This window comes from Facklamia sp. P12950 (assembly GCF_050409465.1).
In the GTDB taxonomy this organism is placed as follows: domain Bacteria; phylum Bacillota; class Bacilli; order Lactobacillales; family Aerococcaceae; genus Facklamia.
Map to the genome: position 1 here is coordinate 57,672 of NZ_JBNUPK010000005.1, position 57,671 is coordinate 115,342.

At 37.2% G+C, this 57,671-nt stretch carries 69 protein-coding genes (2 of these 69 cut by a window edge); 3 read left to right on the forward strand and 66 right to left on the reverse strand.

Annotated features, from left to right (window positions below; all coding sequences use genetic code 11):
• The 34 genes from ACQV2Q_RS05480 to nox all read right to left on the reverse strand — a co-directional run.
• Positions 1-643, reverse strand: partial view of a S8 family serine peptidase gene (locus ACQV2Q_RS05480; protein ID WP_428875092.1) — the 5' portion only. Its footprint begins 4,328 nt before the window's first position; the window shows 643 of its 4,971 coding nt (coding positions 1-643); its start codon is at positions 641-643; the stop codon falls past the left edge of the window.
• 181 nt (positions 644-824) lie between these two features.
• Complete coding sequence (locus ACQV2Q_RS05485) at positions 825-1,628, reverse strand: energy-coupling factor transporter transmembrane component T family protein (RefSeq protein WP_428873272.1); 804 nt, start codon at positions 1,626-1,628, stop codon at positions 825-827.
• Complete coding sequence (locus ACQV2Q_RS05490) at positions 1,621-2,526, reverse strand: energy-coupling factor ABC transporter ATP-binding protein (RefSeq protein WP_428873270.1); 906 nt, start codon at positions 2,524-2,526, stop codon at positions 1,621-1,623. The genes ACQV2Q_RS05485 and ACQV2Q_RS05490 overlap by 8 nt, the downstream gene beginning before the upstream one ends.
• Positions 2,496-3,335 (reverse strand): energy-coupling factor ABC transporter ATP-binding protein, encoded by an 840-nt coding sequence (locus ACQV2Q_RS05495; RefSeq protein WP_428873269.1) that lies wholly within the window; start codon positions 3,333-3,335, stop codon positions 2,496-2,498. Before ACQV2Q_RS05495 ends, ACQV2Q_RS05490 begins: the two co-directional genes overlap by 31 nt.
• A 247-nt stretch (positions 3,336-3,582) precedes the next feature.
• Positions 3,583-3,963, reverse strand: a complete 381-nt coding sequence (gene rplQ / locus ACQV2Q_RS05500; RefSeq protein ID WP_258436808.1) for a 50S ribosomal protein L17 — start codon at positions 3,961-3,963, stop codon at positions 3,583-3,585.
• A gap of 23 nt (positions 3,964-3,986) precedes the next feature.
• Positions 3,987-4,931, reverse strand: a complete 945-nt coding sequence (locus ACQV2Q_RS05505; RefSeq protein ID WP_428873268.1) for a DNA-directed RNA polymerase subunit alpha — start codon at positions 4,929-4,931, stop codon at positions 3,987-3,989.
• 73 nt (positions 4,932-5,004) lie between these two features.
• On the reverse strand, positions 5,005-5,397 hold the full coding sequence (gene rpsK / locus ACQV2Q_RS05510) for a 30S ribosomal protein S11 (RefSeq protein ID WP_090289495.1): 393 nt from the start codon (positions 5,395-5,397) through the stop codon (positions 5,005-5,007).
• A 25-nt stretch (positions 5,398-5,422) separates the two neighbouring features.
• Complete coding sequence (gene rpsM / locus ACQV2Q_RS05515) at positions 5,423-5,776, reverse strand: 30S ribosomal protein S13 (RefSeq protein WP_428873267.1); 354 nt, start codon at positions 5,774-5,776, stop codon at positions 5,423-5,425.
• Between the two features lie 22 nt (positions 5,777-5,798).
• A complete protein-coding gene (gene rpmJ / locus ACQV2Q_RS05520; protein ID WP_006908512.1) occupies positions 5,799-5,912 on the reverse strand; it encodes a 50S ribosomal protein L36 in 114 nt (37 codons plus the stop codon).
• 23 nt (positions 5,913-5,935) lie between these two features.
• Complete coding sequence (gene infA, locus ACQV2Q_RS05525; protein ID WP_090289497.1) at positions 5,936-6,154, reverse strand: translation initiation factor IF-1; 219 nt, start codon at positions 6,152-6,154, stop codon at positions 5,936-5,938.
• Between the two features lie 25 nt (positions 6,155-6,179).
• Complete coding sequence (locus ACQV2Q_RS05530; RefSeq protein ID WP_428873266.1) at positions 6,180-6,833, reverse strand: adenylate kinase; 654 nt, start codon at positions 6,831-6,833, stop codon at positions 6,180-6,182.
• Positions 6,834-6,868: 35 nt separating this feature from the next.
• Positions 6,869-8,161 (reverse strand): preprotein translocase subunit SecY, encoded by a 1,293-nt coding sequence (gene secY / locus ACQV2Q_RS05535; RefSeq protein ID WP_428873264.1) that lies wholly within the window; start codon positions 8,159-8,161, stop codon positions 6,869-6,871.
• Positions 8,161-8,601 (reverse strand): 50S ribosomal protein L15, encoded by a 441-nt coding sequence (gene rplO / locus ACQV2Q_RS05540; protein ID WP_428873262.1) that lies wholly within the window; start codon positions 8,599-8,601, stop codon positions 8,161-8,163. The genes secY and rplO overlap by 1 nt, the downstream gene beginning before the upstream one ends.
• A 31-nt stretch (positions 8,602-8,632) precedes the next feature.
• Complete coding sequence (gene rpmD, locus ACQV2Q_RS05545) at positions 8,633-8,812, reverse strand: 50S ribosomal protein L30 (RefSeq protein ID WP_428873260.1); 180 nt, start codon at positions 8,810-8,812, stop codon at positions 8,633-8,635.
• 11 nt (positions 8,813-8,823) lie between these two features.
• On the reverse strand, positions 8,824-9,327 hold the full coding sequence (gene rpsE, locus ACQV2Q_RS05550) for a 30S ribosomal protein S5 (RefSeq protein ID WP_428873259.1): 504 nt from the start codon (positions 9,325-9,327) through the stop codon (positions 8,824-8,826).
• Between the two features lie 20 nt (positions 9,328-9,347).
• The gene (gene rplR / locus ACQV2Q_RS05555; RefSeq protein ID WP_428873258.1) at positions 9,348-9,704 is read right to left on the reverse strand and encodes a 50S ribosomal protein L18; all 357 of its coding nucleotides are present in this window, start codon (positions 9,702-9,704) and stop codon (positions 9,348-9,350) included.
• Positions 9,705-9,755: 51 nt separating this feature from the next.
• Positions 9,756-10,292, reverse strand: coding sequence for a 50S ribosomal protein L6 (gene rplF / locus ACQV2Q_RS05560; protein ID WP_428873256.1), 537 nt, complete (start codon positions 10,290-10,292; stop codon positions 9,756-9,758).
• A 31-nt stretch (positions 10,293-10,323) separates the two neighbouring features.
• On the reverse strand, positions 10,324-10,722 hold the full coding sequence (gene rpsH, locus ACQV2Q_RS05565) for a 30S ribosomal protein S8 (RefSeq protein WP_428873254.1): 399 nt from the start codon (positions 10,720-10,722) through the stop codon (positions 10,324-10,326).
• Positions 10,723-10,756: 34 nt separating this feature from the next.
• A complete protein-coding gene (locus tag ACQV2Q_RS05570; RefSeq protein WP_428873252.1) occupies positions 10,757-10,942 on the reverse strand; it encodes a type Z 30S ribosomal protein S14 in 186 nt (61 codons plus the stop codon).
• Between the two features lie 14 nt (positions 10,943-10,956).
• Positions 10,957-11,499 carry a 50S ribosomal protein L5 gene (gene rplE, locus ACQV2Q_RS05575; protein WP_428873250.1) on the reverse strand — a complete coding sequence of 181 codons (543 nt, stop codon included), beginning with the start codon at positions 11,497-11,499 and terminating at the stop codon, positions 10,957-10,959.
• 20 nt (positions 11,500-11,519) lie between these two features.
• Entirely contained in the window at positions 11,520-11,825 is a 306-nt protein-coding gene (gene rplX / locus ACQV2Q_RS05580) for a 50S ribosomal protein L24 (RefSeq protein WP_428873248.1), read from the reverse strand.
• Between the two features lie 26 nt (positions 11,826-11,851).
• Positions 11,852-12,220 carry a 50S ribosomal protein L14 gene (gene rplN / locus ACQV2Q_RS05585; RefSeq protein WP_090289509.1) on the reverse strand — a complete coding sequence of 123 codons (369 nt, stop codon included), beginning with the start codon at positions 12,218-12,220 and terminating at the stop codon, positions 11,852-11,854.
• 31 nt (positions 12,221-12,251) lie between these two features.
• A complete protein-coding gene (gene rpsQ, locus ACQV2Q_RS05590) occupies positions 12,252-12,515 on the reverse strand; it encodes a 30S ribosomal protein S17 (RefSeq protein ID WP_428873246.1) in 264 nt (87 codons plus the stop codon).
• Positions 12,516-12,540: 25 nt separating this feature from the next.
• Complete coding sequence (gene rpmC / locus ACQV2Q_RS05595) at positions 12,541-12,735, reverse strand: 50S ribosomal protein L29 (RefSeq protein WP_090289511.1); 195 nt, start codon at positions 12,733-12,735, stop codon at positions 12,541-12,543.
• Complete coding sequence (rplP, locus tag ACQV2Q_RS05600) at positions 12,725-13,159, reverse strand: 50S ribosomal protein L16 (protein ID WP_258436790.1); 435 nt, start codon at positions 13,157-13,159, stop codon at positions 12,725-12,727. The genes rpmC and rplP overlap by 11 nt, the downstream gene beginning before the upstream one ends.
• A 2-nt stretch (positions 13,160-13,161) precedes the next feature.
• On the reverse strand, positions 13,162-13,818 hold the full coding sequence (gene rpsC / locus ACQV2Q_RS05605) for a 30S ribosomal protein S3 (RefSeq protein WP_428875089.1): 657 nt from the start codon (positions 13,816-13,818) through the stop codon (positions 13,162-13,164).
• Positions 13,819-13,821: 3 nt separating this feature from the next.
• Complete coding sequence (gene rplV / locus ACQV2Q_RS05610) at positions 13,822-14,178, reverse strand: 50S ribosomal protein L22 (protein WP_428873243.1); 357 nt, start codon at positions 14,176-14,178, stop codon at positions 13,822-13,824.
• A gap of 18 nt (positions 14,179-14,196) precedes the next feature.
• Positions 14,197-14,478 (reverse strand): 30S ribosomal protein S19, encoded by a 282-nt coding sequence (gene rpsS, locus ACQV2Q_RS05615; protein ID WP_090289515.1) that lies wholly within the window; start codon positions 14,476-14,478, stop codon positions 14,197-14,199.
• Positions 14,479-14,509: 31 nt separating this feature from the next.
• Positions 14,510-15,340, reverse strand: a complete 831-nt coding sequence (rplB, locus tag ACQV2Q_RS05620; RefSeq protein ID WP_428873242.1) for a 50S ribosomal protein L2 — start codon at positions 15,338-15,340, stop codon at positions 14,510-14,512.
• Between the two features lie 33 nt (positions 15,341-15,373).
• Complete coding sequence (locus ACQV2Q_RS05625; RefSeq protein ID WP_090289517.1) at positions 15,374-15,670, reverse strand: 50S ribosomal protein L23; 297 nt, start codon at positions 15,668-15,670, stop codon at positions 15,374-15,376.
• Positions 15,670-16,293, reverse strand: coding sequence for a 50S ribosomal protein L4 (rplD, locus tag ACQV2Q_RS05630; RefSeq protein WP_428875087.1), 624 nt, complete (start codon positions 16,291-16,293; stop codon positions 15,670-15,672). Before rplD ends, ACQV2Q_RS05625 begins: the two co-directional genes overlap by 1 nt.
• Before the next feature lie 25 nt (positions 16,294-16,318).
• Positions 16,319-16,954 carry a 50S ribosomal protein L3 gene (rplC, locus tag ACQV2Q_RS05635; RefSeq protein ID WP_428873239.1) on the reverse strand — a complete coding sequence of 212 codons (636 nt, stop codon included), beginning with the start codon at positions 16,952-16,954 and terminating at the stop codon, positions 16,319-16,321.
• 25 nt (positions 16,955-16,979) lie between these two features.
• Complete coding sequence (gene rpsJ, locus ACQV2Q_RS05640; RefSeq protein ID WP_428873238.1) at positions 16,980-17,288, reverse strand: 30S ribosomal protein S10; 309 nt, start codon at positions 17,286-17,288, stop codon at positions 16,980-16,982.
• A 341-nt stretch (positions 17,289-17,629) separates the two neighbouring features.
• A complete protein-coding gene (gene nox / locus ACQV2Q_RS05645) occupies positions 17,630-18,973 on the reverse strand; it encodes a H2O-forming NADH oxidase (protein ID WP_428882165.1) in 1,344 nt (447 codons plus the stop codon).
• A 261-nt stretch (positions 18,974-19,234) separates the two neighbouring features.
• Between nox and ppdK the strand changes: the two genes are divergently transcribed.
• From ppdK to ACQV2Q_RS05660, 3 genes are read left to right on the forward strand one after another with little or no spacing between them, the layout of a single operon-like run.
• Complete coding sequence (gene ppdK, locus ACQV2Q_RS05650; protein ID WP_428873235.1) at positions 19,235-21,853, forward strand: pyruvate, phosphate dikinase; 2,619 nt, start codon at positions 19,235-19,237, stop codon at positions 21,851-21,853.
• A gap of 22 nt (positions 21,854-21,875) precedes the next feature.
• On the forward strand, positions 21,876-22,490 hold the full coding sequence (locus ACQV2Q_RS05655) for a helix-turn-helix transcriptional regulator (protein ID WP_428882168.1): 615 nt from the start codon (positions 21,876-21,878) through the stop codon (positions 22,488-22,490).
• A gap of 1 nt (position 22,491) precedes the next feature.
• Positions 22,492-23,313, forward strand: coding sequence for a pyruvate, water dikinase regulatory protein (locus ACQV2Q_RS05660; protein ID WP_428875347.1), 822 nt, complete (start codon positions 22,492-22,494; stop codon positions 23,311-23,313).
• A gap of 70 nt (positions 23,314-23,383) precedes the next feature.
• Here ACQV2Q_RS05660 and ACQV2Q_RS05665 read toward each other — a convergent pair whose 3' ends face one another.
• The 32 genes from ACQV2Q_RS05665 to ACQV2Q_RS05820 form a co-directional block, all read right to left on the reverse strand.
• Entirely contained in the window at positions 23,384-24,598 is a 1,215-nt protein-coding gene (locus ACQV2Q_RS05665; protein ID WP_428875349.1) for a mechanosensitive ion channel, read from the reverse strand.
• A 122-nt stretch (positions 24,599-24,720) separates the two neighbouring features.
• Complete coding sequence (gene tuf, locus ACQV2Q_RS05670) at positions 24,721-25,908, reverse strand: elongation factor Tu (protein ID WP_428873231.1); 1,188 nt, start codon at positions 25,906-25,908, stop codon at positions 24,721-24,723.
• 141 nt (positions 25,909-26,049) lie between these two features.
• Positions 26,050-28,140 carry an elongation factor G gene (fusA, locus tag ACQV2Q_RS05675; protein WP_428873229.1) on the reverse strand — a complete coding sequence of 697 codons (2,091 nt, stop codon included), beginning with the start codon at positions 28,138-28,140 and terminating at the stop codon, positions 26,050-26,052.
• Positions 28,141-28,219: 79 nt separating this feature from the next.
• Complete coding sequence (gene rpsG / locus ACQV2Q_RS05680) at positions 28,220-28,690, reverse strand: 30S ribosomal protein S7 (RefSeq protein WP_090289529.1); 471 nt, start codon at positions 28,688-28,690, stop codon at positions 28,220-28,222.
• A 38-nt stretch (positions 28,691-28,728) separates the two neighbouring features.
• On the reverse strand, positions 28,729-29,142 hold the full coding sequence (gene rpsL / locus ACQV2Q_RS05685; protein ID WP_258436774.1) for a 30S ribosomal protein S12: 414 nt from the start codon (positions 29,140-29,142) through the stop codon (positions 28,729-28,731).
• A 390-nt stretch (positions 29,143-29,532) separates the two neighbouring features.
• A complete protein-coding gene (locus ACQV2Q_RS05690; RefSeq protein WP_428882170.1) occupies positions 29,533-29,895 on the reverse strand; it encodes a hypothetical protein in 363 nt (120 codons plus the stop codon).
• A gap of 374 nt (positions 29,896-30,269) precedes the next feature.
• Positions 30,270-31,361 (reverse strand): hypothetical protein, encoded by a 1,092-nt coding sequence (locus ACQV2Q_RS05695; RefSeq protein WP_428882172.1) that lies wholly within the window; start codon positions 31,359-31,361, stop codon positions 30,270-30,272.
• Positions 31,362-31,560: 199 nt separating this feature from the next.
• On the reverse strand, positions 31,561-31,854 hold the full coding sequence (locus tag ACQV2Q_RS05700; RefSeq protein WP_428873224.1) for a GNAT family N-acetyltransferase: 294 nt from the start codon (positions 31,852-31,854) through the stop codon (positions 31,561-31,563).
• A gap of 111 nt (positions 31,855-31,965) precedes the next feature.
• Entirely contained in the window at positions 31,966-32,541 is a 576-nt protein-coding gene (locus ACQV2Q_RS05705) for a TMEM175 family protein (RefSeq protein WP_428873222.1), read from the reverse strand.
• 111 nt (positions 32,542-32,652) lie between these two features.
• Complete coding sequence (lysS, locus tag ACQV2Q_RS05710) at positions 32,653-34,164, reverse strand: lysine--tRNA ligase (protein WP_428873220.1); 1,512 nt, start codon at positions 34,162-34,164, stop codon at positions 32,653-32,655.
• An 85-nt stretch (positions 34,165-34,249) separates the two neighbouring features.
• Positions 34,250-35,125 carry an Hsp33 family molecular chaperone HslO gene (gene hslO / locus ACQV2Q_RS05715; RefSeq protein WP_428873219.1) on the reverse strand — a complete coding sequence of 292 codons (876 nt, stop codon included), beginning with the start codon at positions 35,123-35,125 and terminating at the stop codon, positions 34,250-34,252.
• Positions 35,126-35,189: 64 nt separating this feature from the next.
• The gene (gene ftsH, locus ACQV2Q_RS05720; protein ID WP_428882173.1) at positions 35,190-37,244 is read right to left on the reverse strand and encodes an ATP-dependent zinc metalloprotease FtsH; all 2,055 of its coding nucleotides are present in this window, start codon (positions 37,242-37,244) and stop codon (positions 35,190-35,192) included.
• 82 nt (positions 37,245-37,326) lie between these two features.
• Positions 37,327-37,869 carry a hypoxanthine phosphoribosyltransferase gene (gene hpt, locus ACQV2Q_RS05725; protein ID WP_428873216.1) on the reverse strand — a complete coding sequence of 181 codons (543 nt, stop codon included), beginning with the start codon at positions 37,867-37,869 and terminating at the stop codon, positions 37,327-37,329.
• Positions 37,870-37,938: 69 nt separating this feature from the next.
• The gene (gene tilS, locus ACQV2Q_RS05730) at positions 37,939-39,396 is read right to left on the reverse strand and encodes a tRNA lysidine(34) synthetase TilS (protein ID WP_428875353.1); all 1,458 of its coding nucleotides are present in this window, start codon (positions 39,394-39,396) and stop codon (positions 37,939-37,941) included.
• Positions 39,397-39,478: 82 nt separating this feature from the next.
• Positions 39,479-40,003, reverse strand: a complete 525-nt coding sequence (locus tag ACQV2Q_RS05735) for a S1 domain-containing RNA-binding protein (protein WP_428873213.1) — start codon at positions 40,001-40,003, stop codon at positions 39,479-39,481.
• Positions 40,004-40,039: 36 nt separating this feature from the next.
• Positions 40,040-40,423: an FtsB family cell division protein gene (locus tag ACQV2Q_RS05740; RefSeq protein WP_428873212.1), complete on the reverse strand. Its 384-nt coding sequence runs from the start codon at positions 40,421-40,423 to the stop codon at positions 40,040-40,042.
• Between the two features lie 62 nt (positions 40,424-40,485).
• Positions 40,486-40,749 (reverse strand): RNA-binding S4 domain-containing protein, encoded by a 264-nt coding sequence (locus ACQV2Q_RS05745; protein ID WP_428882175.1) that lies wholly within the window; start codon positions 40,747-40,749, stop codon positions 40,486-40,488.
• Between the two features lie 16 nt (positions 40,750-40,765).
• On the reverse strand, positions 40,766-44,332 hold the full coding sequence (gene mfd, locus ACQV2Q_RS05750; RefSeq protein WP_428875355.1) for a transcription-repair coupling factor: 3,567 nt from the start codon (positions 44,330-44,332) through the stop codon (positions 40,766-40,768).
• A gap of 60 nt (positions 44,333-44,392) precedes the next feature.
• The gene (gene pth / locus ACQV2Q_RS05755; RefSeq protein ID WP_428873208.1) at positions 44,393-44,959 is read right to left on the reverse strand and encodes an aminoacyl-tRNA hydrolase; all 567 of its coding nucleotides are present in this window, start codon (positions 44,957-44,959) and stop codon (positions 44,393-44,395) included.
• A gap of 106 nt (positions 44,960-45,065) precedes the next feature.
• Positions 45,066-45,293 carry a Veg family protein gene (locus ACQV2Q_RS05760; protein WP_428873206.1) on the reverse strand — a complete coding sequence of 76 codons (228 nt, stop codon included), beginning with the start codon at positions 45,291-45,293 and terminating at the stop codon, positions 45,066-45,068.
• 100 nt (positions 45,294-45,393) lie between these two features.
• Positions 45,394-46,221 carry a 16S rRNA (adenine(1518)-N(6)/adenine(1519)-N(6))-dimethyltransferase RsmA gene (gene rsmA / locus ACQV2Q_RS05765; protein ID WP_428873343.1) on the reverse strand — a complete coding sequence of 276 codons (828 nt, stop codon included), beginning with the start codon at positions 46,219-46,221 and terminating at the stop codon, positions 45,394-45,396.
• 49 nt (positions 46,222-46,270) lie between these two features.
• Complete coding sequence (rnmV, locus tag ACQV2Q_RS05770; protein ID WP_428873205.1) at positions 46,271-46,846, reverse strand: ribonuclease M5; 576 nt, start codon at positions 46,844-46,846, stop codon at positions 46,271-46,273.
• Positions 46,846-47,631 carry a TatD family hydrolase gene (locus tag ACQV2Q_RS05775; RefSeq protein ID WP_428882176.1) on the reverse strand — a complete coding sequence of 262 codons (786 nt, stop codon included), beginning with the start codon at positions 47,629-47,631 and terminating at the stop codon, positions 46,846-46,848. The genes rnmV and ACQV2Q_RS05775 overlap by 1 nt, the downstream gene beginning before the upstream one ends.
• 109 nt (positions 47,632-47,740) lie before the next feature.
• A complete protein-coding gene (metG, locus tag ACQV2Q_RS05780; protein WP_428882178.1) occupies positions 47,741-49,777 on the reverse strand; it encodes a methionine--tRNA ligase in 2,037 nt (678 codons plus the stop codon).
• A 119-nt stretch (positions 49,778-49,896) separates the two neighbouring features.
• Positions 49,897-51,321, reverse strand: a complete 1,425-nt coding sequence (locus ACQV2Q_RS05785; protein WP_428882180.1) for an NlpC/P60 family protein — start codon at positions 51,319-51,321, stop codon at positions 49,897-49,899.
• A 194-nt stretch (positions 51,322-51,515) separates the two neighbouring features.
• Positions 51,516-52,784 (reverse strand): tyrosine--tRNA ligase, encoded by a 1,269-nt coding sequence (gene tyrS / locus ACQV2Q_RS05790; protein WP_428873200.1) that lies wholly within the window; start codon positions 52,782-52,784, stop codon positions 51,516-51,518.
• Between the two features lie 65 nt (positions 52,785-52,849).
• Entirely contained in the window at positions 52,850-53,029 is a 180-nt protein-coding gene (locus ACQV2Q_RS05795) for a hypothetical protein (protein WP_428875182.1), read from the reverse strand.
• 10 nt (positions 53,030-53,039) lie between these two features.
• A complete protein-coding gene (locus tag ACQV2Q_RS05800; RefSeq protein WP_428882181.1) occupies positions 53,040-53,726 on the reverse strand; it encodes an NAD(P)H-dependent oxidoreductase in 687 nt (228 codons plus the stop codon).
• Positions 53,727-53,854: 128 nt separating this feature from the next.
• The gene (locus tag ACQV2Q_RS05805; RefSeq protein ID WP_428875181.1) at positions 53,855-54,943 is read right to left on the reverse strand and encodes a hypothetical protein; all 1,089 of its coding nucleotides are present in this window, start codon (positions 54,941-54,943) and stop codon (positions 53,855-53,857) included.
• 61 nt (positions 54,944-55,004) lie between these two features.
• Positions 55,005-56,417, reverse strand: a complete 1,413-nt coding sequence (locus ACQV2Q_RS05810) for an ATP-binding protein (RefSeq protein WP_428873194.1) — start codon at positions 56,415-56,417, stop codon at positions 55,005-55,007.
• 2 nt (positions 56,418-56,419) lie between these two features.
• Positions 56,420-57,130 carry a response regulator transcription factor gene (locus ACQV2Q_RS05815; protein WP_428873193.1) on the reverse strand — a complete coding sequence of 237 codons (711 nt, stop codon included), beginning with the start codon at positions 57,128-57,130 and terminating at the stop codon, positions 56,420-56,422.
• A 186-nt stretch (positions 57,131-57,316) separates the two neighbouring features.
• Positions 57,317-57,671 carry the 3' portion of a single-stranded DNA-binding protein gene (locus ACQV2Q_RS05820; protein ID WP_428882183.1) on the reverse strand. The gene runs 62 nt beyond the window's last position, so 355 of the gene's 417 nt are visible here — the last part of the coding sequence; its start codon lies off the right edge, out of view; its stop codon occupies positions 57,317-57,319.

Below are 57,671 nucleotides of genomic sequence, written 5' to 3' on the forward strand. Positions count from 1 at the left end.
CTACAGCTGAGAAACCTGTAAATGAAGCTGAATATTCTTGTTCACCTTCTAAAGTAAGCCCTTGACCAGCGAGAAGATCAGTAATTTCTTTGATGGTTTTCTTTACTTCTTCTTCACTTTCTTTAATAGCTAACTGATAGAGTGTCTCGTCACGATAGTCTGCTCGATCAATAGCTGCTAGGTTATTGGTGCGCACAATTATCTTAACTTTATCTTCGGCTACTGCTTCATCATCTTTAGCTTCTGTTGTTTTAGTTGGCTCTGCTGTTTCTTCTAAGACTGTTGTTTCAACAGCTTCACTTGTTTCAACCGTTTCACTTGTTTCAACTATCTCAGTGTTTTCAATAGTCTCAGTTTTTTCAATTGAAGTTGATGTCTCCACTATTTCACTTGTCTCTATGATCTCTTTTTTAGGAATCGCTTTCAATTTTTCATTTGAAAATTCTTTCGCTTGCTGTTTTTCCTCCACTGAATTCGTGGTAACTTTTTGATCCGACTCCCTAGTAGTCTGTTGATGACTGTTTTCTTGAAGCTGAACTTGATCCACTTTTACTTCTTGTTCTTCAGCATTAACTTGATTAGCCTGTGCCATCATCATTAACGCAAGCCCACAAGAACTAAGCACCTTCAATCGATTATTCATAAAATTCCTCCTCAAACGTTTTCATATGGATACATTTTAACAGATTTTTTTTAAATTTGATAGTGAATATAAGAAATAAATGAGTGTTTTATTAAATTGTAAGGGCTTGATTTTAATATTGTTAAACTATTAAAAATCCCTAAACACTAGGTTTAGGGTGCAATAAGATTGTAGTTTTAAATTAAATATAAAACCGAATAGTTAGAATGATTACGGTGATTAAAATCATGACAATTAAAACAATCACGTCGTTGCGATCATAATCTAAGTAACGGTACTTTGTTCGCCCCTCAGCACCATGATACCCACGTGATTCCATGGCCGTAGCTAGTTCCTCTGCTCGATTAAAAGCGGAAACAAATAGTGGAACAAGTATAGGAACAATTGCTTTCATCCGTTCCATCATAGACCCTTCATCAAAATCCACTCCTCTTGAACGTTGAGCATTCATTATAGTTTGAGCCTCATCTAAAAGTGTCGGTACATAACGTAAGGCAATTGACAACATTAAGGCTACTTCATGCGATGGAAATCCAAAATGTGTTAAAGGACGCAACAGATGTTCAATACCATCAGTTAACTCAAGCGGAGCAGTTGTTAAAGTTAAAATGGTTGACATCATAATAATTAAGAACAAACGCATAAAGATATAAAAGCCGCCTAATAATCCTAGCGATGTAATCGAAATGGGTCCCCAATTAAAATAAACCTGTCCTCCTGTTGTAAACAATATCTGAAAAATGACCGTAAAAAGAATAATCCATAGCATAGGCTTTAATCCCTTAAAGAAAAAACTAAGCTTCAACCGACTCAATTTGATGCCTATTAACAATACTAGAAATAAAGTTCCATATCCTACTACATTATTTGCAAAAAAAACAAGTAAAATAAAATAGAAAGTAGCAATCAATTTAGTGCGAGGATCGAGCGCATGAATCCATGAATCAATTTGAATATAGCGGCCGATTAATATCTTATCATTCATTAGCGCTAGCCTCCCAATCATTTTGTTGATGATTAATGTCAATTAGAATCTCTGCTAGTTGTTCTACTGTTAGAGGAGATTGCTTAATTTTTTTCATGAGATCTTCAGGAATTTTATCATCTAATAAATCAATAAACGCTAAAGTCTGTGGTAAACCTAATTGCTTTTCTCTCAACCATTCGGGATCAGAGAATACTTCTGAAGGAGTTCCTTGCTTAACAATCTGGCCATTTTCCAAAACCACCACATTATCGGCATACTTGGCCACATCATCCATCTGATGAGTAACTAATACGAGAGAAAGATGATAGTCCTTTTGCAATTGCATAAACATTTCCAGCATGGTGATTTGTCCCAGTGGATCCAGACCAGCCGTTGGCTCATCTAAAATTAAAACTTCTGGTTGCAATGCCAGTACACCGGCGATAGCAACTCTCCGCATTTGACCTCCACTTAAATCAAATGGTGACCGCTCAAAAAGTTCTTCATCGATTCCCACTAAACTTAGCATATCACGGGCAATTCGCTCGGCTTCTTCTTTAGAAACACCAAAATTTTGTGGACCGAACATAACATCTTTTAACACTGTTTCTTCAAAGAGTTGACTTTCGGGAAATTGAAAAACTACACCTATTTTTTTTCTTAGTGCTTTAAGGTTTTTATCTTTTGATTCGGATGTGATCACCCGACCGTCAATAATCAATTTGCCCCTAGTTGGTTTTAATAAGACGTTTAGGTGTTGGATAAGGGTAGATTTACCTGATCCTGTATGACCTATAATAGCTGTGACTTTTCCTTGTGGGATTTCTAAATCAATCCCTTTAAGTACAGGAACTTCAAAGGGGGTTCCTGGCGAATAAGTGAAATCTACTTGTTCAAATACGATTGAGATAGCCATTCTGCCATTTCCTCCTCTGTTAAGTAGTAGTCTGGGACATCCATTCCCTTTTCTTTTAGTTGCAAACGTAATTTCTCAGCAAAAGGAAGATCTAAACCCATTTCAATTAGGGATGTACCCATAGAAAAAATGTTAGCAGGAATATCTTTATAAATTACTTTTCCTTCTTTTAAAACGATGATTTGATCAGCTAGACTGGCTTCATCAATATCATGAGTAATGGAAATGACCGTCAATCCATACTTTTCTTTGATTTCTCGAACGACTTCGACCACTTCTTTACGTCCTAAAGGATCCAACATAGCCGTTGATTCATCCATGATGATAATGTCTGGACGTAAAGCAACAACTCCAGCAATGGCAATTCTTTGTTTTTGCCCACCTGAAAGTCTTGCTGGCTCTTTTTTTAAGAAATCAAGCATTCGGACTTGTTGAACAGCTTCTTTTACGCGAACTTTCATTTCTTCACGATTGACCCCGTTATTTTCAAGACCGAAGGCCACGTCATCTTCGACAGTCGCACCGACGAATTGGTTATCAGGGTTTTGAAAGACCATACCAACTGATCGACGAATATCCCAAACAGTCTCTTCTTGTAACTTCATGCCTTTAACGTATATTTCTCCTTCGTAAGGCACTAGAAGACCATTAATCGTCTTTGAAAGAGTAGACTTGCCCGATCCATTCGGACCAATGAGCGCTACCCATTCCCCTTTATTGATACTTAAAGAGATATCCTTAATAGCGTCTTTCTCGGCACCAGGATACTGAAAAGAAACTGAATCGATTCGGATAATTTCTTCTTTCATTATTGTCTCCTTAAAAGATATTCTTATATTAATAGTTAAAGTCGTTTGCTTTCCTTAACTATTAATACAAGTTTTATGTATAAAAAAAACACTTGAAGATGATAGCAGGATTGAGATTAGAAATTCGGCTAATCCCAATCCACCAATTATATTGGTTGCTATAGAGCTAGACTCCTCGATTATCTCTTGAAATCATAACACTCTCCATCATCAAAGTGAATTAGTCAACTTAAGAAATAGCGTTATCTTAAACTAGCTCTAAGATAACCATCGGTGCACCGTCGCCACGACGAGGACCTTTCTTAAGGATACGTGTGTATCCACCATTACGTTCAGCGTAACGCTCAGCATAAGTATCAAACACACGATTTAATACAGTCTCAACCACTACCTCATCACCTTCGATACGAGCATCTGCAATTTCATTGCGTAAGAATGCTGCTGCACGACGACGAGAAGCTAAATCACCTTTTTTACCCAGAGTGATCATTTTATCAACTGTCTTACGAACTTCTTTAGCGCGGGCTTCAGTTGTTTCGATACGCTCGTTGATAATCACATCTGTCGTTAAATCACGTAGTAAAGCCTTACGTTGTGAACTCGTACGACCTAATTTACGATATGACATTCAGTTTCCTCCTTTACTCTCTACTAGTCTTCTTCACGTAAGCTTAATTCTAAACCAGCTAATTTATTTTTCACTTCATCTAATGACTTACGGCCGAGGTTACGAACCTTCATCATTTCAGCTTCGGATTTATTAGTTAGCTCTTGAATTGTATTTATTCCGGCACGCTTTAGACAATTATAAGATCGAACAGACAGATCAAGTTCTTCTATCGTCATGACAAGAACTTTTTCTTTTTCTGCTTCTTCTTTTTCTACCATAATTTCAGTATTACGTGCTTCATCATTCAAATCTACAAAGATATTTAAATGTTCAGTTAAAATTTTTGCAGCTAAACTTAGAGCTTTTTCTGGACTTATTGACCCATCGGTCCATATATCCAATGTAAGCTTATCATAAATATTTCGCTGTCCAATCCGAGTATTTTCAACTTGATAGTTTACTTTTTTGATTGGAGTGTAGATCGAATCAATCGGCAATACACCAATTGGTGTATCTTCTCGCTTATTATGTTCACTTCGAACAAATCCACGACCATTTGACACATTCATTTGCATATTCAATTGAGCACCTTCTGCTAAGGTACAAATATACAAGTCAGGGTTTAGGATTTCGATTTCATTATCATGAATAATATCTGCTGCTGTTACTGTTTTAGGACCTGCAACATTTAATTCGATCACCTTATCTTCTTCTGTATGTGTATTGAAAGCTACTTCTTTTAAATGCAAAATGATGGTTGGAACGTCTTCAACCACGCCTTTTATTGTAGCAAATTCATGAACTACGCCTTCAATTTGAACACTTGTAATCGCTGATCCTGGTAATGAAGATAACAAAATTCTACGTAATGAATTTCCAAGGGTTGTTCCATAACCACGTTCAAGTGGCTCAACGACAATTTTACCATACTTAGCATCGTCACTGATTTCAATCGTTCTAATATCTGGTTTTTCAATTTCGATCATCGATTATTTGCCCCTTTCAAAACGTTTGTCGCGATGATAATTTCGTTTCTAAACGGATTCTACACAATTATCATTATACACGGCGACGTTTTGGTGGACGGCATCCGTTGTGTGGAATTGGTGTAACATCACGAATAGCTGTAACATCTAATCCAGTTGCTTGTAATGAACGGATTGCAGACTCACGACCTGAACCTGGACCTTTAACAGTTACTTCGACTGTCTTCATGCCATGATCCATTGCTCCTTTAGCTGCAACCTCAGATGCCATTTGCGCTGCAAATGGAGTTGCTTTCTTCGAACCACGGAATCCAAGTGATCCAGCTGATGACCATGAAACAGCATTTCCATTCACATCAGTGATCATAACAATCGTATTGTTAAAGGTTGAACGAATATGAGCAATTCCTTTTTCAATATTCTTTTTAACACGACGACGACCTCTACGTGCTTGTTGTTTTGCCATGAATTTTAACCTCCTTTGTTAAGTTCTATCTAATTGGTTTCTTAGGACCTTTACGAGTACGTGCATTATTTTTAGTGTTTTGTCCACGTACAGGTAAGTTACGACGATGACGGATACCTCTTAATGAACCAATATCTTGAAGACGTTTGATGTTCATGCTGACCTCACGACGTAAGTCTCCTTCAACACGAATCTTATCAATGATTTCACGGATACGATCCAATTCGTCGTTCGTTAAATCTTTTACACGTGTATCTTCAGAAACATTTGCCTCTTCTAAGATTTTCTTAGCAGTTGAGTTGCCGATACCGAAGATATACGTTAAAGAAATAACCACACGTTTTTCGCGGGGAATATCTACTCCTGCAATACGAGCCATGCAATTTCCTCCTTCTTAATTATTATCCTTGACGTTGTTTGTGTTTTGGATTTTGACAAATCACCATAACTTTTCCTTTACGGCGAATAACTTTGCATTTTTCACAAATTGGTTTTACTGATGCTCTAACTTTCATTATACTCCTCCTTATTTCGTAGACTACTTAAAGCGATAGGTAATGCGGCCACGAGAAAGGTCATAAGGGGATAATTCAACAGTGACTTTATCTCCAGGTAGAATACGGATATAATTCATACGGATTTTACCAGAGACGTGTGCTAATATTTCATGACCATTCTCAAGTTCTACCTTGAACATAGCGTTCGGTAGAGTTTCCATAATAATACCTTCTACTTCAATTACATCATCTTTTGCCATTCACTTACCTCCTATGGACGAAGTTTTATAATTTACTTAACACTTCTTGAATCTTGCTATAAACTTGATCGATAGAATTTTCTCCACTCACTCGGTGCAACAATCCAAGTTCTTCGTAATAAGCTAGAATTGGTTGAATCGATTCCATTTGGAGATTAATACGATGAGCAACTTTTTCAGGTTTATCATCTTCACGTTGATAGAAGTCATGAGCGCCACATGAATCACATGTGTTCTCTACTTTTGGTGGATTATAAATCTTATGGTAACTTGCTCCACAAGATCCACAGATAATTCTTCCACTTAAGCGTTCTTTTAGAACTTCAGGAGCCACATCAATGTAAATAACGGCATCGATTTTAGAATCGAGGCTTTCAAGGTTGTCACTTAAAGCGCGGGCTTGTTGTAAAGTTCTTGGATAGCCATCCAACATAAAGCCATTTTCTTTTACGTCGCTTTGATTTAAACGTTCTTTAACAAGTCCGTTAGTAATTTCATCTGGAACGAGATTACCATTGTCGGTATATGATTTCGCCTCTAGTCCTAGTGGCGTCTCATCTTTAATCGCTTGCCTGAATATATCGCCAGTAGCAATATGGACAACCGGATAGTCTCGAGTAATTTGTTCACTCTGAGTTCCTTTACCAGCCCCAGGTAAACCCATTAATAATATATTCATTAATTAATCATCCTTTATATTTGTCTATTACGCAATTATAAATTCAAGAAACCTTGATACCGACGTTTAATCATACGACCTTCAATTTGCTTAGCTGTTTCAATCGCTACTCCAACTACAATTAGCAAACTTGTACCTGACAAAGCAATATTAGCGGGAACTTTCCAAATGAAGCTCACGACAATTGGTAATAGTGCAATCACTGTTAAGTAAATTGAACCTACACCACTCAAGCGATTAATTAAACGAGTAATGTAATCTTCAGTATCTTTTCCTGGCCGTACACTCGGAATATATGCAGCTTGTTTCTGTAAGTTTTCAGCTACCTTTTCTGGATTCACTTGAATTAATGAATAGAAGAAGGTGAATGCGATTAAAAGAATTGTATAGAATACCGCACCATACGGATGCTGAATGTTTAATACCTTGCTAAGTAATTCCATCACGCCACCTTCAGGATTTGGATTAATTAAACCGATAATCGTTTGAGGCGTAGTTAAAAATGATGTCGCAAAGATGACTGGAATAACTCCAGCAGAGTTAATTTTTAGCGGCAAATGCGCCATATGTCTAGCGCCAGATACTTTTTTGGAGTGGTGGATCGGGATGCGACGCTGAGCCCTTTCCATTATGACGACAATGGTTGTCATAACAATAAGAGCTAGAACAACTCCTAAACCAATTAGAATATTGATTCCCAATTTGTCGCCAGCTCCAATGATCATCGTATTCACAAAAGCGACAACTTCCTGTGGAATTTGTGCTAGAATACCTGACATAATTAAAATAGAAATCCCATTACCGACACCCTTACGTGTAATTTGTTCACCTAACCAAACGAGTAACATGCTGCCAGCTGTTAAGACAAGAGCAATTGTTAAATAGGTGGAAGGTTGTGGATTCTTAATTAAACCTAAACCGGACATACGGTTTAAACCATATGAAAGACCAGCTGATTGGATATAGCCTATGACTATGGCTAAGTATATCGTCCACTGGTTTAATTTACGTCGTCCCACTTCACCTTGCTTGGCCCATTCAGTAAACTTTGGAATAATATCCATTTGTAAGAGTTGAACAATAATGGAAGCTGTAATATAAGGCGAGACTCCCATAGCAAACAGTGAATACCGGCCTAAGGCTCCTCCACCAAATGTGTTTAAGAGCCCCAAAAGACCATTACTTGCTATTGAATCTAAAACTTTCGCATTTACTCCTGGCATAGGGATATGCGATCCTAATCTAAAGATTGCTAAAATAAACAAGGTGAAAAGAATTCTTCTTCTAACATCTCGCGAACTAAAAGCATTCTTAATAAATGTGAACATTAGATCACCTCGATTGAACCGCCAGCTGCAGTAATAGCTTCCTCTGCAGTTTTAGAGAACTTGCTAGCTTGAACAGTCAATTTTTTCTCTAAGTTACCCTCACCTAAGATTTTTACTCCTGATAATTCTTTTTTAATAACACCTGATTCAATCAATAAAGCCGGTGATACAACGGTTCCCTCGTCGAACATATTTAATGTCTCAAGATTAACAATTGCATAGTCTTTACGATTAACATTAGTGAAACCACGTTTTGGCAAACGTCTGAATAGAGGTTGTTGTCCTCCTTCAAATCCTAACCGTACACCACCACCTGAACGCTGTTTATGTCCGCCTTGTCCACGACCAGCTAATTTACCGTTACCTGAACCTTGTCCACGACCTACACGGTTACGTTCCTTGCGCGCACCTTCAGCGGGTTTTAATGTGTGTAATTTCATATTGGCACCTCCTTATACTAGTATACTAGATTTAAGCTTCTTTTACTTCTACTAAGTGACTAATTGTTTGGAGCATTCCACGAATAGCTTCATTATCAGGTTTTATAACGGTTTTATAAGTTTTTGTTAACCCTAAAGCTTTGGCAGTAGCTACATGATTCTTTTTACGACCAATTAGGCTACGTTTTAAAGTGATTTCTAAGTTTGCCATGGACTTTCCTCCTAACTTAATAATTCTTCTACTGTTTTACCACGCAATTGAGCCACTTCTTCAACCACTTTTAGTTGCTTCAAAGCTTCAACAGTCGCGCGAATCATATTAATAGGTGTATTAGAACCTAATGATTTAGAAGTTACATCAGCAACACCTGCTAATTCCATAACGGCACGAACAGGCCCTCCTGCAGCCACTCCAGAACCGGCTTGTGCTGGTTTAAGCAGAACGCGTCCACCACAGAATTCACCGATAACTTCATGAGGAATCGTTGTTCCTGCCATTGGGACAGTTACTAGGTTTTTCTTAGCCGCTTCGATTGCCTTACGAATTGCTTCTGGAACTTCTTGAGCTTTACCGGTTCCAAAACCAACGTGTCCTTCTTTATCTCCAACAACTACAAGTGCTGAGAAACGTAAACGACGTCCACCTTTTACAACTTTAGTTACTCGGTTAATCGCTACTACACGTTCTTCAATTTCACCTAAATTTTCTGGTTTAATATTAACCATCGATCGGTTTCCTCCTTTTCTTAAAATTCGAGTCCATTTTCACGTGCAGCTTCAGCTAAGGCTTTAACACGTCCGTGATAGATATATCCGCCACGGTCAAATACTACGACTTTAATTCCTTTTTCAGCAGCGCGTTCAGCAATTAATTTTCCAACAGCAGAAGCTTGTTCTGTTTTACTTGCCTTAGCTACTGACTCATCTTTACTAGAGGCACTTGCTAGCGTCACACCCGCTACGTCATCAATTAATTGAGCGTAGATGTTTGTATTTGAACGAAATACGTTTAAGCGTGGGCACTCAGCAGTACCAGAAATCTTATTACGAATACGATTATGGCGTTTTTTACGCGACTTATTTTTATCTGGTTTAGTAATCACAATGGTCACCTCTTTAATTTAATTTTGAATTTAATTTGATAAATAATTCGATTATTTACCAGTTTTACCTTCTTTGCGAATAACATATTCATCAACATAACGAATTCCTTTGCCTTTATATGGTTCAGGTGGTCGAATGCCACGAATATTAGCTGCTAATTCGCCAACTTTTTCTTTATTATAACCGTTAACAATGATTTGTGTGTTTGAAGGAACTTCAAATGATACACCTTCTGAAGCTTCAAACTCAACCGAGTGTGAAAGACCTACGTTTAGAACTAACTTAGTACCTTGTAATTGAGCACGATATCCAACACCAATTAATTGAAGTTCTTTTTTAAAGCCTTCAGAAACACCAACAACCATATTATTAATTAAAGAACGGGTTGTTCCATGTAATGAGCGATTTACTTTTGAATCGTTTGGACGGCTAAATGTAATCTCTGATTCATTAATTTCAATCTTGATGTTTGGACTAACTTCTCTAGTTAATTCACCTTTTGGTCCTTTGACAGTCACTGTATGACCATCCATTGAAACGGTTACGCCAGCTGGAATTGTTACGGGATTATTTCCTATACGACTCACAGGGGCTGCACCTCCTTTAATTTTATAAGTTTTACCAAATATAAGCTAACACTTCGCCACCAATACCTTGTTGACGAGCTTCTTTATCTGTTATCACACCATTTGATGTTGAGATAATTGCAATCCCTAAACCATTTAGTACTTTAGGAATATCTTCTGACTTAGCATAAATACGTAATCCTGGTTTAGAAATACGCTTGATACCAGTAATAACCTTTTCATCATTACGGCCATACTTCAAGAAGATAGTGATTTCATTTTGTTTGTTATCTTCAGTGATTTCAAAGTTTTTGATGAAACCTTCTCTTTTTAAGATTTCAGCAATCGCAACTTTAGCATTTGAAGAAGGTGCAGATACTATTTTATGTCCTACACTGTTTGCATTACGAATTCTTGTTAGAAAATCTGCAATTGGATCTGTCATTGCCATGTGGATTTACCTCCTTTGATTAATTATATATTTCTTACCAGCTTGCTTTTTTAACGCCTGGAATTTGTCCTTTATAAGCAAGTTCGCGGAAGCAAATACGGCAAAGCTTGAACTTACGGTACACAGAGTGCGGACGACCACAACGTTCGCAGCGAGAATACTCTTGAACCTTGAACTTTGGTTTGCGTTGGTTTTTAATTCTCATTGATGTTTTAGCCAAAGATAATGCCTCCTTTATTTCTTGAATGGCATGCCTAATTCTTTTAGAAGGGCATGTGATTCTTCATCAGTGTTTGCAGTAGTTACAACAACAATGTCCATTCCACGTACTTTATCTACATTATCGTAACTAATTTCCGGGAAGATTAATTGTTCTTTAACACCTAGTGTGTAGTTACCACGACCGTCGAATGCACGGCTTGAAATCCCTTGGAAGTCTCTTACTCGTGGTAGTGCGACCGAGATTAATTTATCTAAGAAATCATACATTCTTTCGCCACGTAAAGTTACTTTTGCACCAATCGGCATGCCTTCACGTAAACGGAAACCAGCGATTGATTTCTTAGCTTTAGTAATGATTGGTTTTTGCCCAGAAAGTAAAGTTAATTCATCCACTGCTTTTTCTAAGTTTTTAGCATTTCCAGTTGCGTCACCCACACCCATGTTGACTACGATTTTCTCAACTTTTGGGACTTGCATAATTGAAGAATAATTAAATTGCTCTACCAATTTTGGGGCAACTTCATTAAGATATTTTTCTTTTAAACGATTTGTCATTTAAAGTTCCTCCCTTCTAATTAATTGATAGTTTTATCTGATTTTTTAGCAAAACGAACTTTTTTGCCATCTTCAAAGCGGTAACCTACACGACTTGCTTCGCCAGTTTCTGGATCCACTAATTGAACATTTGATACATGAATCGCTGCTGGGAATTCTTCAATTCCACCAGTTTGTGTTTGACTTGGCTTACGATGTTTCTTCGCAATGTTAATTCCTTCTACAACAACTCTATCTTCACTTGGAATACTTTTAATAACCGTACCTTGTTTCCCTTTATCTTTACCAGAAATCACAAGGACTTTATCTCCTGTTTTAATACGCATGAACTGTTTCCTCCTTTTTCTTAAAATTACAGAACTTCTGGAGCTAATGAAACAATCTTCATGAAGTTGTTATCACGCAATTCACGTGCAACTGGTCCAAAGATACGTGTCCCACGTGGGCTCTTATCGTCTCGAATAATTACACATGCATTTTCGTCAAACTTAATATAAGAACCATCCTTACGGCGAGCTCCTGATTTAGTTCGAACGATTACCGCTTTAACAACATCACCTTTTTTGACAACTCCACCTGGCGTTGCGTGTTTAACCGTTGCAACGATGACGTCGCCTATATTAGCTGTTTTGCGCCCTGATCCGCCTAACACTTTAATTGTCAACACTTCACGAGCTCCTGAATTATCAGCAACTTTTAATCGACTTTCCTGTTGAATCATTTCGTTATCCTCCTTCCGATTTTCGCAATTATTAGATAATTACTGCTTCTTCAACAATTTCTAATAAACGGAAGCGTTTCGTAGCAGATAATGGACGAGTTTCCATGATACGTACGATGTCGCCTTCTTTAGCTTGATTTAACTCATCATGAGCTTTATATTTCTTAGAATATTTTACACGTTTACCGTATTTAGGATGAATTTTACGTGTGTCTACTTGCACAGTAATGGTTTTGTCCATTTTATCTGACACTACACGTCCTTGGTAAACTTTACGTTGGTTACGTTCAGTCATTTAATATGTGCCTCCTTTGTCGTTTTTACTTAGACAATTCTTGCTCACGCAAGACTGTTTTTATGCGAGCAATAGATTTACGTACTTGACGTAAACGGGCAGTGTTTTCTAATTGTCCTGTTGCTAATTGGAATCGAAGGTTAAACAATTCTTGCTTAAATTCTTTTTCTTTTTCAACCATTTCAGCAGTGGATAATTCTCTTATTTCATTAATTTTCATTCGATTCACCACCATATTCTTCACGTTTTACAAATTTTGTCTTGATTGGCAATTTATGGGAAGCTAAACGGAAGGCTTCTCTAGCGATCTCTTCGCTCACACCGTCAATTTCAAATAGAACTTTTCCACGTTTTGTAGGTGCTACCCATCCTTCGGGTGCCCCTTTACCTTTACCCATACGAACACCAATAGCTTTACTTGTATATGATTTATGAGGGAAGATCTTAATCCATACTTTCCCACCACGTTTCATATAACGTGTCATAGCGATACGGGCAGCTTCGATTTGACGGTTGGTAATCCAACCTGTTTCTGTAGCTCTTAGACCGTATGATCCAAAGTCAACTTGCTTTCCACCTTTTGCTTCTCCGCGCATTTTACCACGGAATTCACGACGGTGTTTTACACGTTTAGGTACTAACATGATTAATTTCCTCCTCTCTGAGAGTTATTTTTAGTTGGTAAGATTTCACCACGACAAATCCATACTTTCACTCCAAGTTTTCCATATTGAGTGTCTGCTTCTTCCCAAGCATAATCAATATCAGAACGTAGCGTATGTAATGGAACTGTTCCTTCAGTATAGTGCTCAGTTCTTGCCATATCCGCACCATTTAAACGGCCAGAAACCATCGTTTTAACTCCTTTAGCGCCAGCTCTCATCACACGTTGGATAGCTTGCTTTTGAGCCCGACGAAATGCCACACGGTTTTCTAATTGTTGAGCGATATCTTCTGCAACTAATTTAGCATCTAATGCTGGTTCTTTAATTTCAACAATGTTTAATTGAACTTGTTTGCCGGTTAATTTATTTAGTTCAGCACGTAATACGTCGACTTCTGATCCACCTTTACCAATTACCATACCTGGCTTAGCTGTGTTAACAGAAACTACAACGCGGTTTGCTGCACGTTCAATTTGAATAACGGATACAGAGGCATCAGCTAATTTCTTGTAGAGATACTCACGAATCTTGATATCTTCGTGTAAATAGTCTGCATATTGCTTGTCTGCGTACCATTTAGTATCCCAATCGCGGATGATGCCAACTCGCATTCCAATCGGATGTACTTTTTGACCCATTAATTAAGCCTCCTCTTTTTCTGATACCACAATTGTAATGTGGCTTGTACGTTTTAAGATCGGTGAAGCTGACCCTTTAGCACGAGGACGGAAACGTTTCATGGTTGGTCCTTCGTTAACGTATGCTTCACTTACATACAACGTTTCTAAATCTAAGTCATAATTATGTTCAGCATTTGCAATAGCTGACATTAATACTTTTTCTATAATTGGTGAACCAGCTTTTGGAGTGAACTTCAAAATAGCCATTGCCTCTCCAACTTGCTTGCCCCTGATAAGATCCATTACTAAGCGAGCTTTACGAGGAGCAATTCGAACTGTTTTTGCCATTGCTTTAGCAGATGTAATTTGTTCAGACATCTTATATACCTCCTCTTATTAGCGTTTCTTAGTTTTCTTATCTTGGTCAACGTGGCCTCTATATGTACGTGTAGGAACAAACTCTCCTAACTTATGACCGACCATATCTTCTTGGATAAATACAGGCACGTGCTTACGGCCATCATATACAGCAATTGTCATCCCAATAAAATTAGGGAAAATTGTTGAACGACGAGACCATGTCTTAATCACTTGTTTTTTCTGGGCATCTTGTTGAGCCTCTACCTTTTTCATTAAATGTTCATCTATAAAAGGTCCTTTTTTCAAACTACGAGTCACAATGTAGCCTCCCTTCAGAATTTATTGGTTATTATTTCTTACGTCCACGAATAATTAATTTGCTAGATTTCTTCTTAGCGTTACGAGTTTTAACACCCATAGCTTTTTTACCCCATGGTGTCATTGGTGATGGACGACCGATTGGAGTACGACCTTCACCACCACCGTGTGGGTGATCGTTAGGGTTCATTACAGATCCACGAACAGTTGGACGTTTTGATAACCAACGAGAACGTCCTGCTTTACCAATATTAATCAATTCGTGTTGTTCGTTACCAACTGTTCCGATCGTTGCACGGCAAGTTGATAAGATCATGCGAACTTCACCTGAGTTCAGACGAACTAGAGTGTATTTGCCTTCTTGTCCTAAAACTTGAGCACTTGTACCAGCTGAACGAATTAATTGTCCACCTTTTCCTGGTTTTAATTCCACGTTGTGAATAACTGTACCAACCGGAATATTAGATAGTGCTAAAGCGTTTCCTATTTGGATATCCGCATTGTCACCGGACTCAATTTTTTGGCCTACTTTAAGGCCTTTAGGTGCTAGAATATATGTTTTAACACCGTCTTCATAATGCACTAGAGCAATGTTAGCAGTACGATTTGGATCGTATTCAATTGTTTTAATTGTTCCGACTACTCCATCTTTATTACGTTTAAAATCAATCACACGGTAAGCACGTTTATTTCCACCACCGTGGTGACGTACGGTTATTTTTCCTTGACCATTACGACCTGCACGTTGTTTTTTTGACTCTAACAAGCTTTTTTCAGGTGTTTTTGTAGTGATCTCTGAAAAATCATATCCAGTCATGTTACGACGTCCATTAGTCGTCGCTTTATAATGTTTAATTGCCACTGCGTTACCCTCCTATTTTAATATTTTCCAGAATTACTCAGCGTCTTCGCCAAACAATTCGATCCGGTTTGAATCTTCTGTTAAGGTAACCACTGCTTTTTTGTACTTACGAGTGAAACCTTGATAACGTCCCATTCTCTTTGCTTTTCCATCTACATTAATAGTATTAACTTTCGCTACTTTAACACCTTCAAACATTGCTTCAACAGCTTGCTTGATGTGAGTCTTATTAGCACGACGGTCAACTTCGAAAGTATATTTATTATCATCAATGGCTAGCATTGATTGTTCGGTAATTACTGGACGTAATAAAACTTCTGATAATTGCATTATGCTAAAGCCTCCTCTACTGTTGAAAGCGCAGCTCTTGTAATTAAGATACGATCCGCATTAATTACATCTAAAACATTCACATTCAAATCATCAATCACTTTTACATTTGGAATGTTACGTGCAGATAAGTACGCTGTTTCATTTGCACCTTCTAAGATTAATAATGTTTTGCTATCAATATTTAAGTTGTTTAATACCGCTTTGAATTCTTTTGATTTTGGTGCGTCAAAGACTAATTCATCAACAACTGTTAACTTCTCATCCATAACTTTTTGAGATAGTACAGAGTTTAAGGCTAAACGACGCATTTTCTTAGGTAATTTGTAACTGTATGAACGAGGTGTTGGTCCAAAGACAATTCCACCGCCTACCCACTGTGGTGATCTAGTAGAACCTTGACGCGCACGTCCAGTTCCTTTTTGTCTCCACGGTTTACGTCCTCCACCGCTAACGGCTGAGCGATTTTTAACCGCGTGAGTCCCTTGACGTAGTGAAGCTCTTTGCATTACGACTGCTTCGAAAACTACCGCTTCATTAGGTTCAATTCCGAAGATTGCTTCGTTTAATTCAACTTCTCCTGCTTGTGTTCCATCTTGTTTAAATAATGTAACTTTTGGCATTTGCTCGTTCCTCCCCTCTTAGATATTATTTGACTGTTTTAATTGCTTGTTTAATTTCAACGAGTGACTTCTTAGCACCTGGAACGTTTCCTTTAATAAGAATCACATTGTTTTCGCTATCTATTGATACGATTTCCAAGTTTTGAATAGTGATACGTTCGCCACCAGTTTGTCCAGGTAATTTTTTACCTTTAAACACTTTAGAAGCGTCTGACGCCATACCCATTGATCCAGGACGACGGTGGTAACGAGAACCGTGAGCCATAGGTCCACGAGATTGTCCGTGGCGCTTAATAGCTCCTTGGAAACCTTTACCTTTGGATGTACCCGTCACATCGACGATGTCACCAACTGCGAATGTTTCAACTGTGATTTCTTGCCCTACTTCATATTCTCCTAGCTCAACATCACGAAATTCGCGAACGAAGCGCTTAGGAGTAGCATTAGCTTTTGCTACATGACCCTTATGTGGTTTGTTAGTCAATACTTCACGTAAATCTTGGTATCCTACTTGAACTGCTTCATAGCCATCTGTTTCAACTGTTTTAACTTGTAAAACAACGTTTGCAGGAGCTTGGATAACAGTAACAGGAATTAATTCACCATTTTCAGTAAAGTATTGAGTCATTCCGACTTTAGTTCCTAAGATTCCTTTGGTCATGAGTACACCTCCATTATTTTATTTTTTATAATTTGATTTCTACGTCCACACCACTTGGTAAGTCTAACTTCATTAAAGCGTCTACTGTTTTAGCAGTAGGGTTAACGATGTCGATCAAACGTTTGTGTGTACGCATTTCGAACTGCTCACGAGAATCTTTATACTTGTGTGTTGCACGAATAACTGTATAAACAGAACGGTCTGTTGGTAAAGGGATTGGACCCGATGTCTTAGCCCCTGTTCTTTGAGCAGATTCAACTATTTTCGCTGCAGAAACATCAAGAGCACGGTGCTCATATGCTTTTAAGCGAATACGAATTTTTTGATTTGCCATTTTTATTTCCTCCTTCGTCAATATAAAATATGTGACTTGCTCCACAAGAATTTCTAACAAACCAGCCCTTGGCAACTTGTCCTGGCGTGTCACAACCTCTCGTTTCACTGCATATCTCCCTCTTCTCGAGGGATTGTGCCCATTTCGGGGCAGAACCCTCCAATTGACACAACCGATATTATACCGAAGATAGATTGCTAATGCAAGCGATAATCAAAGCTTTCTTGAGTATTTATAAAAAAAGATAGCTTTTATGTTTTTTTTAGCTGCAGGAAAACTAATATCAATTTTCCTAGAAAAACATAATTGCTACCTTATTATATAGAGGATTTTAAATTATCTTACTTTAATTGTTTTTTAGCTTTTAAAGCAGCCACAGTAATGTAATTATACGGTTGGTTAAAGTGAGGTAGGAAGAAGGTATCTAATAAGGCTAACTTATCAATCGTAACTTCTTCTTGAATAGCTAGTGAAAACATATGGATTAATAAAGATACATCGTAATCTGAAGCTAGCTGAGCCCCTACTATCCGACGACTTGTCTTTTCATAGACAATTCTTATTTTGACTTGATGATTTTCAGGCATAAATCCGGGAAATTGTGTATCTTCATGTTCTACATAGTCTACATCAACACCTGCTAGTTCAGCTGCCTTTAACGTCAAACCAGTTGAGACTAATTTTAAGTTGAAAATATTAATTCCGTTTGATCCCTGTACACCAGCTCCTTCCAACTCAGTACCTGCAAGGTTATGAGCTGCAACAATACCTGATCGAACCGCATTAGAAGCTAAGGCAATGTATGTTGTATCCTGAATGGCATTGGAGTAATTGCTGGCACAGTCTCCAATCGCATAGACATCATCATCTGATGTTTTAAAATGGCGGTCTACAAGATATGCTCCACCTTCAAATAAGTCGAGATGGTCTTTACCTAACTCGGTATTCGCTTGGAAGCCGATTGAATTAATTACCACATCTGCTTCATAAGTGCCCTTATCTGTTCTCACAGCCTTAACTTTACCGTTTTCACCGATATATTCTTGAACTAATTCACCAAAATGTGTTGATATGCCATTACGCTCTAAGTTTTGGTCCATCATCTTAGCGAATTCAGGATCATAGTAACTAGCTAGTGAAGTTTTTTCAGCATCAAAAATGCGAACGTTTTTTCCACGTCTCTTAGCAGCTTCAGCAATTTCGACACCGATATAACCTGCACCAATTACACAAACATTTTTTGCCCCTTTATCTGCTAAGGCTTTATCAACCGCTTGTCCTTCTTGGAATAATTTTAAGAAGTGTAATCCTTCCAAATCATAACCCGGGAATTTAGGAGTGATTGGCAATGATCCTGTAGCTAAGATTAATTTATCATAGCTTTCCTCAAGTTTTTCGCCATCTTTTTTCAGAGCGTATACCTTTTTATTCGAAAAATCGATGTTAGAAACCTCAGTTTCAGTATAAATTCGGGCTCCTTTTTTAGCGAAAGCCTCCTCGTTTGTATAGAAAAGACCCTTATAATCATCAATTTGACGACCTACCCATAAAGCTGTTCCGCAGCCAAGATAAGAAAGATTTGAATTACGTTCCAACATCACAATTTCGTGCTCTGGATAATTTTCTAACAAAGTATTTGCCGCTGCTATTCCAGCATGGTTTGTTCCAATGATGATCACTTTCATAAATATTTCTGCCTCCAAATTGTTTTTTCACAAGCTAATTGTACGCCTATATTTTACCATTCTCTCGAAAATAAGACAAGTTTTACCCTTCTTTTTATCATGTGCTTTCATTAAACATTTTAGCGTTTAAATAAGCAACACTATTAAACTTACATAGCGTTAAAAACAATAATTTTTGTGGCTTATTTTAGATTGACAAGTAATAGTGTGCATTATATAATACGATAAGTTGCACTACTTAAATTTTTAGGAGGTTTGTTGATGAAACGTGTTTATGCATTTGGTGAAGGAAATGCCAAAATGAAGGATCTATTAGGCGGTAAAGGAGCCAACTTGGCTGAAATGACTAGTCTAGGCTTCCCTGTTCCCCAAGGATTTACTATTTCGACTCAAGCATGTTTGGAATACTTAGAGGAAGCTAAGGGGTTAAAAACTGAGCTTAAAGATGAAATTGCCGAAGCCGTGAGCCATCTTGAAGAAATCTCAGGCAAGACCTTTAATGATCCAGAAAAATTATTATTAGTTTCCGTTCGCTCTGGAGCAAAAATCTCTATGCCAGGTATGATGGATACTATATTAAACTTAGGGCTTAACGATGAAAATGTCTTAAAATTAGCTCAAATCACCAACAATGAACGTTTCGCATACGACTGTTATCGTCGTCTTCTACAAATGTATGGGAACGTCGTTTATGAAATCGATATGGCTAAGTTTGAAAAAATTCTTAAGCAAGTTAAATTAGACAATCATTTGCACTATGATTACGAATTGACAGCTGAACACCTTAAAGGAATTGTTAAAGATTATCAAGCTATCTATCAAGAAGAATTGAACCATCCATTCCCTCAAGATGTTTACCAACAGATTTACGCAGCGGTTGAAGCTGTCTTCAAATCTTGGAATAATCAACGGGCTATTGTTTACCGTCGCTTAAACAATATTCCAGATGACTTAGGTACTGCTGTTAACATCCAAGAAATGGTCTTTGGTAATAGTGGCGAAACTTCTGGTACAGGTGTTCTCTTCACACGTAATCCCGCAAACGGTAAGCACGAATTATACGGTGAGTACTTAACTAATGCACAAGGAGAAGACGTAGTTGCTGGTATACGTACCCCTGTTTCAATTAATCGTCTACGTGACCAATTCCCTAACATCTATCAACAAATCATAGAATTAACTGAGAAACTTGAAAAGCACTATTCGGATATGCAGGATATTGAGTTTACGATTGAGGATAAAAAATTGTATATTCTGCAAACAAGAAATGGCAAGCGGACTGCTCAAGCAGCTGTCAAAATTGCGGTGGACTTTGTAAATGAAGGCATCTTATCACCCGACCAAGCCCTTCTAACTATTAATCCAGAATCCCTCCATACATTGCTACACCCTGCCTTTGATCCGAATGCTCTAAATCAAGCTGAATTAGTTTCTAAGTTGGGCTTGCCAGCCAGTCCGGGTGCTGCAACTGGACAAATCGTTTTTGATGCAGTCACTGCAAAAGAGTGGGCAGATGCTGGCAAATCAGTTATTTTAGTGCGTCATGAAACTTCACCAGAAGATATTGTGGGTATGAACTCTGCTAATGGCATTGTAACCAGTCAAGGAGGAATGACTTCTCATGCAGCGGTTGTTGCTCGCGGAATGGGTAAATGCTGTGTAGCTGGTTGTAGTGAATTGGACATCAATGAAGATAAGAAGACTTTATCTTATCCTGGTGGTCAACTAAATGAAGGAGATATCATTTCTGTAGACGGTACGACAGGATGTCTTTACATCGGTGAAATCCCAACAGTTGCAGGCGGAGCAAATGAAGACTTAGATAAGGTCTTAGAATGGTCTCGTCAGCATGCTCAATTAGCTATTCGTATGAATGCCGAAACAGCTTCAGATATTGAAAACGGTTTACGTTTTGGAGCAGTTGGTATTGGACTAGTTAGAACTGAACATATGTTCTTCCAAGAAGACCGTCTAATAGCCATCCGCAAATTCTTACTTGCCAAAAACCCTGCTGATCGTCAAACATCTTTAGATGCTATCCGTAATTTCCAAACCGAAGATTTTTCACATATCTTTGAGTTAATGCAAGAAAAACCAGTGGTAGTACGTTTGTTAGATGCTCCTTTACATGAGTTTTTACCGCATGGTCAAAATGAAATCAAACAAGTTGCTAAACAACTTCAAATTGATGCTTCTGAATTGAGTGACCGGGTGCAATCTATGAAGGAAGTTAACCCTATGATGGGCCACCGTGGTTGTCGTATGGGAATGTCCTACCCTGACTTATATATCATGCAAGCAGAAGCAGTTATCCGATCAGCTATGAAAGTAGCAAAAGACGGTGTTAAAGTTAAACCAGAAATCATGATTCCTTTAGTGAGTAGTCAAGCTGAATTAATTCACTTGAAAGCAAAAATAAAAGAACACTTAGAAAATGTTCTAAAGCAAGAAAAGGTAAGTATGGAATTTACAGTTGGAGTAATGGTTGAAACACCTCGTGCATGCTTAATTGCCGATCAATTAGCAAATGACGCTGAATTCTTCTCGTTCGGAACCAATGACTTGACTCAACTAACCTTTGGCTACTCACGAGATGACGCTGGTAAATTCTTAAATCAATACCTTGACCAAGGCATTTTAAAAGATGATCCTTTCCAAACTATTGATACTTTTGCTGTTAAAGAACTTGTTGAGATAGCTGTAGAACGAGGACGATCCGTGAAAGAAAACTTGAAAATTGGTGTTTGTGGAGAACTAGGAGGAGACCCTCGTTCCATTGAACACTTCCACCAAGTAGGGCTTTCATATGTATCTTGCTCACCTTACCGTGTACCAATTGCACAATTAGCCGCTGCACAAAGCGCTATTAAAAACGTATAATTAATTAACTAGGAGGGGAACTATGAAACTTTCACCCCGACAAGAAGAAATCATCTCAATCGTTAAAGAAAATGAACCAATCACCGGCGACGAAATTGCTAGTAAGCTTGGTTTAACAAAATCAACATTGCGTAGTGATTTCGCTGTCTTAACCATGACGGGCATCCTCGATGCTCGTCAAAAAGTAGGCTATATTTATTCTGGATTAACTGAAAAATCCTTATTATATGAAGCATTTTCAGAGTATCTTGTTAAAGATATTATGGTCCAGGCTATCACAGTTACACCTGATACTACAGTCCAAAACGCAATTACTCACTTATTTATGTATGATGCTGGTTCTATCTATATAATTGATGAAGAAGACCACAAGCTAGCAGGTATCGTGTCGCGTAAGGATTTACTCCGCTCAGCGATTGGTCAGTTAATGGATACACCCTTAACCATTATAATGACCAGAATGCCAAATATTATTGTCGCTCAACCCGATCAAACGGTGCTTGATGCGGCACGCCTAATATCTGAACACCAGATTGATTCACTGCCAATCGTAACCGCTGACTATGAAATACTTGGCAAAGTATCAAAAACTCATATCGTGAATCTTTTGGTTGAATTAAGCCAATCGGAGGAATAATATGTCAGTAACCAATTCTTACAAATTCTATGTCATTTCCGACTCTGTCGGTGAAACAGCCCTACGCGCTACCAACGCCGCTTTAGCCCAATTCCCAAAGTTAACCAACATCAGTTTAAAAAGATTTCCATTTATTAACACCCGGGATGAATTAAAACCCATACTTGAAGAGGCTGCTAAAGTGAATGCGATTTTAATCACTACTTTAGTTGATGAAGGTCTAGAAAATTACGCCAGTGAGTTCTCAAAGAAAAACGGATTAGATTATCATAATGTAATCCACCCCATTCTAGACCTTATTTCACAAAAAACAAATATGACAGCTACTGAAAAATCAGGAACCCTACATCGACTCGATGATCACTACTTCGATCGTATTCAAGCCATTGAATTTGCAGTGAAGTACGATGATGGTAAAAATCGTAAAGGATTCGAATTAGCTGACATTGTATTGCTAGGAGTTTCACGCTCTTCCAAAACACCTTTAAGTATGTACCTAGCTAATAAATCATATAAGGTAGCCAACTTACCAATTTTTCCAGAAGTTCACATTCCTGATGAAATCTATCAGGCTGATTCACGAAGAATATATGGTTTGATTGCCTCTCCTCTATATATCCAAAACATTCGTAAAAAACGAGTCGAAATGATGGGGTTAGGTGAAAAAGCTACTTACTCTTCACTTGAGAGAGTAAAGCAAGAATTGATGTTCGCAGATGATTTATATCATCAACTAGGTGCCACCGTGATTAATGTAGAGAATCAATCGATTGAAGAGTTATCTGAACAAATCATTGGTCACTATAATCGACTGATTCAATAAATCGTAATTACAATCACAAAAAAGCTCGCTCATTCAATTAAGAATAGCGAGCTTTTTGTTTTGATTAGTTTTAGAATCTTTGCTGTTCTTCTTCTTTTTCTTCGTGTTCAATGCTTTTTTCAATATTTTCTAGTTGACGTGCAGCAAAATCCTTACCACCTATTCCAACTGCAAGAGCGAAGGCAACAGCTACCGCACTAAGAATAATAATAAAGGCCGCGTTAACAATTGTTGGAGCAAACTTTAATTGGTTCAATGTCATGAAAATCGCCAATACAATAATAGCATAACGAACAAATTCTCCAAATACTTTACTACCAGAAACTTCTTTCAAAAAGCTTGCAAGAATATTACCACCAATTACTCCTACCGCTAAGATTAACGCCGCAGCTATTACATCAGGGATGTAGGCAATAATAGAAGTGCCTATCGCATTTAATACTTCTAAGTTAAGAACTGAAATAGCTTCGACAATAAAGAAAATAAGTAATAGTGATTTAGCCACTTGAGCAATCACGCTTGAAATTTGGATATGGCTTTCACCTTTAAAATTTAAATATTTTGAATATTGGTCGATACCAGATGTCTTTAATAGGCTTTCTAATAAATCACCTAACAATTTTGCAATGAAGCCACCGACAAAAACAAGAATAACTGCCACAATTATATTAGGAATTGCTGACATTACAGAGTTTAATACACCGACAATCGGTGCTGAAATAGTCTGAATACCTAGTGTTTCAAGGGCCACTGTTAAAATCGGAATAAATATTAAGACATAAACAACGGTCGAAAACACTTCAGCTAGATGTGTATCATTGACTCTTTCTTTTTCTTCCTGCCCCGTCATCTTACTATACCACTTATCTAAATTGAAACCTTCTAGTAAGTTTTGCGTTAACTGTTTAACAAACTTACAGAATAAGTTGCCAATGAATATAATTAAAACGGCTGCAATAATGTTTGGAATGTAAGCAAAAAACTTCGCAAACATATTAGATATTGGATCAACAACCCCTGCCAATCCTAATCCATTTAAAATGAAAGGTACAAAGAAAAGTACAATAATAAAATATAATAAAGTGCCTATTGTTTCTAAGAAGGCATTAGATTCCTCATCGGTTCTAGCTAACCCCCATTTTTGTAATTTCAAGTCAAAGTCGATACTCTCCATAGCCTTAATCGCATATTTTCTCGCAAAATGCGCCAAAATCAATGCTGCTATTAATAAAAGTAATGAGCCTATTATTCCAGGAATAGAGCTAACAACACTGTTAAAATCCATCGTCATTCCCCTTTCTAAATTTTATTTACTTTTAGTATAGCATGATTAAGCTTGATACAACAAACATTAATCTAAAATAAAAAAGCCAAGTACTTTGCTTGGCTTTTGTTCTTAATATTTAATTAAGCATTAATTTTAGTAACAGTACCTGCACCTACAGTACGTCCACCTTCACGAATTGAGAAACGAGTTCCGTCTTCGATAGCGATTGGGTGAATTAATTCTACTGTCATAGATACGTTGTCACCAGGCATAACCATTTCAGTTCCTTCTGGTAATTCTACAACACCTGTTACGTCAGTTGTACGGAAGTAGAATTGAGGACGATAGTTAGTAAAGAATGGTGTATGACGTCCACCCTCTTCTTTAGAAAGTACATATACTTCCGCTTCGAACTTAGTATGTGGAGTAATAGTTCCTGGAGCTGCTAATACCTGTCCACGCTCAATATCATCACGTGTAACTCCACGTAATAATGCACCAATGTTGTCCCCTGCTTCAGCATAGTCTAACATCTTACGGAACATTTCTACACCAGTTACTGTAGACTTCATAGTATCTTCAGCGATACCTACAATTTCAACTTCGTCACCTACACGAACTTGTCCACGTTCAACACGTCCTGTAGCAACTGTACCACGACCAGTAATAGAGAATACGTCTTCGACTGGCATCATGAATGGCTTGTCAGTGTCACGCTCTGGTTCTGGAATATATGCATCTACTTCTTCCATTAGCTCTAATACTTTAGCTTCATAAGCTTCGTCGCCTTCTAAAGCTTTAAGAGCAGAACCTGCGATTACTGGAATGTCATCTCCTGGATAGTCGTATTCTGATAACATGTCACGAACTTCCATTTCAACTAATTCTAATAATTCTTCATCGTCAACCATGTCTACTTTGTTTAAGAAGACTACGAAGTAAGGAACTCCTACTTGACGCGATAATAAGATGTGTTCACGAGTTTGTGGCATTGGGCCATCAGCTGCAGATACAACCAAGATCGCACCGTCCATTTGAGCAGCACCAGTGATCATGTTCTTAACGTAGTCCGCGTGTCCTGGAGCGTCAATATGTGCATAGTGACGGTTAGCAGTTTCATACTCGATATGAGAAGTGTTGATTGTGATTCCACGTTCTTTTTCTTCTGGAGCGTTATCGATTGAAGCATAGTCCTTAGCTTCACCGAATCCGTTTTTAGCTAATACAGTCGCGATTGCAGCTGATAAAGTTGTTTTTCCGTGGTCAACGTGTCCTAAAGTACCAATGTTAACATGCGGTTTCGTACGTTCGTATTTTTCTTTTGCCATTTGAGTAAATCCCCCTAATTTTAAAGTGTTTATAGATTATGTAATCTATCAAAATTATTATACCAAAGATATTGAAGTGAATTCAACGGATATTTCCCTTAACCTTGGTCTTTCTTCTTAATAAGCCTTTATTGCTTATGATTAATTTTCTGAAGACCCACCGTATTTTTTGATGATTTCTTCAGCGATTGATTTTGGAACATCTTCGTAGTGGTCGAATTGCATTGTAAATGTACCACGACCTTGAGTTGAAGAACGTAAAGTCGTTGCGTAGCCAAACATTTCTGATAAAGGAATGAATGATTTAACAATTTGTGCGTTTCCACGTGTTGAAGTACCTTCAATACGTCCACGGCGAGAGTTCACGTGTCCCATAACATCTCCTAAATATTCTTCAGGAACTGTTACTTCAACAGCCATCATTGGTTCAAGGATTGAAGGTTGTGCTTTCTTAGCAGCAGCCTTAAGTGCCATTGAAGCCGCAACCTTATAAGCTGTTTCAGAAGAGTCAACATCGTGATAAGATCCATCGTAAAGCTTAGCTTTGATATCTACTAATGGGAATCCTGCTAGGACACCATTTTCCATCGCATCTTTCAATCCTGCTTCTACTGCTGGAATGTATTCACGAGGAACAACCCCACCAACAATCGCATTCTCAAACTCAAAGCCAGCGCCTTCTTCATTTGGTTCAAATTCGATCCATACGTGACCATACTGACCTTTACCACCTGATTGACGAACGAATTTACCTTCAGCTTGTGTCGCGGCACGGAAGGTCTCACGGTAAGAAACTTGTGGTGCACCAACCGTAGCTGAAACTTTAAATTCACGTTTTAAGCGGTCAACGATGATATCTAAGTGTAATTCTCCCATTCCGGCAATAATTGTCTGACCAGTCTCATGGTCAGTTGAAGCACGGAAGGTTGGATCTTCTTCAGCTAACTTAGCTAAGGCTAAGCCCATCTTATCTTGGTCAGCTTTTGAATCAGGTTCAATCGCTACCTCAATAACTGGATCAGGGAATTCCATTGATTCAAGAATAACTAAGTTATCTGGGTCACATAAAGTATCTCCAGTTCCTGTATTCTTAAGACCAACAGCTGCAGCAATATCTCCCGAGAATACTTCAGCAATTTCCTCACGAGAGTTAGCGTGCATTTGTAAGATACGACCTACACGCTCACGCGAATCTTTAGTTGCGTTTTGAACATATGAACCAGATGCCAATGTTCCTGAGTAAACGCGGAAGAAAGTTAAACGACCAACGAATGGGTCTGTCATAACTTTGAAGGCTAAAGCTGCAAATGACTCACTGTCATCCGCATGGTGTTCAATTTCCTTTTCACTTCCTGGTTCGAAACCAATAATTGGTGGAACATCTAGTGGACTTGGTAAGTAATCAATAACACCATCTAGTAATAATTGAACCCCTTTGTTTTTGAAGGCTGTACCACAGAAGACTGGGTATAAGTCAACATTAACTGTTGCTTTACGGATAGCTTTTTTCAAAACATCTTCAGGAATTTCTTCCCCTTCAAGATAAGCCATCATAATTTCTTCATCAGTATCAGCTACTGCTTCAACTAAAGTTGTATAATATTCAGCAGCTTTTTCTTGATATTCTTCTGGGATATCTGTTTCTTCTATTTCTGTCCCCAAATCGTTATTATAAATATATGCTTTTTTATGAACAATATCGACGATTCCTTTGAATTCATCTTCAGATCCGATTGGAACTTGCATAGCTACTGCATTTGCGTCTAAGCGCTCATGAAGGGTTCTTAGTGAATATTCAAAGTCAGCTCCCATTTTGTCCATTTTATTAACAAATACAATACGAGGTACTCCATAGGTAGTAGCTTGACGCCAAACTGTTTCAGTTTGAGGTTCTACACCTGATTGAGCATCTAATAAGGCAACCGCTCCATCCAATACACGTAATGAACGTTCAACCTCAACCGTAAAATCCACGTGTCCTGGTGTATCGATGATATTTACACGGTGTTCTTTCCATTGAGCTGTTGTTGCAGCAGAAGTAATGGTAATACCACGTTCTTGCTCTTGCTCCATCCAGTCCATTTGAGCTCCACCATCGTGGGTCTCACCGATCTTATGGATCTTACCGGTATAATACAAGATACGTTCAGTAGTCGTTGTCTTACCAGCATCTATATGGGCCATAATTCCAATGTTACGAGTTTTCTCAAGAGAAAATGCTCTTTTTCCCATGTATATTTACCCCTCTTTCCTTTTTTGAATCATTATCTGTTAACAAAGAATCACTAAGTTAACAATACCATTATAAATCTTACCAGCGATAATGCGCAAAGGCTTTGTTAGCTTCTGCCATTTTATGCATATCTTCACGCTTACGTACAGAAGCACCTGTATTGTTTGCTGCATCCATAATTTCACGTGCTAGACGTTGTTCCATGGTTTTTTCACCACGTAAACGAGAATATGTCACTAACCAACGAATCGCTAAAGTATAACGACGCTCAGGTCTTACTTCAACTGGTACTTGATAGTTAGAACCCCCAACACGACGAGCTTTAACTTCTAATAATGGCATGATGTTTTCAATGGCTTGTTCGAAAACCTCCATTGGATCTTGGCCTGTTTGTTCACGGATTACATCAAATGCACTATATAAAATAGATGATGCTTTACCTCGCTTACCGTCAACCATTAAACGGTTGATTGTGCGAGTTACTACTTTAGAATTATAAATTGGATCTGGTAACACTTCACGTTTAGGAATATTCCCTTTACGAGTCATTTAAACTCCTCCTTTCGAAAAATCGGTGATTGTTATAATTATGATTTAGGTTTCTTAGTACCGTATTTAGAACGGCTTTGCTTACGGTCATTAACACCGGCAGTATCCAGCGCTCCACGAACGATATGGTAACGTACCCCTGGTAAGTCTTTCACACGTCCGCCACGGATTAGTACCACACTGTGCTCTTGCAAGTTATGGCCTTCACCTGGAATATAAGCTGTTACTTCCATAAGGTTAGATAAACGAACACGGGCATACTTACGTAAAGCAGAGTTCGGTTTCTTAGGAGTCATAGTCCCTACACGTGTACATACCCCACGTTTTTGCGGAGACATTGTTTTTGTGTTAGAACGTTTGAAGCTGTTGTAACCTACGTTTAATGCGGGTGAATTTGATTTACTTACTTTTGATTTACGAGGTTTATTAACCAATTGATTAATTGTTGGCATCAAAAGTCCTCCTTCCATTATTTTCTTAGTCCACACATCCAAGTGTGTCATTTATAAATATAAATTTTCCGCAGGCTTGAAATTTTCAAAACTGCGCTTCAGGGTGAATCTATAGCAGTCAGCACGACTGAGTTTCAGGTATCTGTCAATAAAAACACCTTTATTATCTTACCATGTAGTTTTTTCCTCGTCAATTAAATTTCGCATATATTTTAAAAACTTTCTAGAGTTGTCAAACATATGTTACACAAAGTGCTTCTAAAATGGCATGCTTATGCCTTAACGTCTCGTCCTCAAATTCTTTGTTTCTGTCAAAGAGGAAAGCGGAGCGATCCTTGACAGAAATAAAGCCTAAAATAGGATACATGCTAGCAACTAATTCTTTAAATCCTAAAAACTTAGAGCAAACCCCGCTAAAGTAACTGCTACATAGTAGGTATAAAACTTGTCGGGTTGCTTACTAGATAGGCGATGCGCACAAGCGAAAGTAAACTGAAGGCGCAGGGCATCACCACTGATAACAACTGCCATGGAAAAACCCGTTATAAAACACATTGAAAAATAGTTTAAGCTAGACAAAATTATCGAAGGGAAAAGCTGATTGAGTTCTTGACTCATCACTTCAATCTTTTCAAAATCAAACCGATAGTTAAATAAAGTATCGATAAAAACTAGGATAATAAAATAATTAAGACCGGCGTAAAAAACCAATAATTTGTTGGATTTTTCAAACTCAAAGGATGCAATAATCAAAACTAATAGAACACACAAGGCGCTACCCCAAATGCTATTTAAATTAAATTGCTGCTGCAAACTAGCTCCGGACAATAGCACCCATTAAGGCATGCATAAGCCCTACCAAGAATAGGCCGAATAGGCCAACAGAACCAAACCTAATAAAACATTGCAGTAGCTCTTGGCCTGAAGTCAGTCTCGTCCCTGTTACTACTCCCACATAGGCAAAAGCTATCGTCAATGTCTTTCGATTCAAATAGAAACACTCCTCTATGTATTTAAACAATTAAAAAGCGATGCATAACTATGGAATCATGCATCGCTTTCATTCTATTACATGGCCCAAAATGTTTGGTAATCTTTTGCTATAAAGGGGTAAATTCATCTCTTTTTTAGTACCTTAAAAGAGCTGAAAACTGTTGTTTAATCCCTTCAACTTTTTCCAAAACGAGAGAGATTTTAACCCCTTGATCCATGGCTTTGATCACCCAATGATTTAAAGCCTCTCCATCTAATAAGTTGTCTGTAAAGTATTGAATCACCCATTCTTCGATACGCCCTTCATGGATCAGCCCTTTAATCTCTTCAAAATCATGAATGACTTTCCCTTGATTACGAGCTTTTTCAATTTGATCAATCTTTTCTTTTGCGAATTCTTGCTGATTTTGACTAAGGGTCTCTTTTAAAAGTTTGGTTTTCGCTTTAGCATCCAGGGATTGGAAGGGTTTGTCGATTGTTGAATCATAATAAATAGCGGTGTTTTCATTAACTTTTTGGTAATGGCCTATGTTCTCAACTGTTCCTGCTAATAAAATTGGCCGATGATAATGTTTAGCTACTTCTTGCATTTTTTTATGCAAGTAATTGAAATATTTTGCGCGATCTAGATCTTTTTCTTCTGGAGTAGCTCGGTGTCCATGATGCATACCAGGCTCTTGACGTCCGCCATAAGAGTGTACATTGACTTGAGAGCCAGCGTCTAAATCATCATAAATCTCTGAAAAGTCTTTCACTTCAATCGCAGGGTCTAGAGTAAGGGCTTCGGCATTAAACTGGTTGGCATCAAAAAAGTCCACCGAATCTTTAGATATATCTGCAATGATTACTTCATGAAGTTCCTCATAATAAGCCAATAAAGGTAAAAGATAAAATTCATTTCCTAGATGAATCGAAGGTTTAAATTCATTACGTAAATAGGCAACTTCAACATCTTTAGGACTGATAAAAAGGGCTAGACCTTCTTTAGTTTGATCCCAAAAATTTTTATCGTTTCGAATTCTTTCAATTTCTTTTAAAATCTTATTTGCTTCATCTTTATCAACTTCTTCCAGCTTAGATTTAACTTGCTGAATTAGATTTTTAAATTGAATCAGGTCTTCTTGCCTATTTAAACCTCCACGATTAGTAGGCATATAAAGGGAAAGGCGCATCAAATCTTTTTGACTTTGTAACTCTCTTAAATTTGCAATAAAACTGTAACTCATCTTGATCCTTCCTTTCTATATTTTGTAAATAAAATCAATACTTAGGTCGTAAGCACTGTATTTTCCAACTTACTATTAAAATATTTGAAATAGACCTACTAATTAAAAGGTTATCACGGAAGCGCTTTATTGTCTAATTAAAGACCTTAAAAAAACCAAAAGTAGATGAAACTACTTTTGGTTATATGATTAGCAACTGTTAAGCTGGGTGTTTACGAGCATCTATATGCCTATATTTTTCTGCTTCCTCATCAAATTTTCTAATGACATATGGACAACTGGGATATATTTTTTTACCTTGCTGTTGCATATCTGCTACTAACTCATCTAAAAGCTTACCAGCAATTCCTTGACCTCTAAGACTATCTGAAGTAAAGGTATGGTTAGCCACCACTAACTTTTCATCATCAGTATCTCGATAAGTTATCTCGGCAATCATCTCGTTTTCTTCATTACGTAAAACAATGGCATGATCTTCTCTTAAAAATTCCATTACTAGCCCTCCTTAATTGTGTTAATTCTATAATAACCTATTAATCGCAAAAATTAAAAAAATATGATTTGCCATATCAATATTTAAAAATTCGTAGAAATAAATGAAAGACTATTTATAAAAGGTGCTTTCTAGTCGCTTATCTGGAATAATCCATAATAAAGCTATCGCCACATATATTAGATAAGAAATTAGAGGCTGATAAAAAGCAAAAATCAAAGCAAGAATATAAAAAACAATCGAACCTTTCCCTTTGAAATCCTTGCCAATCTTTTTAGCTAAATCTGAATCCTTGCCATTCACCCGAATAATTTCTGTTTGTAAAATATTATAAGAAACAGCACACATTAGTAAGATGAATCCATAAAAAAAGGCTGGTAGTTTAACAGAAGGGTTTAAGCCCATCCATTCCGTGAAAGTTGGTATCAAAGACATAAAAAAGAGCCAAAATAAGTTACGCCATAAAATTTTACCATTGACTGTTTTTAAAACGGCTAATAAGTGATGATGATTGGCCCAGTATATCCCCACATATGCATAACTTAGTATATAGGCTAATAGAGTCGGATATATTTCTTTCAATCCAGCTAGGTCTAAACTAGCTGGGGGTTGTAATTTTAAAACCATGATAGTAATAACAATTGCTAAAACTCCATCGCTAAACGCTTCTGCTCTACTTGTATTCATAGTATTCTCCTTTATTTAATGTTGAGAGGTTTAGATTTTTAACTATTTCAAAAGAAACACCACAAACAAATCTCTATCCAGTTTGTGGTAATTTCTTAATCAATTCAATTCTTAATTATTTCTTAATGTTGGGAATAAGAGGACATCACGAATGGATTGTGAATCCGTTAATAACATTACTAAACGGTCAATACCAATTCCTAAACCTCCAGTTGGAGGCATTCCGTGCTCTAATGCTTCTAAGAAATCTTCGTCAACTGGATGCGCTTCGTCATTTCCAGCATCTTTTTCTGCCATTTGAGCTTCAAAACGTTCTCTTTGATCAATTGGATCCGTTAACTCTGTAAAGGCATTCGCATATTCTTTACCAACAATAAACAATTCAAAGCGGTCGGTAAAACGTGGATCCTCTTCGTTTTTTCGAGCCAATGGTGAAATTTCAACCGGATGTCCATAAACAAAAGTAGGCTGAACTAATGTATCTTCTACCTTTTCTTCAAAGAAGTTATTAATAATATGTCCTACTGACAAATCGTGGTCTTCAACTGGGACTTGATGTTCTTTAGCTAAAGCTTTAGCTTCTTCTAGAGTCATCTCTTGCCAGAAATCGACACCGGTTTCTTCTTTAATTAAATCAACCATATGGCGACGTGCCCAAGGCGTTTCCAAATCTACCTTTTTACCATCATAATCAATCATAGCAGTCCCTAAGACTTTCTTGGCAACATGGCGAATCAACCCTTCTGTTAAGTCCATAATATCCGTATAAACTGTATAAGCTGTATACACTTCAATCATAGTGAATTCAGGGTTATGGGTAGTATCAATTCCTTCATTACGGAAGACACGACTGATTTCGTATACTTTTTCCATACCGCCTATTACTAAACGCTTCAAATGTAATTCTAAAGCAATCCGTAAGTATAGTTCCATGTCTAATGCATTATGATGTGTAATGAAAGGTCTAGCTGACGCTCCACCTGCTAGATTATGTAAGACAGGAGTTTCAACCTCTAGATAATCTAAATCGTCTAAATAATGTCTCACTTCGCGAATAATCTTTGAACGGTTGACAAAGCGATCAAAACTTTCTTCGTTGGCAATTAGGTCTAAATAACGTTGGCGATATTTCTGTTCAACGTTTGTCAAACCATGGAATTTATCAGGTAGTGGTCTTAAAGCTTTTGTTAAAGGAATAAACTCCTTTGCTTTAACTGAAAGTTCCCCTGTTTTTGTCTTAAACAAGTTACCGCGAACCCCCACAATATCTCCTAAATCGGCAGCGTTCCACCAAGTAAAGGCAGCTTCACCCACTTGATCCTGGCGAACATAAATCTGCAGCTTACCTTTCATGTCTAACAGGTGAGCAAAACCTGCTTTTCCTTTTCCGCGCTTAGAAACGATACGGCCAGCAATAGAAACTTCAATCGCTTCTTTTTCTTGCAAGTCTTCTTTGGATAAGTGATCATACTTTTCAATTAAAGCCTTTGAATAGTCACTGCGTTCAAATCCTGCAGCAAAAGGATTGACTCCTGCTTCAGACATTTCTTGCATCTTTTGTCTTCTGACTACTAACTGGTCATTTAATTCTTCAAATTCTGGATTATCTTTTACATCAGACATTGGCTTTCCTCCCACTATTTCTTTATACTGTCCCTTTCATTTTACATGAAGTCGTTCAGTTTGTCATGGTGATAATAGAGCGATCTTATTGATTAGCTAAGATCGCTTTTAATTCTTCTTCACTAAATTGATAAGTCGCACTACAATATTGGCAAATAACCTCTGCTCCCTTATCCTCGTCAATCATTTGCTGTAACATATTAGAATCCAAAACTGCAAGTGACTTACGAAAGCGCTCTTTACTACATGGACAATAAAATTCAACTGGTTGCTGCGAAATAACTCGGCTATTATTCAATCCAACTAATGAATCCAAAAGATCTGTAATCGCTTCTGATCCGTCGATTAACTCTGACAACGAACCAAGCGACTTAATCCTTGTTTCCAGTTGATCAATCACTTCGTCAGATGTCCCAGGTAAAACTTGAATCATAAAGCCCCCAGCTGATTGAACTGATTCATCTGGATTGACAAGCACACTCAAGCCAATAGAAGAGGGAGTTTGTTCCGATACTGCCATATAGTAAGTAAAATCTTCGCCCAGTTCACCTGAAATAAGCTCAACTTGGCCAGTAAAAGCTTCTGAATCCGCAAGGTATTTACTGACCTTCAAACTACCAGGAAGCCCAACCGCTCTCGCTACATCCAACTTGCCTTTACTATTTAACTCTAAAGCCACGTTCGGATTTGATACATACCCTCTAATTCGACCTTGGGTATCGCCATCACAAGAGATTAATCCTAAAGGACCATTACCTTTAATCTGAACAAGCAGGCGGTCATCCCCTTTTAGATTGGCTGACAAGAGTGCTGTAGCAACCAAGCTTCGCCCCAATGCAGCTGTAGCCGTATGCCACGTTTGATGCTTTTCTTGTGCTCGCTTAACTAAGTCCGTCGCATCTACTACAAATACGCGTATTTGATCATCAAAAGCTAATGCTTTGATTAACTGCCCTTTCATTTTTTCCCTTCTTTCTATTTCATTCGATGATAAAAGACAGGCGAGGGCCTGTCTTTTAACTTAACTATTTGACTTCGTCCTTTGAATCCAAATCTTCGTTAGAATTTTCTTTAGGGTCATCTTCCAAAGATTTTTGTTTAGACTCTTCAAAGTCAGACGGATCTTCCACAACTTCTGCTGCTTCCGTTTCATCTAATTTAGGCATTTCACCTGTTTCAAAAAGAGCTTTAATTTGGCGAGCATCTAAGGTTTCAACTTCTAAGAGCTTTTCTGCGATCAGATTTAACTGTTCTCGGTGCTCATTAATAATACGATAAGCTTCCATTAAAGCTTCCTTCATAATACGGTGAATTTCCTTATCAATTTCATAAGCCACTTGCTCAGAATAAGAGGTATGGTCTTCTATACCATAGCGACGTCCTGCAAATGGTTGGCTATCACTCTCATATTGAACGGTTCCAATTGTTTCAGACATCCCGTAACGAGTCACCATACTACGTACTATAGCTGTCGCTTGACGGAAGTCATCACTGGCTCCTGTTGACTGATGGTTAAAGACAATTTCTTCCGCCGCACGACCTCCTAAAAGACCTACAACTTGCTCAAATAATTCTTTATAGGTAACAATGTATTGATCTTCTTTAGGAAGCATAATAGCATAGCCACCTGCACGACCACGTGGAACGATAGTCACCTTATGGACTGTACGGGCTTCACTTAAAACCATACCAATTACAGTATGTCCTGCTTCGTGGTAAGCAACCGTTTTTCTTTGACGCTCCGAAACGACAGCATCTTTTTTAGCAGGTCCTGCAATCACACGATCATGTGCTTCGTCTAAATCAGGCGCTGTAATTTCTTTACGGTCAAAGCGGGCTGCAATTAAAGCTGCTTCGTTTAAAAGATTTTCTAAATCGGCTCCTGAAAAACCGGGTGTTTGTTGAGCAATCACTTTCAAGTCAATATCAGAAGCTAACTTTTTATTACGAGAGTGAACTTTCAACACGGCTTCTCTGCCTTTAACATCTGGATTGCCTACTAGTATTTGACGGTCAAAGCGCCCAGGACGTAAAAGAGCCGGGTCCAAGACATCTGAACGGTTAGTCGCAGCCATAACAATGACACCTTCATTTCCTTCAAAGCCGTCCATTTCAACAAGCAGTTGGTTAAGTGTTTGCTCACGTTCATCGTGGCCCCCACCCATACCTGCTCCTCTTTGTCGGCCTACAGCATCGATCTCGTCAATAAAAATAATAGCTGGTGCTTCTTTTTTTGCATTTTCAAATAAATCACGGACACGTGAAGCTCCCACCCCAACAAACATTTCGACGAACTCAGAACCTGAGATTGAGAAGAAAGGCACACCTGCTTCACCAGCAACGGCTTTTGCAAGTAAGGTTTTACCTGTACCTGGAGGTCCTTCTAAAAGCACTCCAGCTGGTATTCTTGCACCTAGAGCTGTAAACTTCTTAGGCTCTTTTAAAAACTCAACAATTTCAACTAGCTCTTGTTTTTCTTCATCGGCACCGGCAACGTCAGAGAATCTAACTTTGACTTTTTGTTTTGAGACATCTTTAGACTTAGACTTACCAAAGTTCATGACACCCTTTCCGCCACCACCACTAGCTTGCATCATGGTATACATCAAGAAAAAGCTAGGAATCAGTAATAGTAGGATAGGTAAAAAATTTAACCAAATACCTGCTGAAGACTCCGGCATTGATTTAAATTTTACATTTTTCTCTTTGGCTAATTCAGTCACTTGGCTAATGGTCGAATCATTTGGTAAGATATCTGTCTCAAACAATTGAGTTTTACTATCACCTTTAATGACTTCAACCGCTTTATCACTCGTTTTGTTTTCAGCTTCTATCGGTTGATACTTACCTTTCACATGATAAACTCCTGCTCCCGGTTGCATCTCAAATTCAGCAATTTTATCGGCTTCAAGTTGTTGAACAAATTCAGATATCGTGATCTTTTTAGTAGAATTTAAAAACGATCCACCATCTGTCATTAAACTAAAGCCGCCTAAAATAGCCAAACCGATTAAAATATAAACGAGGGTGTTTCGAAAGGGATTTCGAAAGGGATTTCGATTTGGATTAGGTTTTTGCATTCGTTTCTTTCTCCTTAACTTCGATTATTGATTAAAAATATACTTAATCTTTTGATAAAAATAATTAGTCTCACTGACTATTTTAAGAATAGATTTCAGCTTTTAAGACCCCAATATAAGGTAGATTACGATATTTTTGATCATAATCTAGTCCATATCCTACTACAAACTCATTAGGAACTTCAACTCCGACATAGTCTACTTTGACATCTGCTTCTATACGACGCTCTGCCTTATCTAGTAGACTGCATATTTTGATAGAATTGGCTTTACGAAAGTTTAGTAGATCCATGATATACTTTAAAGTTCTTCCAGTATCAATAATATCTTCGACTATTAAGATGTCCTTGCCTTCTACACTGCTATTCAAGTCTTTTATTATTTTGACTTCACCAGAAGACTCTGTAGCTGATCCATAACTTGAAACATCCATAAAGTCAATTTCTACATAGCAATCCATCTGACGGATTAAATCTGCCATAAAAAGAGCGGCTCCACGTAAGATACCTACTACCAGCACTTCTTTCCCTTGGTAATTCGCTGTAATTTCTTTACCTAGTCGTTGGACAGTAGCTCGTAATTCTTCTTCTGTTACAAGTACTTTTAAAACATCTTGTTCTAACATATTGACTCCTTTTCTTTCTCAAAGTGTATTAATGTATTTTAACATAACTCTTTATTTTCTTGCACCTTTTTAGTACATCTTTTGAATCAAAAGGTAATGTGTAATATTTTCTGGTTTTTGTGGTTGGTACTTAGAGGAACTCTGATGACCAATCATCCAAATCACTTCGTTAGTGTCATTAACAATTAACCAAATTTTATCTCTTACGGATGAAGGGATTTTTTCATCAATTAAGATTCTAGAAATTTTCTTGTGATAAGCTCCTTTGCTTGACTTCAACTCAATCAAATCCCCGTCTTGACGATGACGAATATGAAAGGCGGGGGGATTCTCTTCTTCTGATAGGTCAAGTGCCAAGAAATCATCTACTGCCTTACGCATTTGATTATTAACAAAAGAGCGGTTGAAAAGACCAATCCATAGCCCATTCCCTAGGCTAAACCACTTATTATTGGTAGATAAGTCCACTCGATAATCAGAAAGAGCTGGTGCTTTTCTTTCTTCCGGCTCAATAAAGATGTAATCATATTCTCGACGCGACACCCATCCTGGAGCTAAATTAAAGCGGTAATTTGGTGTTTCAGTATTTAAAATTTGATCCAGCAAGTGACTGATAGCCTCTTTATCATATTGACCAGCCACTTCTATAAAGCGCTCTTCGAAAAAAATGGTCAAAAAGACTTCTCTAAAATCATCAGACAATTCACGCCATTTTTTAACATCAAAGGCCCAACGCTTGTCTTCAAGTTTAGCTAATAATAATGGTTCTTGACACATATAAGTCTCATAATGTGCTTGGTAGGAAGAGGTCAGCTGTTGTTGCATCGCAAATAAATTATGATAAAATTGCGGATTTTCAAGTTCAATTTTAGGTAAGTACTGCTTGCGAATACGATTTCTTAAATATTCTGTTTCATGATTGCTTTCATCTTCATAGTAAACAATCTGGTGGTTCTCAGCGTATTGATAGAGCTCTGCTTTTCTAAAATTAATTAAAGGACGCATCAAGGCTGTCACAGTAATTTCATTATTACTAGCTTTCATGACTCTTTGATAATTATCACGTATTCCCGTCAATCCTTTTAACGAAGTCCCTCGAATCATTCGCATAAACATAGTTTCAACAGCATCGTCTAGATGATGGGCGGTCATTAAACAGTCCCCTTTACTAGCATCTAAAACATCAGCTAGAAATTGATAACGTGCTTGTCTAGCATTTGCTTCAATATTTGACTTGCTTGGACTCTCCCACTTAGATACAAAGTAAACCAATTGATGACTCTTAGCCGTGTTTACAACTAGGGTCTGTTCTTTATCATGAGTTTCGGGGGATCTTAGTCGATGGTTAAAATGAGCCACTACTAATTGCCGATCCCTATATTCATTTAATTGAACCAACTCTATCATTAAATGGAGGAGAACCATCGAATCAACGCCTCCAGAAATAGCTAAAACAATCGTTTTGCATTCTTGCCAACCGGGCCAAGATTCTACTTTATTCTTAAATTGTCGAAAGGTTGCTTCCATAGCTTACCACCTCTGCCTCGTTCAAAATAAAGACTGCAAATAGACTGGCTAAAGTCTATTGCAGTCGGCAATATTTTATCAATTAACTACGACGTCCACCACGTCCGCCTCGTTTTCCTTCAGTATTACGTTTCAGTGAAATTAAACGATCTTCACTATCTTTCAAGAAATTACTCATTAATTGATCGAAATCATCATTGTTTTTTTGAGCATATTTACCAGAAACATTTTGGTTAGGATAAGAGTTACCCTTGCCTTGCGGAACTTTTGGATATTCTTGATGGAAATTGCGACGAGCAGCTTCTTTTGGTTTACGATACTTGGCAGTAGACCCATCATTATTCTTTTTATCTTGATAAGAGTTGGCTGGTTTATCAACTGCTTGGCGTATTGATAAGCCGATCTTTCCATCATCAGCTACCGAAACCACCTTCACGGTGACTTCATCTCCCAATGATAATACTTCGTTGATGTCATTAACAAACCCATCTGAGATTTCACTTATATGGACTAATCCTGATTGATTATTATCTAAGGCAACAAAGGCTCCAAAATTTTTGATTCCTGTAACCTTACCTGTAACTTTTTGTCCTACTTCTACCGCCATATAATTCTTTTTCCTCCTATTAATACTTTAATTTTTTTACTGTTCACTTGACTCTTCGTTTAGATCGAAGATTATTTCGTTATCTTTTGAAAAAAAGTAATCTTTGCGGGCCAATTTGGCAATATAATCTTTGTCTTTTGATAAAATATACTCTTTTTCTGCCTGCTTGTTTTCCGCTTTAACCTTATTCAATCTCTCTTCCGCTTGAACCAATTGACTGTTGACTTCACTTTGCTTATGAAGCGCTTGAAGAAGCGAGAAAAGCGATAAACAAGTCAAAAAGACCCCTACTGAAAACGCTATATACTTTAATAAAGACTCCTGTTTGCTTTTTGAAGGGCTTATATGACCTGCGCTTTGATCAAAGGGGATGATTTTACGATTGGCTGACTGATTATTTTTTTCATTCAATTTTTTCACCACTCTCTCATTTTTGAGTATAGCAGTAATTTAATAAGAATGCACCCTATAATATTTGGTTTTTAATTAATTTTAGTGAATTCTTCACTAATTAATTCATACATCTTCGCTGCGTCTTCTTTTTTAGTTGACTCTTGTAATTCTTTTACCTTTATTGCCATTACACGGTTACCAAAAGTAATGGTTATTTCATCATCTACTTTGACAGTCGAACTTGATTTAGCAACTTGACTATTAATCTGAACTCTTCCTTGGTCTGCTACTTCTTTAGCTACGGTTCTTCTCTTAATAATTCGCGATATTTTTAAAAATTTATCTAAACGCATACTTTAATACTCCTTTTTACTTTAGTGCATGATTTAAATCTTTTTGACGCTGTTGATAATTTTGCTTAATTTGATAGGCTTGCTCTAATAATTTCTTTAAGAGACTTAAAATTTCATAACTCTCTTTTCCTTGAATGGTCAATTTAACCAGCATTCGATCTTTAGGTTTAGTGACTGTTTCTCTCGCTTGAACATCCTGCAGGGCTTGATAAATATTAGGGCCATAGAAAAATTGTGTGGCTTCTTCGCTGAAAGTCAAAACGACATATTGGTGCTGCCTTTTAATAGTAAGCATGCCCGTTTGACTAGCTAAATACCGGAGTAAAGCGATATCTAATAAGTCAGCTACTTGGTCAGGGTATTCACCGTAGCGATCAATTAATTGATCTTGAACCTCGCGATAAGAATCAAAGGAATCAATTCGTTGGATAGCTTTATAAGCTGCAATTTTTTGGCGTTCATCTTCAATATAACTAGCAGGTAGATAGGCATCAATGGCTAAGTCAATTTCAGTATCACTTTGATTGAATACTGCCTGCTGGTTTTCTTTACCTTGCTTTTTGTCGACCGCTTCTTTCAATAATTGAGAATATAAATCAAACCCGATGGAATCGATAAAGCCAGATTGTTGTGCCCCTAAAAGATTGCCTGCTCCACGAATTGAAAGGTCGCGCATAGCAATTTTAAAACCAGATCCCAATTCGGTGAATTCACGAATGGCATTCAGTCGTTTTTCACTGACTTCACTTAATTGCTTCATAGGATCATACATTAAATAAGCATAAGCGAGTCGATTGGTTCGCCCCACTCTTCCTCTTAATTGGTAAAGAGTGGATAAGCCCATTTTATCTGCATGGTCAATAAATAAAGTGTTGGCATTAGGAATATCGACTCCCGTTTCAATAATAGTAGTCGTCACTAATAAGTCATAGTCTCCTTGAACAAAGTCATATAGAACATTTTCTAATTCAATTTCACTCATTTGACCGTGAGCAACCGCAACACGTGCCTCAGGAACTAATTGAGCGAGTTCTTCTGCACGATGATAGATAGTAGCTACACGATTATAAAGATAAAAGGCCTGTCCTCCGCGAGCAATCTCACGTTCCAAGGCAGATTTAATGGCCCCTTCATTCCGTTCCATTACATAGGTCTGGACAGGATAACGATTACTCGGCGGTGTTTCAATCACAGATAAATCTCTCACTCCAATCATCGACATATGAAGAGTTCGAGGTATTGGAGTAGCTGTTAATGTTAAAACATCCACTTGCGATCTTAATTGCTTCAATCGCTCTTTATGTTTCACACCAAAACGCTGTTCCTCATCGACGACTAATAAGCCTAAATCTAAAAATTCAATATCTTTCGATAAAATCCGGTGAGTTCCCACTACAATTTGACAAGCGCCTACCTTTAAGTCTTTGATTGTCTCTTTTTGATTAGTCTTGGTCACAAAACGACTAAGCATCCTGATATTGAATGGATAATCAGCGAATCGTTCAATCAATGAATTGTAATGTTGTTGAGCCAATATAGTTGTTGGCACCAAGAAGGCTACTTGCTTACCATCCATCACCGCCTTAAAAATGGCTCGCATGGCTACCTCAGTTTTTCCATAACCAACATCCCCAATTAATAAACGATCCATCGGTCTTTCTTTTTCCATATCTTTCTTTATTTCTGAAGCTGATTGTAGCTGGTCAGGCGTTTCTACATAAGGAAAAGCATTTTCGAACTCTTGCTGTTCAGGACTATCTTCACTAAAGGCAAAGCCCTTGTCTTTTTCACGTTTAGCATAGAGTTCAATCAACTCATCCGCAATATCTTCAATTTTACTTGAAACTTTTTGCTTAGTTTTCGTCCATTCTGTACCACCTAAACGATGAATTTTAGGTGTTTTAGCTTCACCAGAGGCAACATATTTTTGAATAAGATGCAATTGGTCAATGGGCACCATCACTTTGGCGTTATTTTGGTATTCAATAACTAGTAAATCACGATGGGAACCAGCAATTTCCATGGTTTCCATTCCAGTATAGCGGCCAATCCCATGATTAATATGGACCACGTAATCGCCAGTTTCCAGTTCATTATAAGATTTTATTCGCTCAGCATTAGAAAGTTTTTGTTGTTTAATCACTTTCTTCTTCATACGATTAAACAATTCTTTTTCTGTCAGTAAAACCCATTTATCATTTGGTAACTCGAAGCCATGGCTTAGGTTTCCAATGAGCAGGTTTACCTGGCCTGGCAGAAAATCATCTTGTTCTTGGATATGTATCGGATCAATTTGATATTCAGCAAATAGTTGCCGCACCTTTTCGGCCCGCTTTTTTGATTCAACAATAATTTGAATATTTTGATTTTGATTCAACCAATGATCTATCTCTGCTTTTATTAATGGCATCTGATGATAAAAGGCATTCATTGTCCGGTAAGAAAAATGATGAATACTAGCTAATGCCTGCTTGCCCATACTCTTTTGAATCAAATCAAAGAAGATGACTGCATGCTTACTTTGATTAATTTGATCGAATGCTGATAACTTTAATGGTTGATTGGGAAATAGATGACCCTTTAAGGTTTCCTGTTCCAACCAAAATTGATCATGCTCAATTAATTGGATTTCTTCTTGATGAATTTTTGAGAACTCATTGACTACTAAACGCCCTGAAACATGCATATAATCCAAAAGGGAATGCCCCTTAGGATCGTAAAAAGATAAAAAAGCTTGGCTCTTATCAAGTGTTTGATTATGGTTTAAACCTTCAAGCTGCTCACCCATAAATTGCTTTAGCTTTTGTTTCATCTCTTCATCTTTGATTTTTTTACTCGCCTTCTTAATTGCTTCATCCAATTGCTCTTTAATACTTTCTTGTTGTTTTTTAGTAAATAGCACATCAGTAGCAGGTTCAATCTTTATCGTTTGAAGGTTTTTCTTTGAAACTTGGCTTTCTGCATCAAAGTAACGGATAGAATCGAGTTCCACATCAAAGAAATCTAAGCGAATAGGAGAGGGAGCGGTTAGAGGATAAAAGTCAATGATACTCCCCCTTACAGAGAACTCCCCGGGGGTCATAACCATTGCTACTTTTTGATAACCTAGTTCAAATAAAATATTTTCTAAGTCTTCTCTTTCAATCTCATAACCAATCGTCAATTCCAATTGGTTGGCTAACCAATCTTCAACTGGCGAAAGTCGCTTACGAATACCAGACACATTGGTTAAAGCAATAACAGGCTCTTTACTCAATAAGGCTTGTAAACATTCTACTCTTTGCGCCCGACCTTCTAGAGAAGCTGTAGAATATTCTAGCGCCAAACTCTCTTCCGCAGGAAAAGAATATATAGCGACATTAGGTAGCAAGCTGGAAAGATCTTCAAACATTTGGATTAAGTGATTCGGATTGCTTTCCAGTATAATCATTTGACTCGGAGCCTCTTGATATAGTTTAGCGATATATATTGCTTTCCCACTACCATCTAGACCCGTCACTAAATGAGGAAGATTAGAATTATTTGCTTTATTTATAGTATTTATACTTTGATCAAAGGCTGCCGTTTGCAACTTATCTAACATCAAATCTCTCCTTATACATCCAACACAAAAACATGAAGCAGGGATATCCTTACTCCATGATTATTTTCTATTATAAAAATTCATTACTTCACTGTAAGGTTTTCCACCAACCCAGTCTGTTAAAGCATTCGCTGCATGATCAATTGCTTGAGTAACAAGTGGTAAGCTGTCCTTATCAAAAGGAGCTAAAACATGATCAATGACCTTCCAACCTGCTTGTGGACGGCCAATCCCAACTCTTATACGCTTAAAGTCATTCGTTCCAAGCATATGAATAATCGATTTCATGCCATTATGCCCACCGGCAGAACCTTTTTCACGAAGGCGAATACGCCCTGGTTCGAGATCTAAATCGTCATAGACTACTATTAAATCCTCTACCGCAATACCATAATAAGACATTAAGGGTAAAACAGCTTGTCCCGAATTATTCATATAGGTAAAGGGTTTAACTAATAAAATCTTATCTGATTGATTCCGCCAAATGGTAAAATCTGCATCAAATTTTTGATCAGTAAAGTTTAAGCCTTCTTTATCTACTAAACGATCGATTGCTTCAAAGCCAGCGTTATGTCGCGTATTGGCATAACGTTCACCTGGGTTACCGAGACCAACAATCATTTTCAAGAGCGACACCTCCATAAGATATACAATTAATTATACCATAGCTTGCATCACAAAATAAGAAAGAGCCTTACTCAATAACAAGTAAGCCTCTTTAAAACTTGAAAGTTTAAAATTCGATTTCAACCGCATTAGTTAATATGTCTCGATAAGAAAATGATACACGATCCACATTGTCTTCCTCATCTAAGTCAACAATAAAAATTGACCGATAAGTTTCAGCAAGTGTTCCACGACGCTCTCGTTTCTTCTTACGCCCCATTTGAACAGTTACAACAATCTCTTCTCCAACTCTTCCATCAAGCATTGACTTGATTTCAATCAGGTCTTTTGGCATCTTATCACCTCATACCATATTATATCACAAATTCTTAAATTTTACAATATAACATAAGTAAGAATAACTTGCAATGTATTATCGTCTAACAATTATTCTATTAATTTCTTTCACTTAAAATGTTAAAAAGCTTAATAAACTCATCCAAATTTAATGTTTCAGCGCGACGGCTAGGTAAAATATCCGCCTTAGCAAAGCAACTTTCTAAGTAAGTTGCTTCTTGATTGGGATAATAAACTTTTAAATTATTCCACAGGGTTTTTCTACGTTGTTTAAAGCAAGCTTGAACAAACTGTTGAAATGACCTACTGTTTTTAAAGTTGTGAGATGGATTTTCTAAGCTCGTTAATTTTAACACAGCAGAATCGACATTGGGTCTGGGCATAAAAACAGTGGGAGGGACAATAAATGCTAATTCCGCTTTCATTTGAAGCTGAATAGCCACTGTTAGTGAATTATAAGCTTTGGTTCCTACTTGCGCAGTCATGCGCTCAGCTACTTCCTTTTGCATCATCATGACTAAAGAATCAAAGGACAACTGGCTAGCTAGTAAATGCATAATGATAGGCGTCGTAATATAATAAGGTAAATTAGCGACCACCACTAAGCGTTTACTTTGGTGTAAGTAAGCATAATCTGATTGACTAAAATCAACTTTTAAAATGTCTCGATGAATAACTTCAACGTTTTCATAGGGAGATAGGGTATCTTGAAGAATATTTACAAAACGTTGATCTATTTCAAATGCCAACACTTTCTTAGCAGATAAGGCCAAAAACTCTGTCAGAGCACCTATTCCTGGACCTATTTCGATAACGGTTGTTTCTGAATCAATCTCTGCTACTTCTACTAACCTTTGTAGAATTTGAGGCTCTACTAAAAAGTTTTGCCCTAAACTTTTCTTCATTTTTATATCATACTGCTTCATAATCGAACTTGTACGACTGGGTGTTGCTATTAGTTTATGATCAATATCTTTATTCACTTTCTTCCCTCCTTTTTAAATAAGCTAGTATCTCTTGACGACTTACTTGGTACTTAGCCAATTGCTTTTGTAACTGCTTAGCGTTAACGTGTCCTAAATTAAAATGATTAGCTACTGTCTGCCTTAAAACATTGGCTTGCTCTGTTCCAGCTAGACCCATAGCCACCAGTTCTGCCATGGGTATCGGTTTTAATTCTTTTTGAGGCGACATCTTTGTTACTTTACTTAAGGCTGCTTGAATATCGGCTGCACTGGCATGTTCAATTCCCAAAGAATCTTTTTTACGATGTGAATTTGCAGCTTCTTGACTTAAAAAAGCTTCTTTAACGCTTGGAATTTGAGTACGAATAATTCTGCGAATGCGCTCGCCAGGATAATCAGGATCAGTAAAGACTATTACGCCAAATTGCTTATTAGCTTCTTCAATTCGGCTGAGGATTTCTTGATCAATGGCCGACCCATTGGTTTCAATCACTTTAATACTTGGGCCAAAAATCTGATTAAGACGTTGGGTATCAGATCGACCTTCTACTACCACCACTTCGGTGGGCACTTCTATTTCTTTCATTAAGCTTCCTCTTCTGGTTGCCAATTAAATAGCTTAAAGGCGTTTTCACTTGTTATCCGGGCAACTTCTTCGACGGAAAGGTTTCTAACTTCAGCCAACTTTTCCGCTACATACTTAACGAAAGCTGGTTCATTTTGCTTTCCTCTCATTGGATCAGGGGCTAAGTAAGGAGCATCTGTTTCGATCAATAGTTTATCTAGTGGTGTAATGGCCGCAGCTTGACGGACATCTTCCGTCTTTTTAAAAGTGACCACCCCACTAAAAGATAAGTGCATACCTAAATCTAAAAAGCGCTTCGCCTCCTCAGGTCCTTCTCCAAAAGAGTGCATAATTCCCCCAGCTGCTGGAAGCCCTTCTTCCTTAAGAATTCGGTAGCAATCTTTGGTTGCTTCGCGATTATGAATAGTAATTGGTAGATTATGTTCCTTGGCAATGGCTATTTGCCTTCTAAAGACTTTAGCTTGAATATCTTTGGGAGAGGTATCCCAATGATAATCCAAACCTATTTCACCTAACATTTTGACACGATCTAATTCTAACCACTTATGTAAATCGTCTTCAAAAGCTTGATCATAATAAATGGTTTCGGTGGGATGACAACCTACCACACTAATCAAATGCTTATGCTCTTGGCTAAGCGTTAGACTGCGCTCGATGGTAGGACGATCAAAACCAACAACTGCTAAAAAACCGACGCCTGCTTCTTTAGCTCTTTGTAAATATTCTTCTTCTTTCCCATGAAATTGGGAGACATTTAGATGAGTGTGTGTATCAAATAATTTCATTTTTTCCTCTCCAATCTTTTGTTATTTTAACATAACTCGTTCTTTTCAAACAGATAGGCTCATTAAACATAAAAAGGACAAGTGCGAATACTTGTCCTTTTTATTCTTTTTACCCAATCAGTGAACCATTTTTGGCTTGATCTGGGGCAAAAACTAAATGTAAATCTTTGCCACTTTCAGCAGATAAAATCATACCTTGACTAATATGACCCATCATCTTTCTCGGTTTAAGATTTGCCACAACCAAGACTTTTCTGCCAATTAACTCTTTGAAATCCGGATAGTATTTTTTAATACCCGATAAGATTTGACGATGACCTTGGTCACCTGCATCCAGTCTAAAGCGTAACAACTTATTGGAGCCTTCTACTTCGTCGACATCAATAACTTCTGCTACTTTAATTTCAGTTTGAATAAAATCATCAAATGCTACTTCTGCCGTTTCAGCATAGCTTAACTGAATTGCTTCCGGGTCCCAGTCAGGATCAGATACTGTTAAATTAGCTGAAGAAATATCCTTTTGACTTTCAAGAGACATGGCTTCTTGTAAATAAGTAATCTCTTCTTCCACTTCCAAACGAGGAAAGATAGGAACACCTTTTTTAATTACCTGCGCATTTTCTGCAAATTGACCAAAAACTAGATCGCTTAAATTAGCGTTTATTTCTTCCTCAACACCCAATTGTTTGAAGATTTCCAATGGAGCCTGTGTCATAAAAGGTCTTAATAAATGACCGATGATGCGTAAGCTTTCTGCCAAATGGAACATTACAATGGCTAAACGATCTGTTAATTGTGAGTCTTTTGCTAAATTCCAAGGTTCAGTTTGATCAATATACTTGTTAGATCTAGAAACAATCGCCATTAAGGCGTCAATCGCTTTATCAAAAGCCATTAATTCCATTTTTTCATGGTATGCTTCTAAATGATCTGTTAAATAATTAGTGAACTCTTTATCCAAATCATTTTGTGACTGCAAAACTTGCTTGTTAGGTACGGCACCTTGGAAGTATTTATTAATCATCGCAACAGTACGGTTGAGCAAGTTTCCTAAGTCATTGGCTAATTCAGTATTGATGCTTTTAACGAAGTCTTCTGGTGTAAATACAGAATCACTCCCCAAACTCATCCCTCTTAAAAGATAGTAACGAGTCGCATCAAGACCATATCGTTCAATCAAAGTCTCTGGGTAAATCACATTCCCTTTGGATTTAGACATCTTGCCATCTTTCATAACAATCCAACCATGGGCATAAATACGTTTCGGTAAAGGAAGATCTAAAGCCATTAATAAGGCGGGCCAATAAATCATATGGAAGCGCGAAATATCTTTGCCTAAGACGTGAATATCCGCAGGCCAAAACTTTTTAAAAGCTTCATCATTATCGCTACCATAACCTAAAGAGGTGATATAATTAGATAGTGCATCAATCCATACATAAACAACATGTTTAGGATTTGTCTTCACTGGGATTCCCCAACTGAAGGAGGTCCTTGATACTGCTAAGTCTTCTAAACCAGGTTTGATAAAGTTATTAATCATTTCATTTTTTCGAAATTCAGGTAAAATCACTTGATCATCGGATTCGTAATATTCAATTAACCGATCCGTATATTTGGCTAATTTAAAGAAATAAGATTCTTCTTTTACTAGCTCTACTTCATGGCCGGAAGGAGCAATTCCTCCCACGACATTACCCTTTTCATCTTTAAAGACTTCCGCTAGCTGCGTTTCGGTAAAATACTCCTCATCACTGACTGAATACCAACCTGAATATTCACCCAAATAAATATCGCCTTGTTCTAATAATTGGTCAAAAATCTTTTGAACCGCTTGAACATGATAGTCGTCAGTAGTACGAATAAAATGATCATTAGTTATTTCTAGTTTTTGCCAAAGCTTTTGAATTTCTTCAGCCATTTCATCAACATATGCTTTGGGCTCTAAATTTAATTCCTCAGCTTTTTGTTCAATCTTTTGACCATGTTCATCAGTTCCAGTTACAAAGAAAACATCGTAACCCATTAAACGCTTATAGCGTGACATGGTATCAGCAGCTAGAGTGGAATAAGCATTTCCTATATGCAATTTACCACTGGGATAATAAATCGGTGTTGAAATATAAAAAGTTTTTTGTTCGGTCACGGATGAGTGCCCCTTTCAAATAAATTATCTCTCATATTATATCATAGATTAGAAGCAGTCTTTTGCTTAATTAAATGATTGTATAAAAAAAGAGTCAGTTTCCTGACTCTCATTAATTTTTATAAGACTCTTACCGCAAACGATGGGGTAAATGTTGAAATGTTTGAGTAACCTAAAGGTGTGCCTGGTTGAGAAGCATGAATATAATTTCCTCCACCAGTTGCTAAAGCAACGTGGTAAGTTCCTCCAGGACTACCCCAGAAGTATAAGTCACCTGCTTGTGCTTGGTCTATTGAAATTCTAGTGCCCGCATTTTCTTGAGCACCAGTCCATCCACCAATTTCCATACCATAGGTCTCTTTGAAAACATATTGAACAAACCCTGAACAGTCAAATCCTGCTGGAGATTTACCTCCCCATACATAAGGGATACCAATATATTTTTCAGCATTTCCGATTAATGATCCAGTATTATAAGACAAGTCTGGCGCTTGGACTTCTTCAATTACTTCTGCAGTGGTTGCAATCACTTCAACCGCTGTTGTTTCTAATGGCTCAAGACTCGTTTCAACAACTTGTGTTGTTTCAACTGGCGCAACAGTGGTTTCGATAGCTTGTGTTGTCTCAATAGGCTCTAAACTTGTTTCTACTGCTTGAGTTGTAACAACTGCTTCTTCACTTTCAATTGTCTCTAGTGAAGCAACTACTTCATATGAAACTTCTGCTGTTTGTGTAGTCTCTTGAGATGTTTCAATTGTTTCTAATGGTGCTACTTCTGAAGTTACAACATCTTCACTAGATTCAACAACTGCTTCTTCAACTGCTTGTGTGTTCTCAATAATTGCTACTTGAGTTGCCGCTTCAAAGGCCGCTGCTTCTGCTTCTAGAGCTAGACGGTTTTCTTCAGCTAATTCTGCTTGTCTAGTTAATTCTGCGTAAGCTAATTCTGCTGAAGCTGTTTCAACTTCTAAATCACCTTTTAATGCTTCTAAGCTGATCATTTTATCAACTTTTGTTGCTTTAGCTTTTTCAGTCGCTACTTTTTTAGCTTCAACACTTGCCATGTCTTCTTTTTGACTATTTAATAAATCCTTATTAGAAGAAACCAGCTTGATAATTACATCCATTCGTCCAACGAAATCAGAAAGTGATTCTGAAGATGCTAAAATATTTAGGTAGTTGGTAGTTCCACCTTTTTCTTGAATAGCAACCGCTTGTTCAGCAATTAACTCTTGACGCTTGTCAATCATTTCTTGTAGTTCTTCAATTTCTTGGTTTAATAATTCAATTGTTTGGTTATCGTCTGAAATCGAATTTTGAAGTTGCTCAGCCTCTTCTTTAATTGTTTCAATTTGATTGTATGAATTTACTAACTGAGCATATAGCTGAGTTTGTTCAGCATTTAAATTATTTACTTGATAATCAATGTTTGCATTAACACCCTCAATATCTTGAGCATAGATTGGTAAACTACCAACTGATGAAAGTATAATTGATGAAGTTAATAATGTCGTTAATAGCTTCTTAGAAAATTTGATTTTCATTCTTATTAGCTCCTCTTTGAACTTTTATTTAAATATATCTATTGATACTTTTCTCTTAACAAGAATGATATTAACACATTAAACATCAAAAAAGGGCGTTTTCGTTGAATCGTATAAGACTTGTAACCTTATTGAAACATTTGAACAGATAAAAACATCCTTAGAAATTTTCTAAGGATGTTTTGAACCAACCGCTATTTTAAAGTGACCAGTGTATAGTGTTTTTTCCCGCGTCTGACAATAATATAAAGGTCTCCAATGGCATCTTTTTGACTGATTTCATAATCCAAATCAGTTACTTTTGTGCCATTAATTAATATAGCACCGTTGCTAACAAATTCTCTGGCTTGTCTTCTGGACTGAACGATCCCTGTCTCCACTAGCCAGATTACAATATTCATTGCTTCTTTATTCGCTAGTGCATGCGGCATATTTTTAAATCCTGCTTCAATTTGTTGAGTAGTTAGATTACCCACATTACCGGTAAACAGAGCGTGAGTAATTTTTTCGGCTTCTTCTAATGCTTCTTGACCATGCACAAACCGTGTGATTTCCTCAGCTAAACGACGTTGTCCCTTTCTTAAATGCGGTTGTTCAGCCACTTCTTTTTCTAAAGCTTCAATTTCTGATTGCTCGAGGAAAGTGAAATATTTTAAATATTTAACAACATCATCATCTGCTTGATTAAGCCAGAATTGATAAAATTCATAAGGAGTCGTCTTTTCTGGATCTAACCAAACAGTTTCTCCTCCTGCTGATTTGCCAAATTTAGTACCGTCTGACTTAAGCATTAAAGGAATAGTTAAACCATAGGCCTCTGCTTCTGTTCCTTCCATACGACGGATAAAATCTAAACCTGCTGTAATATTTCCCCACTGGTCACCACCACCGACTTGTAATTGAACATTTTGTGTTTGGAAGAGGTAATGAAAATCAACGGATTGAAGAATTTGGTAGGAAAATTCAGTAAATGAAATTCCATTCTCAAGTCGACTGGCTACAACATCCTTAGCCAACATCGTATTAACATTAAAGTGTTTACCATAATCTCTCAGAAATTCTAATAAAGAGAGTTTACTTAACCAATCATAATTATTCATTATTTTGAAAGTATTATCAGCCGAATCCCCTTTTAAGAACAGTTTTTCCATTTGTTGTGTCAGCTTCTGAGCATTTTTTTGGACTACTTCCATTGTTTGTAAGCTTCTTTCACTGGTTCGACCTGAAGGATCGCCAATCGATCCTGTTGCCCCTCCAATCAAGACAATCGGTTGGTGACCGGCTAATTGAAACCGCTTTAAAACCATAAAAGGAATTAAATGCCCAATATGCATAGAATCCCCCGTTGGATCTACTCCGCAGTATAAGGCAATCGTTTTTTTAGATAATAGCTTCTCTAAACCCTCTGCATCTGTTTGTTGATTGATAGCGCCTCGCCACTTTAAATCTTCAATTATTGACATCACATTCACTCCCACTCGTTCTTTCGTTTTAGTATAAAGTCTATTCTACTATCTTGCAAGCCTATCTAAGACCAAGCTTTGGGACTCCATGCATTAGCATCTAATTGGTCTCTATTTTGTTCAATTCTCTTCTCTTGCTCTTTCAAAACAGCTAAAGCTACCTTTAAAACAGCACGACTTGGATAATCTTTGCAACTTTCTACCCATTTTTCAATAGGAACTTGGAACATCTTTGCTTTTTGCATATTATCTTTACTACTCCTCATCAAAAAGTTCTAATTCTTTTAGCTCGTCTGCTTGGTCAATTAATTTCTGAATAAATTGGTCATATATATGCTGATCAAGCGGGTCTAAATTTAATTTTAGTCGATCAAGTTCTTCTAACAAAACATTCACCTTATCTTCTAGTAAATAAAGTCGACCTGTTTTTAAATAAGTCACGTAATCAATCATTAAATGATATTTTTCTTCTTCTGTTAAATAATGAAATTGTGAAATAATAAAAGGTGGACGATACTTCATAGCAAAATCGTTTGCCCAAGCATAATAAGGTGACATTAAGTCCGCTAAACTAACTCCCGTTCGTTCACCTGGTTGAAAACTTTCGAGTCTAGAACCTACCGTTAATACAATTCCAAATTCTTTATCTTGTAAAATTTTCATTGTCTGTTTAAAGTTTAATTGATCATTAAACACTTGGTCCATCCAAACCTTTAAGATAGCCGGTGCTTGATACCAATACAGAGGAAATTGAAATAAAATACGCTCATAATCAGCCATTCTTAAAAGCTCTTGTTTGGAATCAAAAAAACCTTTGTCTTGCCACTCAGCCGTTAAATCAACGTAGTCTGTTTGGGTGAGCGCTTGGCCACTAGCTAATAAAAATTGCTGGCTAGAAGAATTTGCTAGCTGATCATGGGCGATAAAGCATAAAACATCCATATCTTTCCTCCTTATTTCTTATATCCAATTATTTTAACAAAAGCACTCCAACTTCCAATAAATAACCTTTTAATAAAAGGCATGAATTGAAGGTGAAGTGCTTTTCTTAATTAAAAATCAAAGGCATATTAGTAATAATTATCGTCATTAACTTCAGATGTCTCGATTACTTGTGTCGATTCAACTGGTTCAGATGTTCCTGGTCGAACAGTTGTACTTGGAGGTGTTGGCTCTGGATTAGTCCATGAGTTTTCTGGTTCCTCGTAATAATAATCGTTAGAAGTCTCAACAGTTTCAGCTATCTTTTGAGTTGTTTCAACTACTTCAACCGTTGTTTCCTCTGATCCTTCGAAAAGTTCCTTATTATCTTCAAGAGCTTGACTTAAACGCTCAGATGGTTCCAAAGAGCTAACTAAGAGTTGATAGTATTGTGGCACATCTTTAGCTATTTTTGCCACTTCTTTAATCACTTTATGGGTATAAGTATCCGCTTTTTTATTCATTGTTTTATACAGAGAAGGAAGTGAATCTTTGACTTCTAATAATCGCTGATCGAATTTGCGCATAGCTTGTGCTATTTTACCAATATTACCATCAACGATATCAATTTTTTCTACATCTTTGAAAAGTTCTAAAAGTTCATCACCTTCAACAACACTTTCTTCCACTTGATCAATCAGAAGATTAATCGCCTTTTGAAAAGCATCTAATTCTACCTCTTGATTTGAATCCGAAGTCTGCTCATCAATTCCAATTTCTTCATAGTAATATTCTTCTTTTACCTTGAGCACTTTTTCTTTAGTGAGCCCTTCGCGGATCATTAAATCTTCATTCACTTCATTTCCACGGATAGCATCTTTGGTTCCTGCAAAGAAGTCATTGACCTCATTTTGTGCTTGGAAACGTTTTTCAATTTCTTTCAACTGATCAAGATATTGATTCTTAACAGTCGTTGATTCATTCAACTTATTAATATTCTTTTTAATTGGGTCTATCATTTCCACTTGGAATGATTCTTTTAAGAAATCTTGGTTTTCATCATAATATAGCTCATCAATTTGAGATTGAATATCGTCCAAAATGTTGGTGAATTCTTGGTTAGGCTTTTGAACAAGATTAGCTTTTGAATTTGAATTTACGTAAGCGTTCAAAGTAATGACTCCTACTAAACCTAAAATAAGAGCAATAGATATTATGCCTTTTAAAGTTTTCCCCACTCGATAGTCCTCCTTATCATGTCAGTTTTGTTAGTTATCATTAACAAGGGTACATTATAGCTTATTTGTTTTGACGTGGCAACGTTATTATAAAAACTGACCCTTTATTGAGTTCGCTCTCAACTTCTATTTTCCCATTATGAGCTTCAACCAAGGATTTGACAACAGCCAAACCGATGCCAGATTCCCCAAACTTTGTGTTTTTTCTTGAAACATCAACTTTATAAAACCTTTCCCATATGGAACGAATCTGATCGGTGTCAATCCCAATACCATGATCGATCACTTTTATTTGAGAACCTGCGTCTACCATTTTAGCTTCTAAAACAATCTCACTATCTTGCGAAAATTGAATGGCATTGGTTACTAAATTAATCAAAACTTGAGTAATACGATCATAGTCTGCCCATAAAGTGAAATCTGGTGCAATTTGACTAACTAATTGATCATTCTTTTCTTTAGCTTTTACTTGTAATTGGGTTTTTATATTTTCAAATAAAACTTCGGTATTGATAGAAACTTTATTTAGGCTGATTTGTTTGTTACGTATTCGTTCATAATCTAAATTTTCATTAACTAAACGTGTCAAGCGCTGCGTTTCAGAGTGGATGAGTTCCAAACTGCGATCCACTTGATTTTCAGGAATCATATCGTAACGTAAACCTTCTAATAATCCACTCATGGTTGTTAGAGGGGTTCGCATTTCGTGAGCTACATCCATCATGAATTGTTTCCTTAATGTCTCTTGTCTTTCAACTTCCGACTCATATTGAACAAGAGAATCTGCCATCTTTTGAAAATCTTTAGATAAATCAGCAAATTCATCCTGACCTTTGGTATTCACCTTAATTTCATAATTTCCAGAGGCAATTTCTTGACTGGCTTTTCGCAGCTGTTTTAACTTATTAGTCTGATAGATTGAAAAGAGAACACTCATCCCTAAGCCTGCAATACCTGCTAATAAATAAGCAAATAATACTTTTTCTTGCATGGCCGTCACTTTTTCTTCTAAATCTTCTAGTGGTGCCCCTAAACTAATAAAACCCGGAGGAAAACCTGCTACTTGATTTTCTTTCAAAGGAATGTAGACCGTTGCCATTTGTAACTGCGTGTCTGGGTCTACGTATCTTTGTGAGTAGCGTAAACCAACATTTCCACCCTTAGCAATCTGTTCCAGATCTTCTTTACTCAACTTCGAACCAAAGCGCTGATCATAAGTAGGATAAATTATTCGTCCATCGGACAAATTCACTTGGATAATTATTTTTTCACTTGACAGTAACTGGGATGCACGAACCAAATCTTCTCTCGAAAAATAATTATCAACTATATTTTCACCATAACGCAAGAGCTGCAATTCACGATCCTCATAGATCTTCTTTTCCATATAATCGGAAATACGGTATGCAGAAACCGTTAGGGCAGTCAATAATACTATTAAGAAAACAATTATTTGCTGCCATAAGAACTTCATAATTAATCACCTAGTTCTTCAAATTTATAACCAACTCCCCAAACTGTTTGAATCAACTGGGAACCATAACGCTCTATTTTTTGTCTTAATTTTTTTATGTGTGCATCTACTGTTCTTTCATCACCAAAAAAGGGATCTTCCCAAATACTCTTGAGTAATTGCTCTCTGGTAAACACTCGCTTAGGATGCTGAGCAAACATTACAAATAAATCAAATTCCTTAGGTGTTAAACTCTCTATTTTTTTATCGTGATAGTAAGCTTCACGTGTAGAAGTATTGATTTTGACAGTTTTTGTTTCAATATCAAACTCATTTTCTTCTTTAACAGCTGCATCAGCTGAAACTACTTGAGCTCTTCGATGCAGAGCTTTCATCCTCGCTAATAACGTCAAGGGACTGAAGGGTTTGGTTACATAATCATCCGCGCCCATTTCTAAACCAATCACTTGGTCGCTTTCAGAATCTTGAGCAGTTAGCATAATAATAGGCGTCTCTTTAGAAATCTGTCTAATTTTGCGACAAATGGTCATTCCATCCATAGAAGGTAGATTTAAATCCAGAATAACAATGTCCCAAATGTTAGGTTGCGTCCGATAGGCTTCAAATCCTTCTTTTCCATCACCATGAAAGCTTGCTTCAAAATTTTCTTTTTCAAAGAACATCCCCATCATTTCACAAACGGATTCATTATCCTCAATCATTAATATTTTCATTTGGCTTCCCCCTTTTTAAGAACCTACTGTTTTTTCTATTATACACAAATCTTATTATAAGAGACACTAGGTCTTCTCCACTCAGTCCAAGGTAGTATATAACAATTATAGTTTTTGGGCTTATTATTTTATAAAAACAAAAAACCGAGCAAGTATTTGCTCGGCAACTTTTTTTAAAACAGCTAATCAATTTGAAATATCATTTAACACTTGCTGAATCGTTTCTTGGGACACCTGCATATCTTTCGCCTTCATCTCCATCTCTTGATTAAAAACCGCCTTAGATTTCGGCTTGTCCAAGAGAGTAATTTCGCTGGCATTACATTCAATAACATAAATTTCTTCTTTTTCAGCGTTGAGATAACTGCGACTTTGCATCATTCCTGATAAAGCAATGCGTTGCCCCTTGCATGCATACTTGTGAATCAATTTTGCCAAACCGTTCCAAGCGACGAAAGGAATAAAGTCAGTCACTGATTCACCATTACGATCGCGAAAAGGACGTTTGATTGCAATGACATTATTAGTAACAGTCGCTGAA

Coding starts and splice junctions, on each gene's coding strand:
- ACQV2Q_RS05485 (WP_428873272.1), bottom strand. CDS start 1,628: ATGAATGATAAGATATTAATCGGCCGCTATATTCAAATTGATTCATGG.
- ACQV2Q_RS05490 (WP_428873270.1), bottom strand. CDS start 2,526: ATGGCTATCTCAATCGTATTTGAACAAGTAGATTTCACTTATTCGCCA.
- ACQV2Q_RS05495 (WP_428873269.1), bottom strand. CDS start 3,335: ATGAAAGAAGAAATTATCCGAATCGATTCAGTTTCTTTTCAGTATCCT.
- rplQ (WP_258436808.1), bottom strand. CDS start 3,963: ATGTCATATCGTAAATTAGGTCGTACGAGTTCACAACGTAAGGCTTTA.
- ACQV2Q_RS05505 (WP_428873268.1), bottom strand. CDS start 4,931: ATGATCGAAATTGAAAAACCAGATATTAGAACGATTGAAATCAGTGAC.
- rpsK (WP_090289495.1), bottom strand. CDS start 5,397: ATGGCAAAACAACAAGCACGTAGAGGTCGTCGTCGTGTTAAAAAGAAT.
- rpsM (WP_428873267.1), bottom strand. CDS start 5,776: ATGGCTCGTATTGCAGGAGTAGATATTCCCCGCGAAAAACGTGTGGTT.
- rpmJ (WP_006908512.1), bottom strand. CDS start 5,912: ATGAAAGTTAGAGCATCAGTAAAACCAATTTGTGAAAAATGCAAAGTT.
- infA (WP_090289497.1), bottom strand. CDS start 6,154: ATGGCAAAAGATGATGTAATTGAAGTAGAAGGTATTATTATGGAAACT.
- ACQV2Q_RS05530 (WP_428873266.1), bottom strand. CDS start 6,833: ATGAATATATTATTAATGGGTTTACCTGGGGCTGGTAAAGGAACTCAG.
- secY (WP_428873264.1), bottom strand. CDS start 8,161: ATGTTCACATTTATTAAGAATGCTTTTAGTTCGCGAGATGTTAGAAGA.
- rplO (WP_428873262.1), bottom strand. CDS start 8,601: ATGAAATTACACACATTAAAACCCGCTGAAGGTGCGCGCAAGGAACGT.
- rpmD (WP_428873260.1), bottom strand. CDS start 8,812: ATGGCAAACTTAGAAATCACTTTAAAACGTAGCCTAATTGGTCGTAAA.
- rpsE (WP_428873259.1), bottom strand. CDS start 9,327: ATGGTTAATATTAAACCAGAAAATTTAGGTGAAATTGAAGAACGTGTA.
- rpsH (WP_428873254.1), bottom strand. CDS start 10,722: ATGGCAATGACAGATCCAATTGCAGATTTTCTAACAAGAATTCGTAAT.
- rplE (WP_428873250.1), bottom strand. CDS start 11,499: ATGACAAATCGTTTAAAAGAAAAATATCTTAATGAAGTTGCCCCAAAA.
- rplX (WP_428873248.1), bottom strand. CDS start 11,825: ATGCGTATTAAAACAGGAGATAAAGTCCTTGTGATTTCTGGTAAAGAT.
- rplN (WP_090289509.1), bottom strand. CDS start 12,220: ATGATTCAACAGGAAAGTCGATTAAAAGTTGCTGATAATTCAGGAGCT.
- rpsQ (WP_428873246.1), bottom strand. CDS start 12,515: ATGACTGAACGTAACCAACGTAAAGTTTACCAAGGACGTGTAGTGTCA.
- rpmC (WP_090289511.1), bottom strand. CDS start 12,735: ATGAAAATTAATGAAATAAGAGAATTATCCACTGCTGAAATGGTTGAA.
- rplP (WP_258436790.1), bottom strand. CDS start 13,159: ATGTTAGTACCTAAACGTGTAAAACACCGTCGTGAATTCCGTGGTAAA.
- rpsC (WP_428875089.1), bottom strand. CDS start 13,818: ATGGGTCAAAAAGTACATCCGATTGGAATGCGAGTTGGCATCATCCGC.
- rplV (WP_428873243.1), bottom strand. CDS start 14,178: ATGTCTGAACAAATTACATCTGCTAAAGCAATGGCAAAAACAGTTCGA.
- ACQV2Q_RS05625 (WP_090289517.1), bottom strand. CDS start 15,670: ATGCAATTATCAGAAGTTTTATTACGTCCAGTAATTACCGAACAATCA.
- rplD (WP_428875087.1), bottom strand. CDS start 16,293: ATGCCAAAAGTTACATTATTTAAACAAGATGGAACACAAGCAGGAGAA.
- rplC (WP_428873239.1), bottom strand. CDS start 16,954: ATGACCAAAGGAATCTTAGGAACTAAAGTCGGAATGACTCAATACTTT.
- rpsJ (WP_428873238.1), bottom strand. CDS start 17,288: ATGGCAAATCAAAAAATTCGTATTCGCTTAAAAGCATATGAGCACCGT.
- nox (WP_428882165.1), bottom strand. CDS start 18,973: ATGAAAGTGATCATCATTGGAACAAACCATGCTGGAATAGCAGCGGCA.
- ppdK (WP_428873235.1), top strand. CDS start 19,235: ATGAAACGTGTTTATGCATTTGGTGAAGGAAATGCCAAAATGAAGGAT.
- ACQV2Q_RS05655 (WP_428882168.1), top strand. CDS start 21,876: ATGAAACTTTCACCCCGACAAGAAGAAATCATCTCAATCGTTAAAGAA.
- ACQV2Q_RS05660 (WP_428875347.1), top strand. CDS start 22,492: ATGTCAGTAACCAATTCTTACAAATTCTATGTCATTTCCGACTCTGTC.
- ACQV2Q_RS05665 (WP_428875349.1), bottom strand. CDS start 24,598: ATGGATTTTAACAGTGTTGTTAGCTCTATTCCTGGAATAATAGGCTCA.
- tuf (WP_428873231.1), bottom strand. CDS start 25,908: ATGGCAAAAGAAAAATACGAACGTACGAAACCGCATGTTAACATTGGT.
- fusA (WP_428873229.1), bottom strand. CDS start 28,140: ATGGGAAAAAGAGCATTTTCTCTTGAGAAAACTCGTAACATTGGAATT.
- rpsG (WP_090289529.1), bottom strand. CDS start 28,690: ATGACTCGTAAAGGGAATATTCCTAAACGTGAAGTGTTACCAGATCCA.
- rpsL (WP_258436774.1), bottom strand. CDS start 29,142: ATGCCAACAATTAATCAATTGGTTAATAAACCTCGTAAATCAAAAGTA.
- ACQV2Q_RS05695 (WP_428882172.1), bottom strand. CDS start 31,361: ATGAGTTACAGTTTTATTGCAAATTTAAGAGAGTTACAAAGTCAAAAA.
- ACQV2Q_RS05700 (WP_428873224.1), bottom strand. CDS start 31,854: ATGGAATTTTTAAGAGAAGATCATGCCATTGTTTTACGTAATGAAGAA.
- ACQV2Q_RS05705 (WP_428873222.1), bottom strand. CDS start 32,541: ATGAATACAAGTAGAGCAGAAGCGTTTAGCGATGGAGTTTTAGCAATT.
- lysS (WP_428873220.1), bottom strand. CDS start 34,164: ATGTCTGATGTAAAAGATAATCCAGAATTTGAAGAATTAAATGACCAG.
- hslO (WP_428873219.1), bottom strand. CDS start 35,125: ATGAAAGGGCAGTTAATCAAAGCATTAGCTTTTGATGATCAAATACGC.
- ftsH (WP_428882173.1), bottom strand. CDS start 37,244: ATGCAAAAACCTAATCCAAATCGAAATCCCTTTCGAAATCCCTTTCGA.
- hpt (WP_428873216.1), bottom strand. CDS start 37,869: ATGTTAGAACAAGATGTTTTAAAAGTACTTGTAACAGAAGAAGAATTA.
- tilS (WP_428875353.1), bottom strand. CDS start 39,396: ATGGAAGCAACCTTTCGACAATTTAAGAATAAAGTAGAATCTTGGCCC.
- ACQV2Q_RS05735 (WP_428873213.1), bottom strand. CDS start 40,003: ATGGCGGTAGAAGTAGGACAAAAAGTTACAGGTAAGGTTACAGGAATC.
- ACQV2Q_RS05745 (WP_428882175.1), bottom strand. CDS start 40,749: ATGCGTTTAGATAAATTTTTAAAAATATCGCGAATTATTAAGAGAAGA.
- mfd (WP_428875355.1), bottom strand. CDS start 44,332: ATGTTAGATAAGTTGCAAACGGCAGCCTTTGATCAAAGTATAAATACT.
- ACQV2Q_RS05760 (WP_428873206.1), bottom strand. CDS start 45,293: ATGCCAAAAGACCTGATTGAAATCAAGTCAATGCTTGATGGAAGAGTT.
- rsmA (WP_428873343.1), bottom strand. CDS start 46,221: ATGAAGCAGTATGATATAAAAATGAAGAAAAGTTTAGGGCAAAACTTT.
- rnmV (WP_428873205.1), bottom strand. CDS start 46,846: ATGAAAGAAATAGAAGTGCCCACCGAAGTGGTGGTAGTAGAAGGTCGA.
- ACQV2Q_RS05775 (WP_428882176.1), bottom strand. CDS start 47,631: ATGAAATTATTTGATACACACACTCATCTAAATGTCTCCCAATTTCAT.
- ACQV2Q_RS05785 (WP_428882180.1), bottom strand. CDS start 51,321: ATGAAAATCAAATTTTCTAAGAAGCTATTAACGACATTATTAACTTCA.
- tyrS (WP_428873200.1), bottom strand. CDS start 52,784: ATGTCAATAATTGAAGATTTAAAGTGGCGAGGCGCTATCAATCAACAA.
- ACQV2Q_RS05795 (WP_428875182.1), bottom strand. CDS start 53,029: ATGCAAAAAGCAAAGATGTTCCAAGTTCCTATTGAAAAATGGGTAGAA.
- ACQV2Q_RS05800 (WP_428882181.1), bottom strand. CDS start 53,726: ATGGATGTTTTATGCTTTATCGCCCATGATCAGCTAGCAAATTCTTCT.
- ACQV2Q_RS05810 (WP_428873194.1), bottom strand. CDS start 56,417: ATGAAGTTCTTATGGCAGCAAATAATTGTTTTCTTAATAGTATTATTG.
- ACQV2Q_RS05815 (WP_428873193.1), bottom strand. CDS start 57,130: ATGAAAATATTAATGATTGAGGATAATGAATCCGTTTGTGAAATGATG.